This window comes from Microbispora sp. CL1-1 (genome assembly GCF_012034195.1).
Classification (GTDB): domain Bacteria; phylum Actinomycetota; class Actinomycetes; order Streptosporangiales; family Streptosporangiaceae; genus Microbispora.
Genome location: NZ_JAATEK010000023.1, coordinates 57,173 through 112,235, shown reverse-complemented (window position 1 = coordinate 112,235; position 55,063 = coordinate 57,173). Strand labels below are relative to the sequence as shown.

Annotated in this window: 57 protein-coding genes (2 of these 57 cut by a window edge); 29 read left to right on the top strand and 28 right to left on the bottom strand. The window is 70.8% G+C overall.

Annotation, left to right across the window (positions count from 1 at the left end):
- The 7 genes from HCK04_RS25025 to HCK04_RS24995 all read right to left on the bottom strand — a co-directional run.
- Positions 1–53, bottom strand: the 5' portion of a protein-coding gene (locus HCK04_RS25025; protein ID WP_142649830.1) for a hypothetical protein. 430 nt of this gene lie to the left of the window's left edge; 53 of the gene's 483 nt are visible here — the first part of the coding sequence; its start codon is at positions 51–53; its stop codon lies off the left edge, out of view.
- Positions 54–319: 266 nt separating this feature from the next.
- A complete protein-coding gene (locus HCK04_RS25020; RefSeq protein ID WP_142649829.1) occupies positions 320–1,075 on the bottom strand; it encodes an urease accessory protein UreD in 756 nt (251 codons plus the stop codon).
- A 5-nt stretch (positions 1,076–1,080) separates the two neighbouring features.
- Positions 1,081–1,779: an urease accessory protein UreG gene (gene ureG / locus HCK04_RS25015; RefSeq protein ID WP_142649828.1), complete on the bottom strand. Its 699-nt coding sequence runs from the start codon at positions 1,777–1,779 to the stop codon at positions 1,081–1,083.
- Between the two features lie 75 nt (positions 1,780–1,854).
- A complete protein-coding gene (locus tag HCK04_RS42730) occupies positions 1,855–2,763 on the bottom strand; it encodes an urease accessory UreF family protein (protein ID WP_142649827.1) in 909 nt (302 codons plus the stop codon).
- Between the two features lies 1 nt (position 2,764).
- Positions 2,765–4,483 carry an urease subunit alpha gene (locus tag HCK04_RS25005; RefSeq protein WP_142649826.1) on the bottom strand — a complete coding sequence of 573 codons (1,719 nt, stop codon included), beginning with the start codon at positions 4,481–4,483 and terminating at the stop codon, positions 2,765–2,767.
- The gene (locus HCK04_RS25000) at positions 4,476–4,820 is read right to left on the bottom strand and encodes an urease subunit beta (RefSeq protein ID WP_142649825.1); all 345 of its coding nucleotides are present in this window, start codon (positions 4,818–4,820) and stop codon (positions 4,476–4,478) included. Before HCK04_RS25000 ends, HCK04_RS25005 begins: the two co-directional genes overlap by 8 nt.
- Entirely contained in the window at positions 4,817–5,119 is a 303-nt protein-coding gene (locus HCK04_RS24995; RefSeq protein ID WP_030506285.1) for an urease subunit gamma, read from the bottom strand. The genes HCK04_RS25000 and HCK04_RS24995 overlap by 4 nt, the downstream gene beginning before the upstream one ends.
- A gap of 181 nt (positions 5,120–5,300) precedes the next feature.
- Between HCK04_RS24995 and urtA the strand changes: the two genes are divergently transcribed.
- The 8 genes from urtA (at position 5,301) to HCK04_RS24960 (ending at position 12,905) form a co-directional block, all read left to right on the top strand.
- The gene (gene urtA / locus HCK04_RS24990; RefSeq protein WP_142649824.1) at positions 5,301–6,527 is read left to right on the top strand and encodes an urea ABC transporter substrate-binding protein; all 1,227 of its coding nucleotides are present in this window, start codon (positions 5,301–5,303) and stop codon (positions 6,525–6,527) included.
- A 7-nt stretch (positions 6,528–6,534) separates the two neighbouring features.
- The gene (urtB, locus tag HCK04_RS24985; RefSeq protein ID WP_142649823.1) at positions 6,535–7,389 is read left to right on the top strand and encodes an urea ABC transporter permease subunit UrtB; all 855 of its coding nucleotides are present in this window, start codon (positions 6,535–6,537) and stop codon (positions 7,387–7,389) included.
- Entirely contained in the window at positions 7,386–8,519 is a 1,134-nt protein-coding gene (gene urtC, locus HCK04_RS24980) for an urea ABC transporter permease subunit UrtC (protein ID WP_142649822.1), read from the top strand. The genes urtB and urtC overlap by 4 nt, the downstream gene beginning before the upstream one ends.
- Entirely contained in the window at positions 8,516–9,277 is a 762-nt protein-coding gene (gene urtD / locus HCK04_RS24975; protein ID WP_142649821.1) for an urea ABC transporter ATP-binding protein UrtD, read from the top strand. The genes urtC and urtD overlap by 4 nt, the downstream gene beginning before the upstream one ends.
- Positions 9,264–9,956, top strand: coding sequence for an urea ABC transporter ATP-binding subunit UrtE (gene urtE, locus HCK04_RS24970; RefSeq protein WP_142649820.1), 693 nt, complete (start codon positions 9,264–9,266; stop codon positions 9,954–9,956). The genes urtD and urtE overlap by 14 nt, the downstream gene beginning before the upstream one ends.
- 495 nt (positions 9,957–10,451) lie before the next feature.
- Positions 10,452–11,375, top strand: a complete 924-nt coding sequence (locus HCK04_RS24965; protein ID WP_142649819.1) for a ThiF family adenylyltransferase — start codon at positions 10,452–10,454, stop codon at positions 11,373–11,375.
- Positions 11,376–11,432: 57 nt separating this feature from the next.
- Positions 11,433–11,555, top strand: coding sequence for a hypothetical protein (locus tag HCK04_RS43750; RefSeq protein WP_260617397.1), 123 nt, complete (start codon positions 11,433–11,435; stop codon positions 11,553–11,555).
- Between the two features lie 162 nt (positions 11,556–11,717).
- Positions 11,718–12,905, top strand: coding sequence for a PqqD family protein (locus HCK04_RS24960; protein ID WP_142649818.1), 1,188 nt, complete (start codon positions 11,718–11,720; stop codon positions 12,903–12,905).
- A 38-nt stretch (positions 12,906–12,943) separates the two neighbouring features.
- Here HCK04_RS24960 and HCK04_RS24955 read toward each other — a convergent pair whose 3' ends face one another.
- From HCK04_RS24955 to HCK04_RS24945, 3 genes are all read right to left on the bottom strand, one after another.
- Positions 12,944–13,990: an alpha/beta hydrolase gene (locus tag HCK04_RS24955; protein WP_142649817.1), complete on the bottom strand. Its 1,047-nt coding sequence runs from the start codon at positions 13,988–13,990 to the stop codon at positions 12,944–12,946.
- 407 nt (positions 13,991–14,397) lie between these two features.
- Positions 14,398–15,510, bottom strand: coding sequence for a GNAT family N-acetyltransferase (locus tag HCK04_RS24950; protein ID WP_168066236.1), 1,113 nt, complete (start codon positions 15,508–15,510; stop codon positions 14,398–14,400).
- Positions 15,511–15,584: 74 nt separating this feature from the next.
- Positions 15,585–15,830, bottom strand: coding sequence for a DUF2630 family protein (locus HCK04_RS24945; protein WP_142649815.1), 246 nt, complete (start codon positions 15,828–15,830; stop codon positions 15,585–15,587).
- A 276-nt stretch (positions 15,831–16,106) separates the two neighbouring features.
- Between HCK04_RS24945 and leuA the strand changes: the two genes are divergently transcribed.
- The 3 genes from leuA (at position 16,107) to HCK04_RS24930 (ending at position 18,901) form a co-directional block, all read left to right on the top strand.
- On the top strand, positions 16,107–17,834 hold the full coding sequence (gene leuA, locus HCK04_RS24940) for a 2-isopropylmalate synthase (protein WP_221889970.1): 1,728 nt from the start codon (positions 16,107–16,109) through the stop codon (positions 17,832–17,834).
- A 366-nt stretch (positions 17,835–18,200) separates the two neighbouring features.
- Positions 18,201–18,494, top strand: coding sequence for a type II toxin-antitoxin system prevent-host-death family antitoxin (locus tag HCK04_RS24935; protein ID WP_142649813.1), 294 nt, complete (start codon positions 18,201–18,203; stop codon positions 18,492–18,494).
- Positions 18,491–18,901, top strand: a complete 411-nt coding sequence (locus HCK04_RS24930) for a type II toxin-antitoxin system VapC family toxin (RefSeq protein ID WP_142649812.1) — start codon at positions 18,491–18,493, stop codon at positions 18,899–18,901. Before HCK04_RS24935 ends, HCK04_RS24930 begins: the two co-directional genes overlap by 4 nt.
- Before the next feature lie 25 nt (positions 18,902–18,926).
- Here the strand turns inward: HCK04_RS24930 and HCK04_RS24925 are convergent, their stop codons facing one another.
- The gene (locus HCK04_RS24925; RefSeq protein ID WP_168066234.1) at positions 18,927–19,163 is read right to left on the bottom strand and encodes a type IV toxin-antitoxin system AbiEi family antitoxin domain-containing protein; all 237 of its coding nucleotides are present in this window, start codon (positions 19,161–19,163) and stop codon (positions 18,927–18,929) included.
- Between the two features lie 44 nt (positions 19,164–19,207).
- Complete coding sequence (locus HCK04_RS24920) at positions 19,208–19,906, bottom strand: TetR/AcrR family transcriptional regulator (protein ID WP_142649811.1); 699 nt, start codon at positions 19,904–19,906, stop codon at positions 19,208–19,210.
- 112 nt (positions 19,907–20,018) lie between these two features.
- Between HCK04_RS24920 and HCK04_RS24915 the strand changes: the two genes are divergently transcribed.
- From HCK04_RS24915 to HCK04_RS24905, 3 genes are read left to right on the top strand one after another with little or no spacing between them, the layout of a single operon-like run.
- Complete coding sequence (locus tag HCK04_RS24915) at positions 20,019–20,366, top strand: YrdB family protein (protein WP_142649810.1); 348 nt, start codon at positions 20,019–20,021, stop codon at positions 20,364–20,366.
- A gap of 10 nt (positions 20,367–20,376) precedes the next feature.
- Positions 20,377–21,342, top strand: coding sequence for an NAD-dependent epimerase/dehydratase family protein (locus tag HCK04_RS24910; protein WP_142649809.1), 966 nt, complete (start codon positions 20,377–20,379; stop codon positions 21,340–21,342).
- Positions 21,339–22,244 (top strand): Gfo/Idh/MocA family oxidoreductase, encoded by a 906-nt coding sequence (locus HCK04_RS24905; RefSeq protein WP_142649808.1) that lies wholly within the window; start codon positions 21,339–21,341, stop codon positions 22,242–22,244. The genes HCK04_RS24910 and HCK04_RS24905 overlap by 4 nt, the downstream gene beginning before the upstream one ends.
- Positions 22,245–22,340: 96 nt before the next feature.
- Here HCK04_RS24905 and HCK04_RS24900 read toward each other — a convergent pair whose 3' ends face one another.
- Entirely contained in the window at positions 22,341–23,663 is a 1,323-nt protein-coding gene (locus HCK04_RS24900; protein ID WP_142649807.1) for a Glu/Leu/Phe/Val dehydrogenase, read from the bottom strand.
- Between the two features lie 257 nt (positions 23,664–23,920).
- On the opposite strand from HCK04_RS24900, the gene HCK04_RS24895 reads away from it, so the two are divergent.
- Positions 23,921–25,504 carry an alkaline phosphatase D family protein gene (locus tag HCK04_RS24895; protein WP_142649806.1) on the top strand — a complete coding sequence of 528 codons (1,584 nt, stop codon included), beginning with the start codon at positions 23,921–23,923 and terminating at the stop codon, positions 25,502–25,504.
- Here HCK04_RS24895 and rocD read toward each other — a convergent pair.
- From rocD to HCK04_RS24875, 4 genes are all read right to left on the bottom strand, one after another.
- Positions 25,473–26,678 (bottom strand): ornithine--oxo-acid transaminase, encoded by a 1,206-nt coding sequence (gene rocD, locus HCK04_RS24890; protein WP_142649805.1) that lies wholly within the window; start codon positions 26,676–26,678, stop codon positions 25,473–25,475. The two genes, HCK04_RS24895 and rocD, sit on opposite strands and share 32 nt — an antisense overlap.
- Positions 26,675–27,529 carry a dimethylargininase gene (ddaH, locus tag HCK04_RS24885; protein WP_142649804.1) on the bottom strand — a complete coding sequence of 285 codons (855 nt, stop codon included), beginning with the start codon at positions 27,527–27,529 and terminating at the stop codon, positions 26,675–26,677. The genes rocD and ddaH overlap by 4 nt, the downstream gene beginning before the upstream one ends.
- 107 nt (positions 27,530–27,636) lie before the next feature.
- Positions 27,637–28,086 carry an Lrp/AsnC family transcriptional regulator gene (locus HCK04_RS24880; RefSeq protein ID WP_030506266.1) on the bottom strand — a complete coding sequence of 150 codons (450 nt, stop codon included), beginning with the start codon at positions 28,084–28,086 and terminating at the stop codon, positions 27,637–27,639.
- A 74-nt stretch (positions 28,087–28,160) separates the two neighbouring features.
- The gene (locus HCK04_RS24875) at positions 28,161–29,192 is read right to left on the bottom strand and encodes a DMT family transporter (RefSeq protein ID WP_142649803.1); all 1,032 of its coding nucleotides are present in this window, start codon (positions 29,190–29,192) and stop codon (positions 28,161–28,163) included.
- Positions 29,193–29,317: 125 nt separating this feature from the next.
- On the opposite strand from HCK04_RS24875, the gene HCK04_RS24870 reads away from it, so the two are divergent.
- The gene (locus tag HCK04_RS24870; RefSeq protein ID WP_240971783.1) at positions 29,318–30,016 is read left to right on the top strand and encodes a TetR/AcrR family transcriptional regulator; all 699 of its coding nucleotides are present in this window, start codon (positions 29,318–29,320) and stop codon (positions 30,014–30,016) included.
- A 165-nt stretch (positions 30,017–30,181) separates the two neighbouring features.
- Here the strand turns inward: HCK04_RS24870 and HCK04_RS24865 are convergent, their stop codons facing one another.
- From HCK04_RS24865 to HCK04_RS24855, 3 genes are all read right to left on the bottom strand, one after another.
- Complete coding sequence (locus HCK04_RS24865) at positions 30,182–30,643, bottom strand: cupin domain-containing protein (protein WP_185949028.1); 462 nt, start codon at positions 30,641–30,643, stop codon at positions 30,182–30,184.
- Positions 30,644–30,770: 127 nt separating this feature from the next.
- Positions 30,771–31,910, bottom strand: coding sequence for an acyl-CoA dehydrogenase family protein (locus tag HCK04_RS24860; protein WP_142649802.1), 1,140 nt, complete (start codon positions 31,908–31,910; stop codon positions 30,771–30,773).
- 349 nt (positions 31,911–32,259) lie between these two features.
- On the bottom strand, positions 32,260–32,901 hold the full coding sequence (locus HCK04_RS24855; protein WP_142649801.1) for a TetR/AcrR family transcriptional regulator: 642 nt from the start codon (positions 32,899–32,901) through the stop codon (positions 32,260–32,262).
- 64 nt (positions 32,902–32,965) lie between these two features.
- Between HCK04_RS24855 and HCK04_RS24850 the strand changes: the two genes are divergently transcribed.
- The 3 genes from HCK04_RS24850 (at position 32,966) to HCK04_RS24840 (ending at position 35,412) form a co-directional block, all read left to right on the top strand.
- Positions 32,966–33,709 (top strand): ATP-binding cassette domain-containing protein, encoded by a 744-nt coding sequence (locus HCK04_RS24850; RefSeq protein WP_142649800.1) that lies wholly within the window; start codon positions 32,966–32,968, stop codon positions 33,707–33,709.
- Positions 33,706–34,434, top strand: a complete 729-nt coding sequence (locus HCK04_RS24845; RefSeq protein ID WP_142649799.1) for an ABC transporter permease — start codon at positions 33,706–33,708, stop codon at positions 34,432–34,434. Before HCK04_RS24850 ends, HCK04_RS24845 begins: the two co-directional genes overlap by 4 nt.
- A gap of 78 nt (positions 34,435–34,512) precedes the next feature.
- Entirely contained in the window at positions 34,513–35,412 is a 900-nt protein-coding gene (locus HCK04_RS24840; RefSeq protein ID WP_142649798.1) for a LysR substrate-binding domain-containing protein, read from the top strand.
- Between the two features lies 1 nt (position 35,413).
- Here HCK04_RS24840 and HCK04_RS24835 read toward each other — a convergent pair whose 3' ends face one another.
- Complete coding sequence (locus HCK04_RS24835; RefSeq protein WP_142649797.1) at positions 35,414–36,313, bottom strand: helix-turn-helix transcriptional regulator; 900 nt, start codon at positions 36,311–36,313, stop codon at positions 35,414–35,416.
- 224 nt (positions 36,314–36,537) lie between these two features.
- Between HCK04_RS24835 and HCK04_RS24830 the strand changes: the two genes are divergently transcribed.
- The gene (locus tag HCK04_RS24830) at positions 36,538–37,032 is read left to right on the top strand and encodes an ATP-binding protein (RefSeq protein ID WP_142649796.1); all 495 of its coding nucleotides are present in this window, start codon (positions 36,538–36,540) and stop codon (positions 37,030–37,032) included.
- A gap of 124 nt (positions 37,033–37,156) precedes the next feature.
- Here HCK04_RS24830 and HCK04_RS43745 read toward each other — a convergent pair whose 3' ends face one another.
- Together HCK04_RS43745 and HCK04_RS43740 are read right to left on the bottom strand one after the other, a co-directional pair.
- Positions 37,157–37,867, bottom strand: coding sequence for a DUF5941 domain-containing protein (locus HCK04_RS43745; protein WP_142649795.1), 711 nt, complete (start codon positions 37,865–37,867; stop codon positions 37,157–37,159).
- Entirely contained in the window at positions 37,864–39,471 is a 1,608-nt protein-coding gene (locus HCK04_RS43740) for a CDP-alcohol phosphatidyltransferase family protein (protein ID WP_142649794.1), read from the bottom strand. The genes HCK04_RS43745 and HCK04_RS43740 overlap by 4 nt, the downstream gene beginning before the upstream one ends.
- Positions 39,472–39,737: 266 nt before the next feature.
- Here HCK04_RS43740 and recO point away from each other — a divergent pair, with 266 nt between their 5' ends.
- Together recO and HCK04_RS24810 are read left to right on the top strand one after the other, a co-directional pair.
- Entirely contained in the window at positions 39,738–40,502 is a 765-nt protein-coding gene (gene recO / locus HCK04_RS24815; protein WP_142649793.1) for a DNA repair protein RecO, read from the top strand.
- Positions 40,503–40,687: 185 nt separating this feature from the next.
- Entirely contained in the window at positions 40,688–41,485 is a 798-nt protein-coding gene (locus tag HCK04_RS24810) for an isoprenyl transferase (protein WP_142649792.1), read from the top strand.
- Between the two features lie 35 nt (positions 41,486–41,520).
- Here the strand turns inward: HCK04_RS24810 and HCK04_RS24805 are convergent, their stop codons facing one another.
- From HCK04_RS24805 to HCK04_RS24795, 3 genes are all read right to left on the bottom strand, one after another.
- Positions 41,521–42,069 carry a CGNR zinc finger domain-containing protein gene (locus HCK04_RS24805; protein ID WP_221889967.1) on the bottom strand — a complete coding sequence of 183 codons (549 nt, stop codon included), beginning with the start codon at positions 42,067–42,069 and terminating at the stop codon, positions 41,521–41,523.
- Between the two features lie 89 nt (positions 42,070–42,158).
- Entirely contained in the window at positions 42,159–42,566 is a 408-nt protein-coding gene (locus HCK04_RS24800; protein WP_142649791.1) for a transcriptional repressor, read from the bottom strand.
- A 55-nt stretch (positions 42,567–42,621) separates the two neighbouring features.
- Positions 42,622–43,044 (bottom strand): DUF6703 family protein, encoded by a 423-nt coding sequence (locus HCK04_RS24795; protein ID WP_312845767.1) that lies wholly within the window; start codon positions 43,042–43,044, stop codon positions 42,622–42,624.
- A 116-nt stretch (positions 43,045–43,160) separates the two neighbouring features.
- On the opposite strand from HCK04_RS24795, the gene HCK04_RS24790 reads away from it, so the two are divergent.
- The 4 genes from HCK04_RS24790 (at position 43,161) to HCK04_RS24775 (ending at position 46,361) form a co-directional block, all read left to right on the top strand.
- Positions 43,161–43,478, top strand: a complete 318-nt coding sequence (locus HCK04_RS24790; protein ID WP_142649790.1) for an antibiotic biosynthesis monooxygenase family protein — start codon at positions 43,161–43,163, stop codon at positions 43,476–43,478.
- A 165-nt stretch (positions 43,479–43,643) separates the two neighbouring features.
- Positions 43,644–45,029 (top strand): glycine--tRNA ligase, encoded by a 1,386-nt coding sequence (locus tag HCK04_RS24785; RefSeq protein WP_142649789.1) that lies wholly within the window; start codon positions 43,644–43,646, stop codon positions 45,027–45,029.
- A gap of 163 nt (positions 45,030–45,192) precedes the next feature.
- Positions 45,193–45,570 (top strand): YciI family protein, encoded by a 378-nt coding sequence (locus HCK04_RS24780; protein ID WP_205830665.1) that lies wholly within the window; start codon positions 45,193–45,195, stop codon positions 45,568–45,570.
- Positions 45,571–45,758: 188 nt separating this feature from the next.
- Positions 45,759–46,361 (top strand): ATP-dependent Clp protease proteolytic subunit, encoded by a 603-nt coding sequence (locus HCK04_RS24775; RefSeq protein WP_142649788.1) that lies wholly within the window; start codon positions 45,759–45,761, stop codon positions 46,359–46,361.
- A gap of 158 nt (positions 46,362–46,519) precedes the next feature.
- On the opposite strand, the gene HCK04_RS24770 is transcribed toward HCK04_RS24775, so the two are convergent.
- Positions 46,520–48,187 carry an alpha/beta hydrolase gene (locus HCK04_RS24770; protein ID WP_205830664.1) on the bottom strand — a complete coding sequence of 556 codons (1,668 nt, stop codon included), beginning with the start codon at positions 48,185–48,187 and terminating at the stop codon, positions 46,520–46,522.
- A 458-nt stretch (positions 48,188–48,645) separates the two neighbouring features.
- On the opposite strand from HCK04_RS24770, the gene ppdK reads away from it, so the two are divergent.
- The 3 genes from ppdK to HCK04_RS24755 all read left to right on the top strand — a co-directional run bounded on the left by ppdK (position 48,646) and on the right by HCK04_RS24755 (position 54,271).
- On the top strand, positions 48,646–51,282 hold the full coding sequence (gene ppdK / locus HCK04_RS24765) for a pyruvate, phosphate dikinase (protein ID WP_142649787.1): 2,637 nt from the start codon (positions 48,646–48,648) through the stop codon (positions 51,280–51,282).
- A 150-nt stretch (positions 51,283–51,432) separates the two neighbouring features.
- A complete protein-coding gene (locus HCK04_RS24760; RefSeq protein ID WP_142649786.1) occupies positions 51,433–52,899 on the top strand; it encodes a M14 family metallopeptidase in 1,467 nt (488 codons plus the stop codon).
- 67 nt (positions 52,900–52,966) lie between these two features.
- A complete protein-coding gene (locus HCK04_RS24755; protein WP_142649785.1) occupies positions 52,967–54,271 on the top strand; it encodes a deoxyguanosinetriphosphate triphosphohydrolase in 1,305 nt (434 codons plus the stop codon).
- Between the two features lie 51 nt (positions 54,272–54,322).
- Here HCK04_RS24755 and HCK04_RS43735 read toward each other — a convergent pair whose 3' ends face one another.
- A protein-coding gene (locus HCK04_RS43735; protein ID WP_168066232.1) for a LysR family transcriptional regulator crosses the window boundary here: on the bottom strand, positions 54,323–55,063 show its 3' portion. Its footprint extends 117 nt past the window's final position; 741 of the gene's 858 nt are visible here — the last part of the coding sequence; its start codon lies beyond the right edge, outside the window; the stop codon is at positions 54,323–54,325.

Here is a 55,063-nt window from a genome sequence, read left to right as displayed (position 1 = left end):
GCCGTGCTGGTGCCTCGCCGCGGACCGCCGGGGTGCTGCGTGGGTTCCGACACGATCACCAGGCTACGGCCCGAGGCCGCCGGTTTCAGCCCCCCGGCCGCGCGGCGGACGCCCGAGTCGCCCTCGATGATGCGCCCGGGCCGGAACGTCCGTGGCCGTGGTCGGTGTGGCAGGCCGGGAACGTCCGTGGTCTGTGCACCGTCGTGGCCGGTGCGGCGGCCGGTGGCCCGGGTGGCGTTCAGGCGGGCGGCGGCCCCGGTGGCGTTCAGGCGGGCGGCGGCCCCGGTGGCGTTCAGGCGGGCGGCGGCCCGGGTGGCGTTCAGGCGGCCGCGGCCTCCTCGCCGCGCCGCAGCCGCTCCCTGAGCTCGACCGCGTCCGCGCCGAGCGCGCACACCTGCACGCCCGGACCGGCCAGCGGCAGCGCCGCCCAGCCGTCTCCCAGCACGGCCCGCCGCTCGCGCTTGACATCCGGCACCGCGGGCGGAGCCCAGGCGGGCCCCGCGAGCAGGGTCGAGCCGACGCACCGGGCGTCCCCGTAGACGGCCGGGCTGCCGTCCAGCGCCTCCTCGCCGATCAGGAGGTCCTGGCGGAGCAGGGGCCGTCCGGCCACGGTCGCGTCGAACCGCGAGTGGCAGCGTCCCGGCCGTTCGCCGTGCCGCCCGAAGACGATCTCCTCCCGCCAGAAGACCGTGGCGTCGTCGGCGAGCGAGAGCCGTACGACGAGGCGGTGGGCGCATCCGGCGGCGAGGACGGTCGGCTCGGGGGAGAAGCGCAGGGTGGCACCCGCGCCGACCCGCGCCCGCACGACCATGACCGAAGGGGCGTCCGCGAGCCCCGGCAGCACCAGCGTGGCGCCCACCGAGCGAACCTCCAGCGAGGTGCCGGGCGCGACGTCCACGTCGAGGTCGAGGTGGTCGCCGCGCAGCGGTCCCGCGCCGGTCGAGACGAGGTGGACCCGCTGCGGGCCGGTCTGCCGCAGCGTCAGCGGAGGGTCGGACCGCAGCGTCTCCAGCCGGGTCCGGCCCCCGCTCGCGGCCTCCGTCCTGATCAGCGCGTGCGCGGTGAAGGCCGTCATGCCGGTCAGGACGCCGGGGCCTGCGCGGCGTGGTGGTGGGGCTCGCCGTGCTCGTGCTGCCAGGCGCCGACCATGTGCGTCACCCACTCCGCCACGGCGTGCGCGCCCTTGTCCTCCCTGATCGACGTGAACAGCACGGGCCTGCCGTCCCGTACGGCCGCCGCGTCGCGGGACATCACGGTCAGGTCGGCGCCGACCATCGGCGCGAGGTCGGTCTTGTTGACGACGAGCAGGTCGGCGGAGGTCACCCCCGGCCCGCCCTTGCGCGGCACCTTGTCGCCGCCCGACACGTCGAGCACGAAGATCTGCCGGTCGGCCAGGCCCCGGCTGAACGTGGCGGTGAGGTTGTCGCCACCGCTCTCGACGATCACGAGGTCGAGCGGCCCGAACCGCTCCTCCAGCGTCTCGACGGCGTCCAGGTTGGCCGCGATGTCGTCCCGGATGGCGGTGTGTGGGCAGCAGCCGGTCTGTACGGCGAGGATCCGTTCGGGGTCGATGACGCCCGCGCGGCGGAGGAAGTCGGCGTCCTCGGTGGTGTAGATGTCGTTGGTCACGACCCCGAGCCGCAGCGACGGCCCGAGGCTGCGGCACAGCGCCGCCACCAGGGCGGTCTTGCCGCTGCCGACCGGCCCGCCGATGCCGAGGCGGAGCGCCCGCCCGTGTGGATCGGCCGCGTCGTGGAGATCGTCGTGCTGAGCGCCCATGGGGGTTGTGCTCCTTCTCGTGCGATGGCCGGTACGGATACGTGGAGATTCGTGGAGATTCGTGGGGAGGAGTGATCAGGAGACGAAGAGCTTCATCGGGTTGGTCAGGTGTCCCTCCGCCAGGAGGTCGAGCGCGGGCGCGCCGTGCCCCGGCAGCGTGTGCCAGCCCGCCGGCCCGGCCGCGTCGCCGAGCGGCGCGCAGGCGGCGCGGGCCGCGTCCTCGATCGCGGGGGCGAGATCGGCGAGCAGGCGGTGAACGGTGACCGGGTCGAGGCCGAGGAGCCGCACGGCCGCCGTGGCCGGGGCGGTGACCGAGGTGTAGGCGGCGGTCAGCGCGGCCTGGCGGGGCGTGCAGCCCGCCGAGGCTCCGGCCGCGCCGAGCGCGACAGGATGGTGCGGTCCCTCCGGCACGGCCCGCGCGAGCGTGTCCAGGACGGCCGAGGGCCACATCCGCCGGGCCGTGCGCAGCAGGAGCCGCCCCTGGGTGCGCGAGGCCTCCCGCTGGGCGGGTGAGGCGGTCCTGGCGTCGGCCTCCGCGTCCAGCCGCCGCCACAGCTCCATGCCGCTGACGGCCTCGCCCGCAGCCTCGTCCGTTGCGTCGTCCGTTGCGTCGTCCGTGACGCCCTTCGCGGGCGACGCCACCGGGTCACAGGCGGCGCCGCGTTCCCGGTCCGCGCCGTCGCTGCCGCGTTCCCGGCCGGTGTCGCGTTCGCGGTCTGTGCCACGTTCCCGGTCCGCGCCGCCGCTGCCTGCGGGGACGGTCTCGGCGGCGGTTTCCGAGACGGCCAGTTCGCAGGCGGCGGCGGCGAGGGCGGCGGTGACGAGGCCGGCGGTGGCGAGCCTGCCGCGCAGGAACCGCGCCAGGTCGCCGGTGCCGGTCACCACGCCCCGCCGTACGACCTCCTCCACGCCGCCCGAGTGGGCGTGCCCGCCCGCCGGCAGCCGGGAGTCGGCCAGCAGCAGCAGCGCCGCTTCGCCGTTCATGTCAGAAGAGGAAGTAGCGCTGCGCCATCGGCAGCGACTCGGCCGGGGCGGGCTCGATCAGCTCGCCGTCCACGCGTACGGCGAAGGTGTCGGGATCCACCCGGATGTCGGGCAGGGCGTCGTTGAGCGGCATCGCGTCCTTGCGCCGGGCGCGTACGTCGGCCACGGGCGCCAGCCGCCTGCCCACGGCCAGGCGGTCGGCCAGGCCGTCCTCCAGCGCGAGCGGCGCGACGAAGTGCAGCGAGGTCGCGGCGGCGGTGACCGGGGCCGCGCCGAACATCGGCCGGGGGAACACGGGCTGCGGCGTCGGGATCGACGCGTTCGCGTCGCCCATCTGGGCGTAGGCGATGACGCCGCCCTTCACCACGACGTCCGGCTTCACCCCGAAGAAGGCCGGGCTCCACAGCACGAGGTCGGCGAGCTTGCCGGGCTCCACCGAGCCGATCTCCGCGTCCAGGCCGTGGGCGATCGCCGGGTTGATCGTGTATTTGGCGACGTAGCGGCGGGCCCGGAGGTTGTCGGCCGGGCCGTCGCCCGGCAGCGCGCCGCGGCGGCGCTTCATCACGTGCGCCGTCTGCCAGGTGCGGATGATCGTCTCGCCGATCCGGCCCATGGCCTGGGAGTCGGAGCCGATCATCGAGATCGCGCCGATGTCGTGCAGGACGTCTTCGGCCGCCATCGTCGTGGGCCGGATGCGCGACTCGGCGAACGCCAGGTCCTCCGGGATGGCGGGATTGAGGTGGTGGCACACCATGAGCATGTCCAGGTGCTCGTGGTGGGTGTTGACCGTGTGCGGCCGGGTCGGGTTCGTGGACGACGGCAGCACGTTGACGTGGGAGGCCACCGTGATGATGTCCGGGGCGTGGCCGCCTCCGGCGCCCTCGGTGTGGTAGGCGTGGATCGCCCGCCCGCCGATGGCCCGCAGGGTCGACTCCACGAACCCCGCCTCGTTCAGCGTGTCGGTGTGGATGGCGACCTGCACCCCGGTCGCGTCGCACACCCGCAGGCAGGCGTCGATGGCGGCGGGGGTGGTGCCCCAGTCTTCGTGCAGCTTGAAGCCCGACGCCCCGGCCCTGAGCTGTTCGAGCAGCCCCTCCTCGCTGACCGTGTTGCCCTTGCCGAGCAGGGCGACGTTCACCGGGTAGGAGTCCAGCGACTCCAGCATCCGGCCGAGATACCAGGTGCCGGTCACGGTGGTGGCCTTCGTGCCCTCGGCGGGGCCGGTGCCGCCGCCGATGATCGTGGTCACCCCGGAGGCCAGCGCCTCGTCCATGAGCTGCGGGCAGATCAGGTGGACGTGCGAGTCGACCGCGCCCGCCGTGACGATCTTGCCGTTGGCCGCGAGGATCTCGGTGGACGGGCCGATGACGAGGTCCGGGTGGACGCCGTCCATGGTGTCGGGGTTGCCGGCCTTGCCGATGGCGGCGATCCGGCCGTCGCGTACGCCGATGTCGGCCTTCACCACACCCCAGTGGTCGAGGATCACCGCGCCGGTGATGACCAGGTCGGCCGCGCCCTCGGCTCTCGTGGTGCGCGCCTGCCCCATCGACTCGCGGATGACCTTGCCGCCGCCGAACACGGCCTCGTCGCCCGCCCCGGCGGGGCCCATCGACAGGTCGTCGGTCACCTCGACGTACAGGTCGGTGTCGGCCAGGCGCACGCGGTCGCCGGTGGTCGGGCCGTACAGCGCGGCGTAGCGCGCGCGTTCGACGCTAGTCATCGGTCCTCCCGTCGAGAGGCCCGGCCCACTCGGGACGGAGGCCGGGTACGACACGGTTCCCCGCGAGCGGGACGAGCGTGACGTCGCGCTCCACCCCGGGCTCGAACCTGATCGCGGTGCCCGCCGGGATGTCGAGACGGGTGCCCCAGGCCGCCTCGCGGTCGAACTCCAGGCCGGGGTTGGCGGCGGCGAAGTGATAGTGCGATCCGACCTGCACCGGCCGGTCGGCGGTGTTCACGACTCTCAGGGTGATCCGCTCCCTGCCCGGGTTCAGCGGCACGTCGCCGTCGCCGCAGAGGATCTCTCCCGGCACGCCCTCGAAGCGCGGTGTGCTCATGCGATCGGGTTGTGGACGGTGACGAGCTTGGTGCCGTCGGGGAAGGTGGCCTCGATCTGGACGGACTCCAGCATCTCGGGCACGCCCTCCATGACGTCCTCGCGCCGCAGGACCTTGCGGCCGGCGTCCATCAGGTCGGCGACGCTGCGGCCGTCGCGGGCGCCTTCCAGGAGGAATGACGCGATGAGGGCCGTCGCCTCCGGATGGTTGAGGCGAAGGCCGCGCTCCTTGCGCTCGCGGGCCACGCCCGCGGCGACGTGGATGAGGAGCCGTTCCTGTTCGTGTGGAGTGAGCCGCATGGCGGGACGATAGGTACCCGCCGTTTCCCCCGCGTTACCCGTGCATTTCGTATGCGTATCCGACAGGCGGTGAGCTCTCGCTAATGAGTTGTTAACTCCCGGGATTTCGGCGGGAAATACCACGCGCCCACCTTGGCGGCAGACGGATCAACTCGGGGGCCGCAGCGGCAAGGAGAGGCAATTGCGGAACTCATTATGGCGTGCCGGAGCGGCTTTCGCTCTCGCGACCGCGACACTCGCGGCATGTGGCGGACAATCCTCGACAAATAGTACATCGGCCTCATCTGGTGGTTCCGACACCATAAAGGTCGGCATCCTGCACTCCCTCAGCGGCACGATGGCCATCAGCGAGGTCACGGTCAGGGACGCCGAACTGCTCGCGATCGAGGAGATCAACGCGGCCGGCGGCGTGCTGGGCAAGAAGCTGGAGCCCGTCGTGGAGGACGGCGCTTCCGACTGGCCGACCTTCGCGGAGAAGGCCACCAAGCTCATCGCGCAGGACAAGGTCGCCACCGTATTCGGCGGCTGGACGTCGGCGAGCCGCAAGGCGATGCTCCCGGTCTTCGAGAAACGCAAGGCGCTGCTCTGGTATCCGGTCCAGTACGAGGGCCTGGAAAGCTCGCCGTACATCTTCTACACGGGCGCGACGACCAACCAGCAGATCGTTCCCGGGCTCGACTATCTGAAGCAGGAGGGCAAGAAGAAGCTGTTCCTGGTGGGCAGCGACTACGTCTTCCCGAGAACCGCGAACAAAATCATCAAGGCGTACGCCGCGGCGAACGGGATGGAGATCCTCGGCGAGGAGTACACCCCGCTCGGGCACACCGAATACAGCACGCTCGTCAATAAGATCACCGAGGCGAAGCCGGACGCGGTCTTCAACACCCTGAACGGCGACAGCAACGTCGCGTTCTTCAAGCAGCTCAAGAGCACCGGGATCACCGCCGAGCAGATGCCGGTCATGTCGGTGTCCGTGGCCGAGGAGGAGGTCAAGGGCATAGGCGTCGACAACGTCGCCGGGCAGCTCGTGGCCTGGAACTACTACCAGACGACCGACACCCCGGAGAACCAGAAGTTCGTCGCCGCGTTCAAGGCGAAGTACGGCGCGGACAAGGTGACCTCCGACCCGATGGAAGCCGGATACAACGCCGTCTACCTGTGGGCCGAGGCCGTGAAGAAGGCCGGCAGCACCGACGTGGAGGCCGTGAAGAAGGCCGCCGGAGGTGTGTCCCTCGACCGCCCCGAGGGCAAGGTCACCATCGACGGCGACAACCAGCACGTCTACAAGACCGCGCGCATCGGCGTCGTCCAGCCGGACGGTCAGATCAAGGAGGTGTGGAACTCCGGCGAGCCGATCAAGCCGGACCCCTACCTCAAGACGTACCCCTGGGCCGGCGGACTGGTCTGACGCCGACATGGAGGGAATGCTCAACCAGCTGCCGATCGGGCTGTCGATCGGAGCGGTCCTGCTGCTCATCGCTCTCGGGCTGACGTTCACGTTCGGACAGATGGGCGTGATCAACATGGCCCACGGTGAGTTCATCATGGCGGGGGCCTACACGGCCTACCTGCTGCAGGGCGTGGGCTTCCTGATCGCCCTCCCGGCCGCCTTCGTGGTGGCCGGGGTCATGGGCCTGATCCTGGAGCGCACGCTGATCCGGCGCTTCTACGGTCGCCCGCTCGACACGCTGCTGCTCACCTGGGGCGTCAGCCTCATGCTCCAGCAGCTCGCCCGTGACCTGTTCGGGGCGCCCAACGTGCAGGTCGCCTCGCCCGCCTGGCTGCGCGGCGGCATCGGGATCCTGCCGTACAACCGGCTGTTCATCATGGCGCTCGCCGCGGCCTCGGTGCTCGCGATCTGGGCGTACATGAACAGGACCGGGCAGGGACGGCGGATGCGGGCCGTGATGCAGAACAGGAAGCTCGCGGCCACGAGCGGCATCGACACCGGGCGGGTCGACCAGCGGACGTTCTTCATCGGTTCCGGCCTCGCCGGGATCGCCGGGGTCGCCCTCACGCTGATCGGGCCGGTCGGCCCGACGCTCGGCACCTACTACATCGTGGACGCGTTCCTCGTGGTCGTCGCGGGCGGTCTGGGGCAGCTTCGCGGCGCGGTGCTGGCCGCGGCCGGCCTCGGTCTGCTGAACTCCTATGCCGAGTTCTGGAGCGACGCCAGCCTCGCCAAGGTGGTGGTCTTCGTGGCGATCATCGGCTTCCTGCAGATCCGGCCGCAGGGGCTGTTCTTCGTCCGATCGAGGGCGCTCACATGACGGCCTCGGTCGAGGGCGCCGACACGAGGGCGCCGGTCGAGAGCGCCGACGCGGCCGTCCCGGACAAGGGCGCGGGCGCGGCGGCGCCGGACAAGCCCGTACGGCGGTGGCAGGGCCCGGCGGTCTTCACGGCGGTGGCGGTGCTCGCCCTGGTGGTGGCGCCGCTGCTGCTGGAGCCGTTCCGCCTCGGGCTGCTGGCCAAGTATCTGTGCTACGCGATCGTGGCGCTGGGCATCGGCCTCGCCTGGGGGCAGGGCGGCATGCTCACGCTCGGCCAGGGGGTGTTCTTCGGCCTCGGCGGCTACGCGATGGGCATGTATCTCAAGCTCAACGACGCCGGCGGGGACCTGCCCGACTTCATGGTCTGGAGCGGGGTGGAAGAGCTGCCCGCGCTGTGGAAGCCGTTCGGCAACCCGGTCTTCGCGCTGGCCATGGTCGTCGTGCTGCCGGTCGTGGTCGCGCTGCTGCTCGGCGCGCTGGTCTTCCGCCAGCGCGTACGCGGGGCGTACTTCGCGATCCTCACCCAGGCGCTGGCGGCGGCGCTGGTGATCCTGCTGGTCGGTCAGCAGGGGCTGACCGGCGGCACGAACGGCCTGACCAACTTCTTCGACTTCTTCGGCCGCGACGTGGCGGCCGACGAGACCCAGCGGGGCCTCTACCTGCTCGTCGCGGTCGTGCTCGGGGTGCTCTACCTGGGGGCCAGGCAGCTCGTCCGCAGCCGGTTCGGGCGGCTGCTGCTGGCCGTCAGGGACGGCGAGGACCGGGTGCGCTTCCTCGGGTACAACCCGGCCACCGTCAAGACGCTGACCTTCGCCGTCTCGGCGGGCATGGCCGGCATCGCCGGGGCGCTGTTCGTGCCCGTGGTCGGCATCATCTCGCCTGCCCTGCTCGGGGTCGTGCCCTCGCTCGAACTCGTCGTCGCGGTGGCCGTCGGCGGCCGGTTCGCGCTGGCCGGCGCGGTGCTGGGCGCGGTCGTCATGGGCTATGCCCGGACGTACTTCAGCGAGGAACTGCCGGACGCCTGGCTCTATCTCCAGGGCGCCCTGTTCGTGCTCGTCATGACGCTGGCGCCCAAGGGCATCGCGGGCCTTGCCGCCGGCCTCGTACGGAGAAGGGAGGCACGGGTGTGACCGACACGCTGCTGGAAATCCGGTCTCTGGAGGTCGCCTTCGGCGGCTTCCGGGCGATCGACGGCGTCGACCTCACCGTCGGCCGGGGCGAGCTGCGGTTCCTGATCGGCCCGAACGGCGCGGGGAAGACCACCCTCATCGACGTGATCACGGGCCTGACCCGGCCCACCGGGGGCTCGGTGCGGTTCGAGGGGAACGACCTCGTGGGCCGCAGGGAGCACGAGATCGTGCGGCTCGGCGTGGGCCGCACCTTCCAGACCTCGGTGGTCTTCGAGGAGCTCACCGTGCTGGAGAACCTCGACCTGGCCGCGTCGTTCCGGCGCCCGCTGTGGTCGCTGCTGCGCCGCAGGCGCGGGGTGTCGGAGGAGGTCACGGCGGCGCTGGAGACGACCGGCCTGGCCTCCCTGGCCGGCAGCAAGGCCGGGGTGCTGTCGCACGGGCAGCGGCAGTGGCTGGAGATCGGCATGCTGATCGTCCAGCGGCCCCGGCTGCTGCTGCTCGACGAGCCGGTCGCCGGCATGTCCTCCGGCGAGCGCGAGCGCACCGGCGAGCTGCTCACCGAGGTCGCCCGCGACCACACCGTGATCGTGGTCGAGCACGACATGGACTTCCTGCGTCGCTACGCCTCCCAGGTCACCGTGCTCCACGAGGGCAAGGTGCTGACGGAGGGCTCGGTCGACCAGGTGCGGGCCGACCCGCGCGTGCAGGAGATCTACCTGGGCCGGGCTCGGGAGGAGGCCGAGGATGCTGTCCGTTGAGGGACTGGAGTCGGGGTACGGCCGGGCGCGGGTGCTCTTCGGCGTCTCGCTCGAGGTGCCCGCCGGTCGCCTCGTCTGCGTGATGGGCCGCAACGGGGTCGGCAAGACGACCCTGCTCGACACCATCATGGGCGTGCTCCCGGCGACCGGTGGGAAGGTGACGTTCGAGGGCAGGGACGTCACCCGGCTGCGCCCCGACCAGCGCGTACGGCTCGGCATGGGCTACGTGCCGCAGGGACACGACACGTTTCCCCAGCTCAGCGTGATCGACAACCTGCTGGTCACGCTGGAGGCGTCGGCGCACCGGGACCGGGCGGCGGTGGAGGAGGCCCTGGAGGTCTTCCCCCGGCTGAAACCGCTGCTCAAACGGCCGGCGGGCTTCCTGTCGGGTGGTCAGCAGCAGCAGCTCGCGATGGCGCGGGCCCTGGTCACCCGGCCGAAGCTGCTGATCCTGGACGAACCCACCGAGGGCATCCAGCCGTCGATCATCCTGGAGATCGAGGAGGCCGTCGAACGCCTGCACGCGAGCGGTCTGGCGATCCTGCTGGTGGAGCAGTATCTGGACCTCGCGCTGCGGCTGGCCGACGGGTTCGTGATCCTCGACGCCGGCCGCGTGGTCAGATCCGGCCCGGCAGAGGAGCTCCAAGATGAGGAGGTCCACCGGCTGTTGTCGGTCTGAGCCTCGCGTTTACCCTGGAGGGGAGGAAGCGATCGCACGTGTGAACGCCTTCGGCCGCGCCGGAGGCTCCGCGCCGCCACAGCGGTTCCGCAGCGGCAGGGGCCGTCCGGACCCGGCACTGCGCACGGACCGACCGCTTCCTCCGCCGTCTCCGGCCGGTTCGCGCGATGGCCGAGGTGTGTCGCCATACGAGGGCGTGTGTGACCAACCGTGAAACCAGCCGCCTCAAGCGGGTTCTGATGAGCAGGACAGGATGCTGTCCCGCGTTTTCGGACAGAGGTTGAGATTCTGTATTCACCGTCTGATGATCAGAAGGTTTTACGGGACGGGGAGTGTCGCGGATGACGCCTAGATTTCGCATGCCGCAAGTGAAGTCCGAGCATAGGCCGTACCGGCTTGACGGCGGGGCCATCCGTATCGGTGGCGACACCTACGGCATCGCTGCCGAGATAGACGATCCAGAGGGCTGGGTGTGGGCGGCATTGCAATTGATGGATGGCAGTCGAGACCCGGATGCTATCGCGACGCTGCTGTCGGATCGTTTCGGCTCTGACGGCCTCGGGTTATATCGAGGATGCCGCTGCCGCCATACCGGCAGAACTCAGTGAACGCGAACTCGAACGCTACAGTAGAAGCCGCGCGTTCTTCCGGCGTGTCGATCTCACCCCACGGGCCCACGATTGGGAGATTCAGCTCAGATTGAAGCGCTCCCGTGCAGTCGTACTTGGGCTGGGCGGCACTGGTTCGCACGTTGCGTGGGCACTGGCCGCGGCGGGAGTCGGGGAGATTCACTGCGTCGATCCGGACCGGGTCGAGTTGTCCAATCTGAACCGCCAGATCCTATACACGGAGGACGACCTCGGCCGGTTCAAGGCAGAGGTCGCTGCGAATCGGATCAGCCGGGTGAACTCCGACGTCACCGTCACGTGCTCACGAGCGAGGGTTACGAGCCAGGCCGATCTTTCCCGGCTTGTGGAGGGCTACGACGTCCTGGCGCTCTGTGCGGACGAGCCCCGAGGTTCGGAGAACATCAAGGTTTGGGCCAGCCGAGCCTGCGCCGCCGCGGGAGTCCCGTGGGCCGGTGGCGGTTACTCCGGTCCTGTCGTCACCTGCGGCGTCTTCGCGCCGCCTCGGGGCGCGTGTTACGAGTGCGTAAGCGCGCAGGCAATAGCCAAACGACGATCCGGAATAGACGTCGATCTCGGCGGTCCCGGCGTTATCGCCTTCTCGGCGGGAATCAGTGGCCAGATGGTCGCACAATCCGTTGTCTCTCTTATTACGGATGTGCCGGATCCGATGCCGGGGACAATACGAGCCATGAATCTCGCCGTGCTCGGACACCACGACCTCTTCAAACCTCCGCCGCGCGCCGGCTGTACCAATTGTCATCCCTTGACATCTCCTATGGATCGATCATGATGCTCGTGTCGGGGCTTCGAAACCTCGTGGCCCAAACATGATTGAGAGGAAGTTCTCGTGGCAGAGGAACGTGAAACGCATCCTGCACTGGACGAGGCCGAGGAGTTGCAGGCCATCTCGATTCGTAAACTCGACAAGATCGAGACGACAATGCTGGAGAGCAACAGTCACGGCCAATAGGCGGGGCCGTCGCGGCTGAGCCGGTATATTCCGGCTCAGCCGCACGTCATTGGGCACAACGATGAGCAGGGAGCGTTCGCACATGCCGGACCTGCGACAGGAATCGCGACCCTCCCGCATATGCAGGGATTCCGCTGCTGTTCTTTTCACCTCCGAGGGAACATGACCAGCAGGGTTGTGCTGCGCGAGCTCGGCGTACGCCCGGACCGGGGGGAGTGGATCGTCGGGCGTGTTTCGACCGGCGATTTTGTGGCGCTGCCCGAGGTCGGCATGCGGGTTCTGCGCCTGCTGGGCGACGGTCTTCCCGTCGAGGACATCCAGACGCGGCTTCGGCAGGAGACTGGCGCCAAGCTGGACATCGACTCCTTCGTCCGGCACTTGGCGGACGCGGGGCTGGTGGCCGCCATCGACGGCAGGCCCGTCCCGGCGCCAGACCCGCCGCGTCCGACCTTTCCTTGGTTACGTCCAGGCAGTGTTCGCTGGACGCTGAATCCTGTCCTGCATATCTGTGTCGTGGCGCTGATCGCGGTCGGCGTGGTCCTTCTCATCAGGCAGCCCGCGTTGCTGCCGAACTGGCGCGCGATCCTGTGGAGCCCGAGCGGGGCGGCCGTGCTGTTCACACGGATTGCTGTCGGCTGGTTGATGCTTTTCGTCCACGAGATGGCGCATCTGGTTACCGCTCGCGCGGCAGGGGTTCCCGGACGGGTCGCCTTCGGCACGAGGCTGCAGTTTTTGGCGGTGCAGACAGATGTTTCGGGCATCTGGCTCGCACCGCGCCGAGTGCGGCTCACCGTTTATCTTTCCGGGATAGCGGTGGACATCGCCTTATGCGCGGCCTGCGTGATCCTCAGCGTCCTGACGGGTCCACATCCCGCGTACTCGATCGCATTGCTTACCGGCATGTCCATGCTGGCCACCCAGGCCTGCGTGTTCATGCGCACGGACCTGTACTTCGTGCTGCAGGATCTCACGGGCTGCCGCAACATGTACGGCGACGTCGTCACCTACGTACGGTACGGGCTGGCGCGGCTGATGGGACGGAGGCGTCCCGGTCCGATCGTCCACGTGAGCCGCCGCGAGCGCCGCTGGTTGGCCGTGTACGGAGTGGTGCTGGTGGGCGGGACGATCGCCTGCCTCGCTGTCTTCGCGACCATCACTCTTCCGGTGACGGTGGCCCTGGTCGTCGGGGCGGTGCGGACCTTGATCTCACCCGGCGGGCCGTCGGGGACGGTGGACGCGGTGGTGGTTCTGACGCTGCTGGCGACGACGCAGTTCCTCTGGCTACGTGCCTGGTGGCGTCGTCACGGTCGTCGCCTTCGCCGCCGCGGAGCCGCAGTGGTGAGTGCCTGATCAATCTGTTCTCGTAGGCGACCCTCTCACGGCGCCGGTCATCGATCGCGCCTTGCCTCGGTCCGGGCTCGCTGGAGATGGTCGAGTATCACCTTGACGACCAGCTCGGGCCGGTCCCTGTGGATGTGATGCCCAGCATGCTCCGCGACAACGTGTTCGGCGTTCGAGGACAGACGGGTCAGGTCGGCCTGGAGCGGAGACCAGACAGAATAGAAGCGGCGTTGTTCCGCGATCGCCTCGACGTCGGCTCCCGGTGGTTCGTCGGGACAGGAAGAGATGACCGTGAGCGGGATCGGCCCCAGGCTCGGCGCTCTGCGCCGGACTTGCCAGGGATTGACGGTGATCGCGGCCGCAGCCTCACGGAGTTCAGCGCGCCGTTGCCGGTCGCTGAGGTCGAAGGCGATTCTGGTGGAGAGGAGCTTCGCCGGCAGGCGCCGGGCCTCGGCTTCGCAGCGGGCGCGGTCGCTCCATCCCGCGTCGAAGGCCAGGCGCCGAAGCCCCAGCGGTGTCAGGCGCGAGCGCAGCATCTCTCGGGTGATGGCGACTCTCGTCCCGTGCAGCAGGCGGATCTGCTCGGGATGGCTGGAATCCACGAGGACGACCGCTGCGACGGCGTCGGGCTTTTCGGCCGCAAACAACCGGACAATGTTGCCCCCGGCCGAATGCCCCACCAGAACATATGGCGGCACGATCCCCGCCCCGTCCAGTGCGCGTCGCAGGTCACGAGCGGCTCCCAGCGCCGTTCCCGACCACGGACACGGGTCGCTCCACCCGAGACCGGCGCGGTCGTATAGGACAACCGATGACTCCACCGCCAATTCGGGTAGCAGGGCGGCCCAGTTCAAGCCCGGCTCGCCCAGCCCCGGCACGATGACAACGGTCGGTGAGCCCGTGCCCGCGATCCACAGATGGATCCGACGTCCGCCCACGTCGACCGTCCGTCCGGGGGGAGGAAACCGGCGCCGATCACGCCGTGCTCCGTAAGTCTGGTACGCGGCGCTCATGGCGGCCCCGGCGATCGCGCCTGAGACGAGCCCGGTCAGTGCCTTGACGATGATCCCCCTGCTGCCGATCGAGCGGTTCATCACCCTCCAGTTGTGCCGGTTCTTCGATGGTTCCGAGGAGGGACGAGAGCGGCGGTCGCGCCGTGGATCACCTCGCCTCCGTCATTCGTACAGCGAGTCCGGCCGCCAAATCAATGACGATTGATCGGCCATGGTGGGCCCGCGCAGTGGCCGATGCGTTCTTCCGGCGCTGCGCCCGACGGCACGCTGGCCGAGTCGTGAGTCCCCGCTGTCCGCAAAGTGAACGGCCCGCCTCGAGCAGCGCCTCGACCAGTTCCGAGCCGACGTTCCCGATATCTTCTCGGGGCGCCCGGACGGTCGGCCGACCGGGTCGTCTCATCCGGAAGATCAGGTAGGCCCGGCGGCGAGACGCTTCACGCGGTTCGCCTCCGAGCCTGGCAGACGTCACCGCCGGCCCGCGCTCCCGGTCAGATGTCGAGCTGCCACTGGTGCCAGGTGTCGAAGACCTCGAAGCCCATCGCCTCGTTGATCGCCAGCATGTGCGGGTTCGCGACGGAGTTCCAGGTGATGACCCGCTCGACCGACGGCTCGCAGGCGCGGAACCAGGTGATGTTGGCCAGCTTGAGCACCAGGCCGAGCCGCCGGCCGCGGTGCGGCGCGAGGACGGTCGTCGAGGACTGGCGGCCCCATCCCTCCGGCCGCTCCGCGTCCACAATGAGCTGGGTGAACCCCGCGGGCTCCCCGCTGGCCGTGTGCCGGGCGATCATCGTGTAGGTCCGCTGGCCCGCCCGCGCGAGCATCTCCTCGCGGGCGCGTACGCGGCCGGCCGTCCACCGCTGATGCTCTATCGCGAGGTCGCCCAGCGGCTCGTCGTTCATGCCCTCCGTGAGGCGGGCCATGTCGCCGAGCAGGTCGGCGGGCGTCGGTCCGACCCACCGTTCGAGCGAGTAGTCAGTGGCGTGCCGTACGGCCCGGGCCCGGAGGAGTTCGAGGCCGGACCAGTCGGCCGTACGCAGGTCGAGCACCAGCCGGGTCTCGGTGGAGGCGGGGGAGAACCCGCGGGCCTTGGCGAACTCCGCGCCCGGCCCGCCGGCCGCGGCCTCGCCGACGAGGACGCGCCTGCCCTCCTCGCGTGCCCGGCCGATGGCGTGGTCGAGCAGCGCGCCGCCGATGCCCTCGCGCCTGCGGTCCGGACGCGTCATCAGCCGGAGCAGGGCGAGGTGGGTGTTGTCGTCCTGCGGGAAGTGGAGGAGGTAACCACCGGTGACCTCGTCACCGCCGCCCTGCCCGCTGCTGGTTCGGCCGTCGTAGGTTCGGGCGCGGTCGGTTCGGGCGCGGTCGGTTCGGGCGCGGTCGATCCGGCCGCTGTCGTCCGCCACCCACGCCTCGCCCCGCTCGCCGCCGGGCCCGCTCCGTACGCTCGCCGTGAACTGCCGCCACGACATAGCCGGGCCCGGATGGTCGCATGCCCGCGCGATGGCGTGCAGACCGGCCAGAGGAGAGTGGTCTGCCGGGCCGTCCGGGTCGTCTTCCTCCTGCGCGGCGTCGTTCTCGTTGGGGCCGACGCGCTTCGTTTGCATGCCGACAAGGATTTCGCGCCCAGTGTCAGGGGCGCGACTGATTTTCACATCGTGGAACAGGGGTGGTGAGGGCGCTATTGCAAGTAGTTCTCGACCTCGTCGGCCGGACGGGGAGAGGCGAAGTCGGGGTCCTCGCCCACGTCGCGCCGGGCGCGGCGCTGGCGCAGCAGGTCCCAGCAGCGGTCGAGCTGCTCTTCCAGCGAGGCGATCCTGTTGTGCTCCTCCTCCGAGGTCAGCTTGCCCGCGACCAGCCGTTCGCGCAGGGCGTGCTCCTCGTCGACCAGGTCGCTGATCCGCCTCAGGATCTCGTCGTCCTTCATGTCGCCTCCTTCGTCACGAGTCACCATAACCTGGGGCTCCGTCTCGAAATGTGATCGGGTGTCTCATGCGGTTGAGGGGGTCTGCTAGTCTGCTTGGCATGCTGCGCGGACTCCTTCTTATCCGCCGCGGCGAGGGCCTGTAAGAGGCCGGCTCCCTCGCCGCGGTGCGAGAGTCATGCGCGTCGGCCGCCCTGGTTTCATCCAACGGCGCCCCTCTCTCACGAACCCGACGGTTGCGTCGTGCCCGGGGATCGCCGTGCGCCCGACGAGGAGCAGATCATGAACGAGCAGCAGCCCAGCCCCATGCCCTTCCATCGCTACACGCCGTTCGAGCCCGTACGGCTGACCGACCGCACCTGGCCCGACAAGGTCATCACCAAGGCGCCCCGCTGGTGCGCCGTGGACCTGCGCGACGGCAACCAGGCGCTGATCGACCCGATGGACGCCGACCGCAAGCTGAAGATGTTCGACCTGCTGGTCCGGATGGGTTACAAGGAGATCGAGGTCGGCTTCCCGGCCGCGTCGCAGACCGACTTCGACTTCGTCCGCCAGATCATCGAAGAGGAGCGCATCCCCTCCGACGTGGTCATCCAGGTGCTGACGCAGGCCCGGCCCGAGCTGATCGAGCGGACCTTCGAGTCGCTGCGCGGGGCCCGTCAGGCGATCGTCCACCTGTACAACTCCACCTCCACCCTCCAGCGCCGGGTCGTCTTCGGCCAGGACAAGGAAGGCATCACCGCGATCGCCGTCGAGGGCGCCAAGCTGTGCAAGAAGCTGGCGGCCGAGATGGAGGGCACCGACATCTACTTCCAGTACTCGCCCGAGTCCTTCACCGGCACCGAGCTGGATTACGCCGTCGAGGTCTGCAACGCCGTCAACGACGTCTGGCAGCCCACCCCCGACCACAAGGTGATCGTCAACCTGCCGGCGACGGTCGAGATGGCCACCCCCAACGTGTACGCCGACCAGATCGAGTGGATGCACCGCAACCTGGCGTACCGGGACTCGATCGTGCTGTCCCTGCACCCGCACAACGACCGCGGCACCGCCGTCGCCGCCGCCGAGCTGGGCTACATGGCCGGCGCCGACCGCATCGAGGGCTGCCTGTTCGGCAACGGCGAGCGGACCGGCAATGTCTGCCTGGTCACGCTGGGCATGAACCTGTTCTCCCAGGGCATCGACCCGGAGATCGACTTCTCCGACATGGACGAGATCCGGCGCGTGGTCGAGCACTGCAACCAGCTCCCCGTGCACCCCCGCCACCCGTGGGGCGGCGAGCTGGTCTACACGGCATTCTCCGGCTCCCACCAGGACGCGATCAAGAAGGGCTTCGAGCACCTGGAGCGCGACGCGGCCGCCGCCGGGGTGCCCGTCGACCAGTTCACCTGGGCCGTGCCGTACCTGCCGATCGACCCCAAGGACATCGGCCGCACGTACGAGGCCGTGATCCGCGTCAACAGCCAGTCGGGCAAGGGCGGCGTCGCCTACATCATGAAGGCCGACCACCAGCTCGACCTGCCGCGCCGCCTGCAGATCGAGTTCTCCCGCGTCATCCAGGCCCGTACGGACGCCGAGGGCGGCGAGGTCACGGCCGCCGAGATGTGGGAGCGGTTCGCCGACGAATACCTGCCCAACCCGGCGAGCCCCTGGGGCCGCCTGGGCCTGCTGGCCCACCGGCACACCTCGACCGTGGACGACAAGGACGCGATCAGCGCCGACGTACGGGTGGACGGCCAGATCCGGGAGATCGAGGGCGTCGGCAACGGCCCCATCTCGGCCTTCTGCGACGCGCTGGACAGCATCGGGGTGCCGGTGCGGGTCCTCGACTACACCGAGCACGCGATGAGCGCGGGCGCCGACGCCAAGGCCGCGTCGTACGTCGAGTGCGAGGTCGGCGGGCCGAACGGCACGCAGGTCCTGTGGGGCGTCGGCATCGACGCGAACACGACGAGCGCCTCGCTCAAGGCCATCATCTCCGCCGTCAACCGCGCCACCCGCGTCTGACGGCTCCCAAGCTTGCAGTGATCCGGCGGGACCCGCGGCCTCACTGCCCTGACCTTGCACAAAATCGCAAGCGTACGCCCTGAACAGCCCACAAAGCTGTCGTGAAACACGCGAAAGGCGGCAACCGGGAGATCCCCGACTGCCGCCTTTCGCATGTCCCGTGACCGACGCGTTCGAGCCGCGTGGCTACCCCCGCCGGTCCCGGATGGCCTCGCCGACGTCGTCGATCTCGGGCGGCCCGCCGGCCGGACCTGCGACCTTTGTGTTCACCGCTGAATGTGTACCGCTACCGAAACAGAGGGTACGCATACGCAGAGTGGTGTACCGTTGACAGACAGGTAGGACCGTGTCGGTTAGCCTGAGGACATGTCGGACGAGGTCGTCAGCGTGGGAGTCCGGGAACTGCGCGACCGGCTCGCGCACTACCTGGAGCTGGTCCAGGCGGGAAACACGGTCGAGATCACGGAGAGGGGGCGGCCGGTGGCGCAGCTCACCGCATTGCCACACGAACGTGTCGTCACCGACCGGCTCGTCGCGGAGGGCCGCATGAAGCCGCCCGAGGTGGAGATCGACTGGACCGCCTGGCATGCCCTGCCCCCCGAACCCGGAGCGCCCGTGCCCAGCGAGGTGCTGGCGGATCTCAGGGCGGACGAGCGGTGATCTACCTCGACTCCTCGGCACTGGTCAAGTTGGTCGTCCGGGAGGAGGAGACGGCGGCGCTCGAGAAATGGCTGGCGGCGCAGAGCGGGGCGGTGGTCGCCTGTGAACTGGCCCGGGCCGAGGTGATCCGGGCGGTACGACCCTGCGGACCTCAGGCGGTCTCCACGGCGAAGGCGCTGATGGCCCGGCTGAGGATGGTGCCCGTGGACACACCGCTTCTCGACGCGGCCGCAGAGATCGGGCCGGCCCGGCTGCGGACTCTCGACGCCCTTCACCTGTCCGCCGCGCGGCTGCTGGAGCGCGCGCTCGACTGGTTCGTGGCGTACGACAAGCGGCTGCTCGCCGCGGCCGAAGAGGCGGGCCTTCCCATCGCCGCACCGGGCTTGCAAGGGGTCGGGCCCGGATAAACCGCTTCCTGTCGCGCCGGCCACCCTACGAGACCTGCCCGCGATAGGCACCGACCTGCGGCAAGAGCTGGAGGACCCGCTCGGCGAACTCCTCGTCCTGCTTCAGGTCCACGTCAGCGTCGGCGTCATCCACCAGATCCGGGTGCGGCGCGCCGACCAGGCGGTAAACGCCGTGTGCCATGTGTTCGAGGATCCCGGCCTGCACCAGGCGGCTCAGATCGCGGCGGTGCGCACCGTTCAGTTCCGCCTGGCGTGTCGTCACCAGGCCGCACTGCGCCTCGGTGAGATGAGGCGGGGGTGGGGCGGTTATCCGGGCAGGCCGATCAGGCGGGCGAGGCAGGTCATGTTGTGGTCGAACAGCTCGGCCCGGTGGGTGATCGTGTTGTTGAACTGGCCGAAGACCTCGAAGCTGACCATGCCGAACAGGCCCGTCCAGGCGATGATCGCGCGGGTGACCACGTCGTCCGGCACGCCCGGCATCAGTGCCCGCACGACGTCCGCGTCCTGCGCCAGGACCGCGGGCGGCGGCGGGCAGACCGGGGGAGGGGTGAGTTTGCCCGCCTGGTGGGCCTCGGCGATGATCCGTCCGTACACGGCCGTGTCGCGCACGGCCGGCCCCACGGTGTCCTGCGGAGCGGCGTAGCCCGGCACGGGCGAGCCGTACAGCAGGGCGTACTCGTGCGGATGGGCCAGGGCCCACTCGCGTACGGCGCGGCAGACGGCGAGCCAGCGCCCGGCGAAGTCGTCGGTCGGGCAGGCGGCGTCGGCCTGCTCGACGGCCTCTCCGAGGGCGTTGTATCCGTCGATGATCAGCGCGGTCAGCAGGTCGTCGCGGCTGGGGAAGTAACGGTAGATCGCCGAGGAGACCATCCCCATCTCGCGTGCCACCGCCCGCAGGGACAGGCCCCCGGCCCCCTCCGTCGCCAGCTGTCGCCGGGCGATGTCCGTGATCTCCCTGATCAGCTCCGCCCTCACCCGCTCCCGCGCGGTCCTGCTCGCATTCATGAGCCCAGGCTAACAGAGCACCGCAGTGTTCAGAGAGCACTGCTCTTGACGAAGTGCATGCCGATACGAGAGCATTGCTCTCGCAAGAGAGCAATGAACACAAGGAGTGCCGATGCTGACCGTGGCCAAGGGAGCGGTAGCCGCAGTGATGTTCTTCCTGGAGCTGGGCGTGCTGCTCGCGCTGGGCTACTGGGGGTTCACGCGGGAGGTCAACATCCTGATGAAGATCCTCCTGGGGCTCGGCACGCCCGCGGTGTTCGCCACGCTGTGGGGGCTGTTCATGGCGGGAGGCAAGGCGCCGCACCAGCTCCACGGGATCGCCAGGGCCGTCTTCGAAGTCGTGTGGTTCGGCGCGGGGGCGGCGGCCCTGGCGGCCTCCGGGCTCGTCACCGCGGGTGTTGTGTTCGCGATCGTGTACGTCGTGGACGGTGTGCTGCGGCTGCTGACCGATCAGGTCTGAAGGAGGAGTGATGGGCAAGCATGTGATCGTCGGAGCGGGACAGGTCGGCGGCGGGCTCGCCGAGACTCTGGCGGAGCGCGGACACGAGGTCACCCTCGTCACCCGCTCGGGTTCCGGCCCCGAACGCCCCGGGATCTCGCGGGTCGCCGCGGACGCGGCCGACGTCGCCGTGATGCGGCGGGTCACCGAAGGGGCCGACGTGCTCTACAACTGCATGAACCCGCGTTATCACCGATGGCCGATCGACTGGCCGCCGGTCGCCGCCTCGCTGCTGGCCGCCGCCGAGTCGTCCGGGGCCGTCCTGGTCACGCTGGGCTGCCTGTACGGCTACGGCCCGGTGGACGGGCCGATGACCGAAGACCTGCCGCTCGCCGCGACGGGCACGAAGGGCAGGGTCAGGGCGCGGATGTGGGAGGAGATGCGGGCCGCGCACGAGGCCGGCCGGGTGCGGGCCACGGAGGTGCGCGCCTCGGACTACTACGGGCCGCGGTCGTCCGACCAGTCCTACCTCGGCCCCCGGCTCCTGGAGCCCCTGTTCGCGGGCAAGACCGGCCTCGTCCTGAGCGACCCCGACATCCCGCACAGCTACACGTACCTGCCCGATGTGGTGCGCGCGCTGGCGGCGGCCGCGGAGGAGGAACGCGCGTGGGGCCGGCCCTGGCACGTGCCGACCGCGCCGCCCTTCACCATCAGGGAGTACGCCGTGCGGGTGTGCGAGGCGGCCGGCCTCCCGGCGCCGCGCCTGCGGCGGCTGCCGTCGTGGGCGCTGAAGGCGGCGGGCCTCGGGTCGCCGTTCCTGCGCGAGCTGGGGGAGACCCGTTATCAGTTCGACCGGCCGTACGTGCTCGACTCCGCGGCGTCCCAGGCGGTCCTCGGATTCACGCCGACACCGGTCGAGGACGCGGTGAAGGAGACGGTGGTGTGGTGGCGGGGGCGCACCGGCCTTGGACGGGCGGCGGTAGTCTCCCCGGCATGAGAGTCGGAATCATCGGCCTGGGCGACATCGCGGAGAAGGCCTACCTGCCCGTTCTGGCGGCGACGCCGGGCATCGAGCCGCTGCTGTGCACCCGCGACCGGGCGACGCTCGACCGGCTCGGCGACGCGTACCGGATCGGCGCGCGCTTCACCTCCGTGGACGCGCTCGCCGAGGCCGGGATCGACGCGGCGTTCGTGCACGCGGCCACCGGCGCGCACGTCCCGATCGTGACCACGCTGCTGGAGGCGGGCGTGCACGTCTACGTGGACAAGCCCCTCGCCTACGACGCCGCCTCCTCCGCCGGGCTCGTACGGCTGGCCCGCGAGCGGAACAGGTCGCTGATGGTCGGCTTCAACCGCAGGCACGCCCCCGCGTACGCGGCCCTGCGCGGCCTGCCGCGCGACGTGATCGTGATGCAGAAGAACCGGCGCGACCTGCCCGGCGACCCACGTACGGTGATCTTCGACGACTTCGTCCACGTGGCCGACACGCTGCGCTTCCTCGCCCCCGGGCCCGTCACCGACACCGTGATCAGGACCCGGCTGCGCGACGGCCTGCTCGAACACGTGGTGCTGACGCTCGGCGGGGACGACTTCACCGCCGTCGGCGTGATGAGCCGCACCAGCGGCGCGGCCGAGGAGACCTGCGAGGTCATGGGCGGCGGCGGGAAGCGGCGGGTCGTCAACCTCGGCGACGTGGTCGAGTTCGCCGGGGACGAGACCCTCACGAGGCGCGGCGACTGGGTGCCCGCGACGCGGCAGCGCGGCATCGAGCAGGTCTGCCGGGAATTCTTGGACGCGGTCCGCGAGGGCCGCGTCCTCGACGCCGCCGACGCCCTGGAGACCCACGAGCTGTGCGAGCAGATCGTGCTGGCCGCCACGAAGACGGTGGAAACGGCCTGACAGCCCCCCAGGAGCCTCTCCCAAGACGGCCTGACCGCCTCCCGGAAGCCGCATATTCCCGGGAGGCGGTCGTCATCGCCGTCTTTCAGAGGGGCGTCACGGGTAGAGGCCCCGTATGCGGTGGGCCTCGGCCACCCGCTCCACGCCGATCGCGTGGGCGGCCTGGCGGAGCGTGAGGTCACGCTCGGCGGCCAGGTCGGCGACCGCCCGGTAGGCGTTCTCCATCAGGTCGCGGAGCTTCACCTCGACCTCACCGGCGCTCCAGGAGTACGCCTGGGTGTTCTGCACCCACTCCAGGTAGGACACGATCACCCCGCCGGCGTTGGCCAGGATGTCGGGCACCACCGTGACCCCGTTGCCCGCCAGGATCCGGTCGGCCTCGGGCGTGGTGGGCCCGTTGGCGCCCTCCACGACCAGGCGGGCCCGTACGCGCGGCGCGTTGCCGGCCGTGATCACGCCGTCGAGCGCGGCGGGCACCAGCATGTCCACGTCGAGTTCGAGCAGCTCTTCGTGGGAGAGCGCGTCGGCGTCGCGGTAGCCGTGGACCGTCCCGGTCTCGGCGGCGTGGGCGCGCAGCGCGGCGACGTCGAGACCGGAGGGCCGGACGACCGCGCCGCCCGCGTCCGAGACGGCCACGACGCGGCAGCCGGCGTCGGCCAGGTATTGCGCGGCGAGCGCGCCCACCTTGCCGAAGCCCTGCACCGCCACGGTCGTGCCCTCGGGGGAGCTCGCACCAAGGGTCCGGGTCAGCGCCTGCAGCGCGGCGATCCGCACCCCGCGCGAGGTCGCGCCCGCGCGGCCCGGCGAGCCGCCGAGCGCCGTGGGCTTGCCGGTCACCACGCCGGGGGCGGAGTAGCCCGCGTTGGCGCTGTAGGTGTCCATGATCCAGGCCATGGTCTGCTCGTCGGTGCCCACGTCGGGCGCGGGGATGTCCTTTTCCGGGCCGAGGAGCGGCAGGATCTCGTTGACGTAGCGCCGGGTGACGCGTTCGAGCTCGCGGGTGGTCAGCGTGGCCGGGTCCACCGCGACGCCGCCCGTGGCCCCGCCGTACGGGATGCCGACGAGGGCGCACTTCCACGTCATCCACATGGCGAGGGCGGTGACCTCGGCGAGATCGGTGTCGGGGTGGAAACGGATGCCGCCCTTGGCCGGTCCGCGCGACAGGTTGTGCTGCACGCGGTGGCCCTGCACGACCTCAAGGCGGCCGTCCTCACGCCGTACGGGCACGGAGACGGTCAGCGAGCGGCGGGGCGTGGCGAGCATGTGGTGCAGGCCGTCGTCGAGGCCGAGGAAGCGGGACGCCTCTGCGAGGTGGAAGCGGGCGGCGGCCAGGGCGCGCTCACCCGGTGTGGGGGCAGGATGATCGGGGATCGGAGACCGAACCCCCGACGCCGTTGTCGGGAAGTCCGTGATGGTCATTCTGTTGTTCTCCTGTCGGAAGGGGGGCCGTCCCCCCGGGCCCCCGCGCGCCGTCGTCGTTGACGGGCACGGAAGGCGGGCCGGAGGAGCGACATCTGGATCAAACCGTGTGCCGGGTGATCGCGATATAGGCCAATACGGAGATCACCGGGCGGGATTTCGCCGTTCCGGCGCATAGGCGGCGCACGGACCGCGAACGGCGCAGGACACATGGGCGTAAGTCGCGCTTTGCCGTCCGTTTGCAGTAGACAGGTCTCGTGCCGGAACTTGTGCTGGGCCCGCTGCTGCGCCACGTGGACGCGGCCGCCGCGACCGTCTGGGTGGAGACCTCCGAACCCTGCACGGTCCGCGTGCGCGCCGGCGACGCCTGCTCGGAGGAGCGCACCTTCACTGTGCACGGCCACCACTATGCCCTGATCGACGTCGGCGTCGAGAGCCCGGTGGCCTACGAGGTGGAGCTCGACGACCGGCGGGTGTGGCCCGCCGACGGCTTGCCGCCGAGCGTGATCCGCCCGCTGACCCGCCTCGACCGGCTGATCTTCGGCTCCTGCCGCACCAGCGTCCCGCACGAGGAGCCGTACGTGCGCACGCACGGCCCGGACGTCCTACGGGCGTACGGCCTGCGCCTGATGGAGTCGCCGGACGAGCGGCCCGACCTGATCCTGCTGCTCGGCGACCAGGTGTACGCCGACGAGCTGACGCCGGACATGAAGCAGTTCATCGCCGGGCGCAGGGACGACGGACCCGAGGAGGTCGTCGACTTCGAGGAGTACGCCGAGCTGTACCGGCAGGCGTGGTCGGACCCGCCGGTCCGCTGGCTGCTGGCCACGGTGCCCAGCCTGATGATCTTCGACGACCACGACGTCAGGGACGACTGGAACACCTCGAAGGCCTGGCGTGAGCAGATGGCCGAGGTGCCCTGGTGGGAGCGGCGCATCGTCTCCGCGCTCGGCTCCTACTACGTCTACCAGCACCTGGGCAACCTGCCCCCGGCCGACCGGGCGGCCGATCCCGTGCTCGCCGCACTGCGGGCGGGCGACGGCGACGAGGCGCTCGACGCCTTCGCCCGGCGGGCCGACCGGGAGCCCGACTCGGTGCGCTGGAGCTATCACAGGGACCTGGACGGCACCCGGCTGATCGTGCTCGACAGCCGCAGCGCCCGGGTGCTGGCGCCGGGACGCCGCAGGATGCTCGACCCGGGGGAGTGGGACTGGTTCGACAAGCACGCCACCGGCGACTTCGAGCACCTGCTCGTCGGGTCGTCGCTGCCGATCCTGCTGCCCGCGGGGATCCACCACGTGGAGAGCTGGAACGAGGCGGTCTGCGACGGCATCTGGGGCCGCCGGGCGGCGCGGTGGGGCGAGCGGCTGCGGCAGTTTCTCGACCTGGAGCACTGGGGAGCCTTCCGCCGGTCGTTCGAGGACCTCGCGCGGGTGGTGCTGGAGGTCGCCTCGGGCCGCCGGGGCAGGCCGCCCGCGACCGTCCTGCTGCTGTCGGGCGACGTCCACTACTCCTACATGGCGTCCGTACGGCGCCGGGGCGGCGGGCGCGTCCACCAGATCGTCTGCTCGCCCATCCGCAACCCGCTGAGCCGCACGCTGCGCTTCGCCAACATCGTGGCGTCGTTCGGGCTCGCGGGCGTGCTCGGCGGGGTGCTGGCCAGGGCCGGGGGCCTTCCCCGGCCGCCGTTGCGATGGCGCATCAGCAAGGGACCCTGGTTCCCCAACATGATGACCGCCATCGACCTGGCGCCCGGGGAGGCCGCGGTGACGTGGTTCACCGACACCGGCGATCAGGACGCGGTGCGGATCAGGCCCGAGCCTCCCGCAGCACCGCGCTGAGCTGGTCGAGCGCCCACTCCAGGTCGTCCCGGGAGACGACCAGAGGCGGCGCGAGGCGGATCGTCGAGCCGTGGGTGTCCTTGACCAGCACGCCGCGGCGCATGAGCGCCTCGCTGATCTGCCGTCCGGTGCCGAGCGAGGGGTCGATGTCGATGCCCGCCCACAGGCCGCGCCCGCGCACCGCCACCACGCCGGGGCCCAGTTCGGCCAGCCGCGCGTGCAGGAACACGCCGAGCTCGCGGGCCCTGGCCTGGTATTCGCCGGTCTTCAGCAGTCCGATGACCGCGTCGCCGACGGCGCAGGCCAGCGGGTTGCCGCCGAAGGTGGAGCCGTGCTGGCCGGGGCCGATCACGCCCATGACGTCGGTGTTCGCGACGACCGCGGAGACCGGGACCACGCCGCCGCCGAGGGCCTTGCCCAGGACGTACATGTCCGGGACGACGCGCTCGTGGTCGCAGGCGAACGTGTCACCGGTGCGGCCGAGGCCCGACTGGATCTCGTCGGCCACGAACAGCACGTTGTTGTCGGTGCAGATCTCCCTGACCGCGGCCAGGTAGCCGTCCGGCGGCACCAGCACGCCGGCCTCGCCCTGGACGGGCTCCAGCAGCACGGCCACCGTGTTCTCGTCGATCGCCTCCCTGACCGCCTCGGCCGAGCCGTACTTGACGATCCGGAAGCCGGGGGTGAAGGGGCCGAAGCCGTCGCGCGAGTCGGGGTCGGTGGAGAAGCCCACGATCGTCGTCGTGCGGCCGTGGAAGTTGTCCTCCATCACGACGATGTTGGCCTGGTCGGGAGCGACGCCCTTGACCTCGTAGCCCCACTTGCGGGCGACCTTGATCGCGGTCTCGACGGCCTCCGCGCCGGTGTTCATCGGCAGGACCATGTCCTTGCCGCACAGCTCGGAAAGGCCGGTCACGAACGCGGCGAACCGGTCGTGGTAGAACGCCCGGCTGGTCAGTGTCAGCCGGTCGAGCTGCTCCCGGGCCGCGGCGAGGATCGCGGGGTTGCCGTGGCCGAAGTTCAGCGACGAGTAGCCGGCCAGGCAGTCGAGATACCGCTTGCCCTCCACGTCGGTGACCCAGGCGCCCTCGGCCGAGCTGATCACGACGGGCAGCGGGTGATAGTTGTGCGCGCTGTGGCTCTCGCTGAGCCGGATCAGTTCCTCGCTGTTCATCGGGTCTCCCTGTTCGGCCGGATCTCGAGGGTGCAGCACTTGGGACCGCCGCCCGACTTGCGCAGCTCACTGAGGTCGACCGGGACGACCTCGAAACCCCGGCGCTTGAGTTCCAGGGTCAGCCCGGTGGCCTCGGCGTTGAGGACGACGTTGCGGCCGTCGCTCACCGCGTTGAGGCCGAGCACCTCCGCGTCCGCGGACGTGGCGATCACGGCGTCGGGGAACAGCCGCCGCAGCACCTTCCTGCTGCCCTCGCTGAACGCCTCCGGATAGTACGCGACGTTGTGGCCGTTCAGCGGGAACAGGGCGGTGTCGAGGTGGTAGAACCTCGGGTCGACCAGGCGCAGCGTGACGACCGGGCGGCCGAGGAACTCCTGGGCCTCCATGTGCGCCGCGACGTCGGTGCGGAATCCTGTCCCGGCCAGGATAACTTCGTCGAGCGTCAGGTAGTCGCCCTCACCCTCGTTGGTGAAGGACGCCTCCAGCGTCTCGTATCCCCGTTCGGCGAACCACCGCAGGTAGGCGGGGCCCTCGGCGGCGCGCTGCGGGTGGGCGAACTTCGCGCCGTAGACCCGTCCGTCCACGACGAGCGCGCCGTTCGCGGCGAACACCATGTCCGGCAGGCCCTCGATCGGGTCGATCAGGCTGACGGTGTGGCCCAGGCTCTCGTACGCCTGCCGGAGGCTCTCCCACTGCCGCACCGCCCTGGCCGTGTCGGTGTCCTTCTCCGGGTGCATCCACGGGTTGATGGAATACGAGACCGTGAAGAAATCCGGCCGGCACATCAGGAAATGCCGGGTAGTGCCCGTACGGCCACGGTCCGTGGCCTCGGTGGCGGGCGCAAGCGTCATCGTCGACTCCAAGCGGAAAACCGGGTGAACGGGACTTCAGCGTAGGAATCCGGAGGCGACAATCCAATGCGCCCGCGTTGCGATCACATGTGGATCGGTTGCGTCTATCACCCGTTTTGCAGCGATCCGTTAATCAGCCGCGACAGCACGATCGAACTCTTCGTGCGGACCACGAACGGCTCGGCCGCCAGGCGCTCGATCACCCGCTCGACGTGCCGCACGTCGGTCGCGCGGATGTGCAGCAGCGCGTCGGCCTCGCCGGTGACCGTGCAGGCCGAGACGACCTCCGGATGCCGGGACACGGCCATGCCGATCTCCGCCGGTGAGGTCTTCCCCCGGCAGTACAGCTCGACGTACGCCTCGGTGGTCCAGCCGAGGGCCGACGGCTCGACCCGGGCGCTGAAGCCGGTGATCGCGCCGCTGGCGATGAGCCGGTCGACCCGCCTCTTCACGGCCGGAGCCGACAGCCCCACTTGAGCGCCTATTTCGGCGTACGTCGCCCGGGCGTCCTCGACGAGGGCCCGGATTATGGCGCGATCGAGCTCGTCCAACCTCACGTGGACCTGTATACAGCCGCCGGGGCCCGGCATGCCCCGCGCCGTGCCCGCCGCCGCCCCGAGCCGGGCACGGCTCAGGTGAGCTGGACCAGCACCGAGCCGACGATGAGCAGGGCGAGGCCGGACAGGCGCGGCGCCGTGAGCGGGCGCCGGGGCAGCCGCAGGAAGCCGTAGTTGTCGATCACGGCCGAGGCGACCTGCTGGCCGGTCACGGTCAGCGCCACGGTGGTGGCGGCGCCGATCGTGGGGATGAGCGTGAAGGTCGCGGTGACGTACGCCGCGGCGCAGGCGCCGCCGAGCCAGCCCCACCAGGGCATCGTGCGCAGCCCGCCGAGCTGCGGCCGGGGGGTGCGGCGCGTCGCCAGCAGGACGAGCAGCACCACGGCGATGGTGATCGTGGCCACGATGAAGCTGATCATCGCGGTGGTCACCGGCTCGCGGATGTCCTTGCGCAGCGCGGCGTTGACCGCTCCCTGCACCGGCAGGACCGCGCCGGCCACTATGCCCAGCAGGATCCAGCCGCTCTGGCCGAGGCCACGGGTCCGGCGTACGGCGGTGGCGGCCGGGGCGGTGGCGGTGGCCGTCGCGCCGCGGCCGGGACCGCCGGACCCGCCGGACCCGCCGCCGGTCGCCGGTCCCGCCGCGGGCGGCGTCTGCGCCGGGCGCTGCCCGCGGATGATGACCGTGATGCCGGCGAGGACCGCGAGCGCGCCGAGCACGATGCCGACGCTGAGCGGCCTGCGCGCGATGCCGAGCAGGCCGAACAGGTCGAGCCCCAGCGACGCGAACATCTGACCGGTAACGAACAGGCCCGCCGCGGCCAGCGCGCCGAGGCGCGGGAAGAGCAGGATCCCGCTGGTGATGTAGAGCGGGCTGGCCAGACCGCCGAGCAGGTGCCAGAACGGCACGCCGGGCGCGAGGCGGATCGCGCCGATGGCGCCGACGGCGGCGGCGAGGAGCGCCAGCAGGGCCGTCGCCACGCCCAGTTGCAGGGTCGAGGCGCCGTACGGCGTCCCCACGGCCTTGTTGAGCTGGAGATTCACCGAGGCTTGCACTGCCAGTAGGCAGCCGGCCAGCAGCGCCGAGGCGAGGAACAGGGCATGCATCGCGATCCCTCTTCTAGAGAACCGGATTCGAAAAGCCGGATCAGAACCGGACATGGTGTCCGGATGAGCGTAAGACAAAGTGGACGCGATGTCCACATAGTTCGACCGGGGGCTACGATGGCCTCATGGACAACGGGTTTGTGGATCCCGGCGGGAACGTGAAGAACGGCCGCGTTCCATCAGGGGGGACCATGCCTGCCGGCCGGGAACTGCCCGTGCTCGATCTCGAACCGGGCCGCCCGGCGCCGGTGCGCGAACGGGCGGACGCCGCGCGCAACCGCATGCGCGTGCTGAAGGCGGCCGAACAGCTCTTCGCGTCCAGGGACGCGCGACACGTCACCATGGACGAGATCGCCAAGGCGGCGGGGGTGGGGCGGGCCACGCTCTACCGGCGTTATCCGGACACCGCCTCGATCGCGACGGCGCTCCTGGACGAGCACGAGCGGCAGGTGCAGGGACACATCCTGAACGGCCCGCCGCCGCTCGGCCCCGGTGCCTCACCGGCGGATCGGCTCGCCGCGTTCTACGTCGCGATGATCGATCTGCTGGAGCGTCACCTGCACCTCGTGCTGGGGGCCGAGACGGGCAGCGCGCGGTTCGGCACCGGCGCCTACCGCTTCTGGCGCACCCACGTGCGGATGCTGCTGACCGAGGCGGGGGTGCCGGATCCGGAGGGCAAGGCGGACGCCGTGCTGGCGCCGCTCGCGCCCGAGGTCTACCAGTTCCAGCGGCAGACCCTCGGCCTGTCGCAGGCCCGCGTCACCGAGTCGCTGGTGTGGAACGCCCACCGGCTCGCGGGCGGCGAGGCGCCGCCGGAACTGTGACGAGCCGTCAGGACACGCGGGGCGCGGGGGACGTCGCCGTCGTGACTCGCGCTCCTCTCGGCGCCCTTGTGCTGCGGCCCTTGTGCTGCGGCCCTTGTGCTGCGGCCCTTGTGCTGAGGACACGCGGCGCGCGGCCTCAGCACAAGGGAAGACGGCTTCGCTTGGTCAGGCCGTCGTACGGACCGGGCCGGTCCATTTGAGCTCGGGCAGGTTGACCACGATCGCCTCCTGCGTGCTGCGGGCGATGACCACGACGGCCTCCAGATCGGGGTGGGTATTCTCCTCCCGATGCGGCACGAACGGCGGCACGAAGATGTAGTCGCCCGGTTTGGTGTCGATGCGCACCTCGTGCGGCTCCTCGGCGTCGACGTCGAGGAACACGAACGACGGCGTGCCGCTGACCACGTAGATCGCGGTCTCCGAGTCGCCGTGGTGGTGGTTCGCGGAGACGGTCGCCGGAGCCACGTGGGTCTGGCCCATCCACAGCCGGCTCGACCCCACGGTCCCGCCGCTGATGGCGGCCCGCCGGTGCATGCCGCCGGTCTGCGCGGTCTCCGAGGTCAGGCCCGCGGGCACCACGTGGTGCAGCCTGCGGTGGAACGGATCCTCGGGTAGAACGATGCTCACCTGTTTCTCCTGATTCTCGCGACGGCCCGGCCGACGGGGCGTCCACTTCTCACGACGTCTTCCTGCCCGGAAGGCCCCAGCCGGGCAGCGGCCGTCCTCGTACCGGCCTGCCCGTGCCCGGCGCGGGTCACGAGTGGGCGCGCGGGCCGAGCGCGGCCACCCCCGCACCGGTCAGGACCGTGTCGTCCTGCGGCGTGTGGATCCTGCCGCACAGCACGTCGCGGTAGTGGCGCTCCAGAGGATTGGCCCTCGACAGGCCGGGATTGCCGACGAGCGCCAGGGCGGCCTCGACGGATCTGATCGCGTTGCCGGTGACGGTGTGCTTGGCGAGCCCGGACCGGGCCATGGCCGCCTCGTCCCCGTCGTCCACCGCGCGGGCCGCGGACTCCAGCAGCCGGTCGCTCACCAGCAGCCACGCCTCGATCTCCCCGACGGCGGCCTGGAAACGGGGGAGCGTGGCCAGCGGCCGGCCCAGGTTCGCGGGTGTGCGCTCGCCCAGGTACTCGATCAGCCAGTCCCTGGCGGCCTGCGCCACGCCGTGGTACACCGCCCCGATCAGCACGTTGTTCCAGCCCATGAAGGTCGCGCCGCGGCCGGTCGGCGGCATCCCCGCCGGGGCGACCTCCACCGCGTGATCCCCGGGGATCCACGCCCCCTCGAAAATCACATCGTCGCTGCGAGTGGCACGCATGCCCAGGTGGTCCCAGGTCCGCTCCACCCGGTAACCACCGCCGCCGGCCTCCACGAGGAAGGACCCGACCAGGGGCTCGGGGTCGTCGGTGCGTGCCCAGACCAGCATCCAACGCAGACCGGGGATGCCCGTGCAGTAGGTCTTGCGGCCGGTGAGCCGGTATCCGCCGTCCTCCCGCGCGGCCACCGTCGCGGGCAGGCCGCCCCGGGCGGGCGTGCCCAGGTCTGGCTCCACCCGCAGGGCGTTGACGAGGGCAGGGCCCTCGATCGCCGACTTCTGCACCCGCCCGCGTACGTGGGCGGGCCAGGGGTTGTCCGGGCGGGCGAGCGCGGCGTGGGTCATCAGATACTGCGCGGTCACCAGCGCCACCGAGGGGTCGGCCCGGCCGACCGCCGTCACGACCGCCGCCGTCTCGGCGAGGCCGGCGCCGCGCCCGCCCGCCTCGCGTGGCAGCGTGAGCGCGAGGACGCCGGCCGCGTGCAGGTCCTCGAACGCCTCGAAGGCGAAGTCGCCCTCCCGGTCGTGCCGCTCCGCGCGGCTCGCGATCCCGGTCAGCACCTCGTCGAGACCCGTCATCGGTCCACCTCCCAGCGGTCGAAGGATGCGGCGGTCATGCGATGCGATGGTGCGGTCGCGGCGGCGCTCCATCCGGACCACGACGAGGTGGCCGGCCTGCCCCCGGACAAGCCCGGCTCACGCCCCGGCGCCCACGGCTTCCGAAGGGGACGGAGACGGTCGGGGGTCCGGAGAACGGCGGGATGGGATCCCACGCCGCAAGATCGCCCTTCAATGGTAAATTTCCCCTAAAAACCAGTCAAGAGTGTAGGGAAATGCGCTGCGAAACGCCCGCCGGTGTGCGGGGACGGCGGGTGTTTGCGGTGGGTGGTTGCGGTGGGTGGTTGCGGTGGGTGGTTGTGGCGGGCGGTTACGGCTCGGGCCGGGGGCAGTAGTCGCCGATCCCGTGCTCCAGCAGGTCGAAGGCGCGCTCGGCGTGCTCCCTGACGTCCGCCCTGATCAGCGCCGCGTCCTCGCCCGCCGTCTGCCGCATCGCGAAGTGGCGGGTCAGCGTGCGGACGGCGGCGCAGATCTGCGCCGCCACCAGACGGGGGGTCAGGTCGTCGGGATCGGCGTCGGTCTCCTCGGCGAGCGTCCGGGCCAGCCGGTCCTCCCGGTTGACCTCGAGCATGCGCACCCGTGACTGGAGCGCCAGGCTCTCCCGCACCCGCTGCGTGAACAGGTCCAGGCCCTTGCTCATCCCGTAACGCCAGTCGCCGGCGTCGAGTGCCTCGAAGAAGTCCCGTCGCACCGCCTCGACCGCCGTCTCGCCCGCGCGGCGCTCGCGCACGGCCCGGGCCAGCAGGTCCTCGGTCTCCTCGCTGCGGTCGAGGAACATGTCCTCTTTCGTGCGGAAGTAGTTGAAGACGGTGTTGACCGACACGTCGGCCGCCCTGGCCACCTCGGCCACCGTGACGTTGTCGAACCCCCGTTGCAAGAACAGCCCCATCGCGACGTCGGCGATGCGCTGCCGGGTCTCCCGCTTCTTCCGCTCCCGCAGGCCCTCTTCCATGCTCCGATTGTAAGGGTGAGCACAAACTTTAAGTGACTCCAAATTTGGTGTTACTCTAACCGGCATGATTCACGCCAGAGGGCTCACCAAGACCTTCGGCCCGGTCGAGGCCGTCCGGGGGATCGATCTCGACGTCTCCCGAGGGGAGATCGTCGGCTTCCTCGGGCCGAACGGCGCGGGCAAGACCACCACGCTGCGCATGCTCACCACGCTGCTGCGCCCCACGTCCGGCACCGCCACCGTCGCGGGCGCCGACCTGTTCGCCGACCCCGCGGCCGTACGCCGCCGGATCGGCTACGTCGCCCAGGGCGGCGCGTTCGCGCCGTTCTCCCCGGTGGGCCAGGAGCTCGTGCTCCAGGCCCGCCTGTACGGCCTGAGCAGGGAGCAGGCCCGCGAACGCGTCACCACCCTGCTCGCCGAGCTGGACCTGCCCGGGGTCGAGGAGCGTACGACGGTCACGATGTCGGGCGGCCAGAAGCGCCGGCTGGACATCGCGATGGGCCTGCTCCACCGGCCCGAGCTGCTCTTCCTCGACGAGCCCACGACCGGGCTCGACCCGCAGAGCCGCGCCAACCTGTGGCACCACGTGCGCCGGCTGCGCGAGCGGGACGGCCTGACGGTCTTTCTCACCACCCACTACCTGGAGGAGGCCGACGCGCTCTGCGACCGCGTCCTGATCATCGACCACGGCCGGATCGTCGCCGCGGGCACGCCGGACGAGCTGAAGACCGAGCACGGCGCGAGCACGCTCGACGACGTCTTCCTCGCGGTCACCGGCCGCGAGCTGCGCGAGGGGGCCGCCGCGTGACCGCCCTCGCCGCCCTGACCGGGCACTACCTGCGCGCGTCCTTCAGCAACAAGTTCAGCCTGGTCTTCAGCGCCCTGCAGCCGTTCCTGTATCTCGTGCTGTTCGGCCCGCTGTTCGACCGCAGCGGCGTGGGCTCGTGGGACGTCCTCGTGCCCGGCCTGCTGGTGCAGCTCGGGCTGACGAGCGCGGGGATGGCGGGCTTCGGCATCGTCTTCGACCACCGGTTCGGCGTGCTCGAACGCATGCGGGTCACGCCGGTGAGCCGGGTGACGCTGCTGCTCGGCCGGGTGCTCAGGGACAGCGTCGTGCTGCTGGTGCAGGCGGTGGCGATCATCGCGGCCGGCTACGCGCTGGGCCTGCGGGCGCCGCTCGCGGGGGCGCTGGGGGCGCTGCTGCTGATCACCGTGCTGGCGGTCGGCCTGGCGTCGCTGTCGTACACGGCGGCGCTCACGATGCGGCAGGAGCTGTTCGCGCCCGTGATGTCCACCGTGGTGGTCCCGCTGATGCTGCTGTCGGGCGCGCTGCTGCCGATGTCGCTCGCGCCCGCCTGGCTCGACGTGCTGTCGCGGCTCACGCCGTTCCGCTACGCGGTCGAGGGGCTGCGCGCGCTGTTCGCCGGGTCCTACACGTCATCGGCCCTGGTGTGGGGCGTAGTCGTGTCCCTGGCCTTCGCCGTCCTGGGCGTTACCTTGGGCACCAGGCGTTTCCAAACGGAAAACGCCTGATCAGGGGTAGTAAAAGGCATTCGAAGTTCATACCGGTTTGCGGGCGCCGCCAGGCACGGAGGCGGTCACAATGGGGGCGTGGCGGACGTCAACTTCACCCTCGTCCAGCTGCGTTACTTCGTAACCGCGGCCGAGCTCGGCAGCATGACCGCGGCCAGCAGGGAACTCATGGTGGCGCAGTCGGCGATCTCGGCCGCCATCGCCCAGGTGGAGCGGGAGCTGGGCGTCCAGCTCCTGATCCGCCACCATGCCCGCGGCCTGTCGTTGACCCGCGCGGGCGAGCGCTTCCTCGTCGAGGCCAGGGAGTTCCTGTCCCATGCCGCCGCGCTCGCCCAGTCGGCGCGCGGCCTCGCGGGCTCGCTGACCGGTGAGCTCGCCGTCGGCTGCCTGACCACGCTCGCGCCGTTCTACCTGTCCCGCCTGCTGCGCGAGTTCGCCGAGAAGTACCCCGGGGTGCGGGTCAGCGTCGCGGAGGGCGAGCTTTCCGCCATGGAGGCGGCGCTGCTCGACGGGCGGTGCGAGGTCGCCCTCGTCTACGCCATCGATCTCGCCCTCGACCTCGACATCCGGACGCTCACCCGGGCCAGGCCGTACGCGCTGCTGCCGCCGGAGCACCCCCTGGCCCAGGCCGAGGCGGTGTCGCTGTCGGACCTGGCGTCCGAGCCGATGATCCTGCTCGACCTGCCGCGCAGCCGCGACTACTTCCGGGCGATCTATCCGACCGAGCCGCGCGTCCGGTTCCGTACGTCGAGCTACGAGACGGCCCGCTCGCTGGTGGCGGGCGGGCACGGCTACTCGATACTCAACCAGCGGGCCGAAAGCGACCAGACCTACGACGGCGGCCGGGTCGCCTGCGTCCCGATCAGCGACGACGTGCCCGCGCTCGACGTCGTGCTCGCCTCGGTGCGCGGCGTGCGGCCCACCGCCCGGGCGGTCGCCTTCGCCGAGACCTGTCAGGCGTTCTTCGCCAGGAAGTAGGTCACCCGAGGTCGGCGAGCAGCTCCTCCAGGAACGCGCCGGTCTGCGTGGCCGGCCGGGCGTCCACGCACACCGCGTTCATCACCTGCGTGTACGCCTCGGTGTCCTCGGGCTTGTCGAGGTAGAGGGCGCTGGTGAGCTGCTCCAGGTAGACGACGTCGGGCAGTTCGGGTGCGTCGAAGCGCAGGATCGTGAAGGGACCGCCGCACGCGGCGTGCCCGCCATGGTCGAACGGCACGATCTGCAGCGTGATGTTCGGCTGCCGCGTCACCTCGATGAGGTGTTCGAGCTGGGCCCGCATCACCTTCCTGCCGCCGATCGGGCGGCGCAGTGCACCCTCGTCCATCACGGCCCACAGGGTCGCGGCCTCGGGCCCGGTCAGCCGTTCCTGCCGGCGCATCCGCAGGTCCACGCGCCGGTCGACGTCGTCGGCGGACCGCCCCACGTTGCTCCGCAGCACGAGGGCCCGCGCGTACTCGGGCGTCTGCAGCAGCGTGGGCACGAACTGCAGCTCGTAGCAGCGGATGACGGACGCCGCCTCCTCCAGCCCGACGTAGAACTCGAACCAGCCCGGCAGCACGTCGCTGTATTTGTGCCACCAGCCGGGGATGTTCGCCTGCCGCGCCAGGTCGAGCAGCACGGCTCGGTCGTCGGGGTCGGTGATGCCATAGAGGGTGAGCAGGTCGGCGACGTCCCGCTCCTTGAAGCCGACCCGGCCGAGCTCGAGCCTGCTGATCTTGGCGTGCGACCCGCGGATGGCACGGGCCGCCTCTTCTGGCGTGATGCCGCTCTCCCGGCGCAGCCGCCTGAGCTGGGCCCCGAGCAGGAGCCGCAGGGCCGTCGGGCCGCCGCGGGCGGTCCAGACCGGTGCGGGGGCGGTGTTTCCCGCCTGTGCGTTCACGATCGCTCCATCGGCGGCGCTCCCGGAAGGATTCCTGGTGAACCAATCGAGTTGATCATCCTACCGGACCGGAGCGAGGCCGTCTTTTCTGGGGACTTCCACGAAAGTCGGGGACGCGTGACATTTGCACGTGCACGCGTGCTTGCATCCGCAAGGCACAGGGCAAGATACACGACGGCAGGGAAATTCACATCATGTAATGGGTGAGACCTGAGGGATCGGCGATGACAGCAGACCTGGCGGGCCCGGGAGCCGCGACAGCGCCTCCGTGGTTGACCTCGATGTTCGAGCGGGACGACGTCGCCGGCTTGTCCCTGCCTCCGTCTGCGACGTGCACCTTTCATGGGCGCACCACGTCCGCTGCCGCCGCGCGTGATTTCACCGCCAGGACGCTGTGCGGCTGGGGATTGCCCGGCCTCGTGCCGGACGCGCAGATCGTGGTGTCGGAGTTGGTGACCAACGCGCTGCGGCACGCTCCCGGAGACCCCGCGGACGCCCCGCAGATCCGGTTGAGGCTGGTGAGGCACCGGTTTCATATCGGCTGCGGCGTGAGCGACGCCAGCGCCCGCGTGCCCGCGATCTCGCCCTGGAGCGATCTATCGGAGTCGGGCCGGGGGCTGCATCTGGTCGAGGCGCTGACGGCGGCGTGGGGATGGATCCTCACCCGCGGCGGCGGCAAGGTGGTCTGGGCCCTCTTCGACGCCTCGCCCGCCTCCTGAGCGGCATCCGCCCCCCGGAAAGCGGCCGGGCCGCCGCCGGCATCGGATGCCGGCGGCGGCCCGCCTGTCGTCATGGTCCCGCCGGCCTCGGAGGGCCTTCGGGGACGGATCGGGTCGGCCCTGCTCAGCCCTGCTCGGCCTCGCCGGTGACCTGCTCGGCCGCCTCCTCGGGCGACTGCTCCAGGTCCTGGTCGGCCTGGGCCTGCGCGGAGGCCTTGTCGAGCCGCACCCAGCTCGTGATGCTCTCGATCGCGAACAGCACGAGCAGGTACGCCGTGAGGACGGCCGCCACGGGGGTCAGCCATCCGGCGGCGGCGGCCACGCCCAGGACCAGCAGCCGGACCTCCCAGCCCAGCCCGGCCTGGTAGAGCCAGGCGGGGGGCCAGATCCCCTGCCGGGTGCGATAGACGGTGTCGTACGTGTGGTAGCCGATCACGTAGAGCAGCACGAACAGCAGCCACTTGGGCGTGTCCTCGGCCAGCCCGAGCACGATGATCGTCATGAACTCGGCCGCCCGCAGCAGCGGGGGAGTGAGCCAGTCGAAGCGGCCCAGGTGGTCGCGTCCGGCGGTGGGCAGGACCAGCACGAGCAGCACGGCGACGGGCACGATCAGGATCGGGCCGTCGGTGAGCGAACCGGCGACGGTCAGCGCCACGATCGCGATCAGCGCCACCACGGTCGCGGGCACGGGCGGCAGCAGCCGGCCCAGGGAGCCCTTCAGCGCGGTGGCGAGCGGGCCGTCGTCGCGGTAGGCGAGCAGGCGCGCGGTCTGGATGCGGCGGCGCTCCTCGTCCGGGTCGGGAAGCGGCGTGGTGACCTGCGGCTGAGTGATCATGCGAGCGACCTCAGGAGACGTCCGGTGAGGGTGTAGGTGGCCGCGACGCCGCCCCAGACGATCAGCGTGAGGAACGTCACCCGGGGGTTGAAGAACGCGGCGGTGATCGCGATCGCGGCGAAACGCTCGCCGATCGGGAACACGATCATCTTGCGGGCCCAGTGGACCGGGCGGAACTTGCCGGCGTTGGTCCAGAGCTTCAGCAGCCCGCGCACGCCGGTGTTCCGGCTCGCCCGGCGCTCCTCCAGCGCCTCCCGCAGCGGCCGGTCGTCGGCGACCGTCAGGTCCAGCGTGGGCAGCGGTATGGGCGCCTTGCGCCGGTTGGCCGCACCGAACGAGAAGTCCAGCAGGTGCTTGACCGACTGGAGGGCGATCGCGACCAGCGCCAGCGTCCAGACGCCCTCGCCGTCGCCGAACTGCCCGGACACCGTCGCGCCGACCGCGAGGCCGACGAAGACGGCGTACTCCTTGAACCGGTCGAAGGTGGCGTCGAGCCAGGCGCCGAGCACGCCGAACTTGCGCGCGTAGCGGGCGAGCTGGCCGTCCACGCAGTCGAAGACGAACGCGAAGTAGATGAGCAGCGCGCCGGCCACCGCTCCCCAGCGGGTGCCGGTGGAGAACGCGCCTGCCGACAGCAGGCCGAGGGCGATCGAGATCAGCGTCACCTGGTTGGGCGTGAGCCCCCGGCGGGCCGCCCAGCGGGCGATGAAGCGCGAGTAGGTGCTGACGAAGAACGTGGTGAAGAAGCCGTCGGCGCCCTTCACGGCGTTGTTCAGCCGGGCCCGGTCCTCGTTGTACCCCGCCATCTCCGCCTGCGCCTCGTCGGCTTCGGCCTGGCTGCGGATGCGGCGGAAGAACAGGTCGCGGCGGCCCCGCCGGCCCACCGACACGCCCCGCCGGACCAGGCCGAGCGTGAGAAGCTCGGTCACGTCGTCCTCGGGGCCGAACAGGTGGGCCATGTCCGCGAGCTCGCGGGCGACCTCGGCGAGGGTCTGCAGGTGCCGCTGGTGGAGGTGGAGCGGCCCGAGCAGCACCGCGTTGGGCCGTGTCACCGCGTGGTAGGCGGTGCCGACCGAGACGATGCGGCTGCGGCCGATGCGGGTGCGCATGGGCAGCCCTTCGACGACCGTCTGGCCGATCTCGGGCTCCGCCTCCTCGATCGGGACGAGTTCGGTCTCCTGGGCGTTCTCGTCCTGCTCGTCCCCCTCCTCGCGCTGCTCCCGAGCGACCAGCGCGAGCGCGCCGCGCTTGGCCTTGGTGATCTGGTAGATCAGCTCGTCGTGGATCAGCGAGTCGGCCGGCAGGATCAGCAGGTTGTCCTCGGCGCCCTCGACCGCGTCGGCCAGCGCACGCAGGTCGCCTGCGATGTCGGGGCTCTCCACCACGCGGCCGTACGGCCTGCGGTAGGCGGCGGCGTCCCCCGGGCGGGCGATCGTCGTCGGCTCCGGGTCCAGCGCGGCGGCCTGCGCGAGCAGCCTGTCGTACGCGGTGGGGGCCCCGGGCAGCGATTTCAGCGTGATGGCCGCGGGCAGGGCGGGCTGACCGCCGAGCGGCGGGGGACTGATCGGGCCGGGCGGGGCGCCCAGCAGGACCACGCGGGTCATGGCAACCTTTCACGCAACGGGGGGAGATCAGGCCCTCAGGCTTGACCGGCGCGGGGAAGTCCGCCGGAAGCCAAAGCTTAGTGACCTTTCGGTTGAACCGATGCACCCCAGGTTTACCGTACGGCCCCTGGATGTACAGCTTGGGACGGGTTCGTCACAGGGCATCGTCGCCGGATCATTACCGAATTTTCACCGTTCGTGCGCCTCAACGGGGCGAATGCCCGACTGACGGGGCGGGCGCCCGCGCTCACCCATACGATGGCGGGGTGAGCCTCTACCGGGACGAGGGCGTCGTGCTGCGCACCCAGAAGCTGGGTGAGGCCGACCGCATCATCACCATCCTCACCCGGCGCACCGGCAAGGTCCGCGGCGTGGCCAAGGGCGTGCGCAGGACCAAGTCGCGCTTCGGCGCGCGGCTGGAGCCGTTCTCCCACGTCGACCTGCAGCTCCACAGCGGCAGGTCGCTCGACGTGATCACCCAGGTCGAGACCCTGCACCCGTACGGCGAGGCGATCGTGGCCGACTACGCCAGATACACCGCGGGGACCGCGATGCTGGAGACGGCCGACCGGCTGACGGTGGGGGAGAAGGAGCCGGCGCTGCGCCAGTTCCTGCTGCTGGTCGGCGGGCTGCGCACGCTCGCCGAGGGCGGCCACGAGGCCCGGCTGGTGCTCGACGCGTTCTTCCTGCGCTCGCTGGCCGTCGCGGGCTACGCGCCCGCCCTGTCGGAGTGCGCGCGGTGCGGCGCTGAGGCCGTGCGCGCCTTCGCGATCGTCGCCGGTGGTGTGGTGTGCGGCGCGTGCCGCCCGGCCGGCGCCGCCGTACCCGCCGCGGAGACGATCGCGCTGATGATCGCCCTGCTGCGCGGCGACTGGGCGGCGGCCGACGCCTCCGAGGCCCGGCACCGCACCGAGTGCAGCGGCCTGGTCGCCGCCTACCTGCAGTGGCACCTGGAGCACGGCATCCGCTCCCTGCGTCATGTGGAGAGGGAGTGGCCTCAGGCGACCGCAAGCGAAGTGCGGATCATTTGACCTGGCACTCCGGGGGTCCGGGGGGCGTGCCCCGGTTTGGCGCTGCCAGGTGACCGCAAGCGAAGCGAGGATCGTCTGAGCGGCCCTCACGGGGGTCTGGGGGGTCGTCCAAAACGCACAGAATCCGCACGGGATCCACACCTCTCGCGAGCGTGGGACCGGCCCGGACGCAATACCCTCGGTACATGGTCCGTCCTCCCACTCCGCATCCGTCCGGTGCCACCCCGCCTGCCATTCCCCGCGACCTGCTGCCGCGCCACGTGGCGATCGTCATGGACGGCAACGGCCGATGGGCCAAGGCGCGCGGGCTGCCCAGGACCGAGGGGCACAAGATGGGCGAGTCGTCGCTGTTCGACGTCATCGAGGGCGCCATCGAGATCGGCATCCCCTACCTGTCGGCGTACGCCTTCTCCACGGAGAACTGGAGGCGCTCGCCCGACGAGGTGCGCTTTCTCATGGGGTTCAACCGCGACGTCATCCGCCGCCGCCGCGACCAGCTCAACGCGATGGGCGTACGGGTCCGCTGGGCCGGGCGTCCCGGGCGGCTCTGGAAGAGCGTGATCAAGGAGCTGGAGGACGCCGAGCGGATGACGGTCGGCAACAGCACGCTGACCCTCCAGTTCTGCGTGAACTACGGCGGTCGCGCGGAGATCGTGGACGCCGCCGTGCGGCTGGCCCAGGACATCGCCGCGGGCAGGGTCAAGGCCGACAAGGTCTCGGAGAAGACCTTCGCCCGCTATCTGGACGAGCCGGAGATCCCTGACGTGGATCTGTTCCTGCGCTCGTCCGGCGAGCAGCGCACGTCCAACTTCCTGCTCTGGCAGTCCGCGTACGCCGAGATGGTCTTCCTCAACCAGCTGTGGCCCGACTTCGACCGGCGCGACCTGTGGCAGGCGTGCGAGATCTACGCCAAGCGCGACCGCAGGTATGGCGGGGCCATGCCGAACGAGACGGCCGCGAACTCCGGCGCCGCGCGCGGCTGACGGAACGGCGCTCGAACGCGGCGGGCCCGGCGTCGTCAGGAGGCGTCGCGGCGGCGGGCCCGATACGCGGCGACGTGCATGCGGTTGCCGCAGGTGCGGCTGTCGCAGTAGACCCGGGAGCGGTTCCGCGACTCGTCCACGAAGACCTGGGAGCAGTCGGGCGCCGCGCACGTGCGCAGGCGATCCCGCTCGTTCTCCACGAGCACGTGGGCGAGCGCGACCCCGCAGTCGGCGGCCAGGTGCTCGGCGATCGACGAGCCCGGCGCGAAGTAGTGCACGTGGAGAGGGTGGCCGTCGTGCTCGGCGAGGTGCGGCGTGATGCGGGTGCGCTGCAGCAGCGTGTTGAGCAGGCCGACCGCCGTCGGCTGGTCCGGCGCGGTGAACACCGCGTGGAACTCCTCGCGCAGCGCGCGGACCTCGGCGAGGTCCCGCCGGGTCACCGCTTCGACTCCGCTGACCTCTCGCCTGCGGACGAACTCCTCGAGGTCGCCGACCTCGGCCAGCGTGTCGCGCTCGCCGGCGCCGGTGTTGATGAGGTCCACCACCGTCCCCAGCGAGTACACCATGTCATGGCTGAACGGCACGCCATCTCCCTCTAGTCGCGGCGGGCGGGATCGTGTCCTTTGTCGCGGCGCCCGCAGCGTACCTCTCATAAGGCCCGCGTGGGACGGGGTCAGCCCTTTCCGGCCGTCTCCGCCCGCGACGCCGCCTCCGCGCACGAGGAGCAGGTGCCGAAGACCTCCACGGTGTGCGTCACGTTGATGAAGCCGTGCTCGGCCCCCACGACCTCGGCCCAGCGCTCGACGTCCGGCCCGGCCACCTCGACCGTACGCCCGCAGTCCCGGCACACCAGGTGATGGTGGTGAGAGTCGGTCTGGCACGCCCGGTAGACCGACTCGCCCTCGTCGGTGCGCAGCACGTCGACCCGGCCGGCGTCGGAGAGCGACTGGAGCGCCCGGTAGACGGTCGTCAGGCCGATCTTCGAGCCGATCGCACGCATCTCGGCGAACACGTCCTGCGCGCTGCGGAACCCCCGGCTCTGCCGGAGGATCTCGTGAACGGCGTCACGGCTCTTCGTCATCAGGACTCCTGTGTACGGCTTCGCCCTACGACCTACCAGGTTAGGCCGGTTCGCGTCAGATCAGGCCGAAACGGGTGGCGGCGAGGAGGACCAGGAACGTCGCCACCGCCACGCGCAGCAGCCGGCCCACCGGACGCAGCGAGGGCCAGGACAGGTAGGCCAGCCAGACGATGAACGCGAGCACCGGAAGCACGGCCACCCCGCCACGCCAGTCGGCCACCACCAGCCCGGCGATCAGCAGGGCCACCATGACCAGAGGGACCACCCAGCGGGGCTGCTGGAACAGGAAGACCAGCGGCGCGGCGCTCCTGCGCTCGACCTCCGCGCGCAGCCCGGTGGCGCCGGGCGTGAAGAACTGCTCGCCCTGCGGCAGCGGCCGCCGCATGCGAGGGGGCGCCGCGTTCTCCCGGGCGGGGGCCTTCCTCGCCAGGGGATGGGCCGGCACCTGACGGCGCGGCGGTTCGGTTTCGCTTCCCACGTGTTCGAGCCTAGTGCGCATCGGCCCCGTCGTGGCCCTGTCGCCGGCTATGCCGCTCCGGCCGGGGCCGCCCCCTCCCCGGCGGGCCGTACGAGAGGGGTGGCATGCTGGGCGGCATGCTCGCCGTGATCCGTTATTCGGTGCCGGGCGCCCGCGCCGACGAGTTCGCCGCCCAGGCGCGCGACATCCTCGACCTGCTGGCCGCGCAGCCTGGATACCTGCGCGGGCAGATCGGCAGGTCGGTGGACGAGCCGGCCCTGTGGGCCGTGGTCAGCGAGTGGGAGGGCGCGGGCTACTACCGGCGTGCCCTGTCCGCGGCCCGCATGGTGATGTATCCCCTGATGACCCTTATGATCAACGAGCCCGGCGCCTTCGAAAGCGTCTACACGCTGCCGGGCGAGGGGGCGAGCGCCGGGACCGTGGGCAAGGCTTGAGCGCGGGGGCGCCGGATTCCCCTAAGCTTGAGCACGGATCCTGGCAGGTGGCCGGACGTCCCGCAGCCGCGACACGGCGGCCGGGCCGGCCCGCCCGCTTCAGCGAAGCATCGCGCCGCTGACCCCGATCTCAACGCCGACACCCAGCCGGATGGAGTTCCACTGATGGCACGTCGCACCGACGTCTTGGAAACGATCGTCAGCCTCGCCAAACGCCGCGGGCTCGTCTTCCCGTCGAGCGAGATCTACGGAGGCCTGCGGGCGTCCTGGGACTACGGCCCTCTCGGTGTCGAGCTCAAGAACAACGTGAAGCGCGAGTGGTGGAAGGCCATGGTGCAGGGCCGCGACGACGTCGTCGGCCTCGACTCCTGCGTCATCCTCGCCCGTGAGGTCTGGCAGGCCAGCGGTCACGTCGAGACCTTCACCGACCCGCTCACCGAGTGCCAGTCGTGCCACAAGCGCTACCGCGCCGACCACCTCATCGAGGCGTACGAGGCCAAGCACGGCAGCGAGCCGGCGGGCGGCCTGGCCGACATCACCTGCCCCAACTGCGGAAACAAGGGCGCCTTCACCCAGCCCAAGCAGTTCAGCGGCCTGCTGAAGACCTTCCTCGGCCCGGTGGAGGACGAGTCGGGCCTGGCGTACCTGCGGCCGGAGACCGCCCAGGGCATCTTCATCAACTACCTGAACGTCCAGCAGTCGGCCCGCAAGAAGATCCCGTTCGGTATCGGCCAGATCGGCAAGTCGTTCCGCAACGAGATCACCCCGGGCAACTTCATCTTCCGCACCCGTGAGTTCGAGCAGATGGAGATGGAGTTCTTCGTCAAGCCCGGCACGGACGAGGAGTGGCACCAGTACTGGATCGACGAGCGCCTGCGCTGGTACGTCGACCTCGGTATCAACAAGGACAACCTCCGGCTCTACGAGCACCCGAAGGAGAAGCTGTCCCACTACTCGAAGCGGACCGTGGACATCGAGTATCGCTTCAACTTCGCCGGCGGCGAGTGGGGCGAGCTTGAAGGCATCGCCAACCGCACCGACTTCGACCTCACCGCGCACGGCAAGGCGTCCGGCACCGACCTGTCGTTCTTCGAGCAGGAGTCGGGCGAGCGCTACGTGCCGTACGTCATCGAGCCGGCGGCCGGTGTGGACCGCGCGACGCTGACCTTCCTGCTCGACGCCTACACGGTCGACGAGGCGCCCAACGCCAAGGGCGTCATGGAGGAGCGGACCGTGATGCGCCTCGACCACCGGCTCGCCCCGGTCAAGGTCGCGGTGCTGCCGCTGTCGCGCAACGCCGACCTGTCGCCGAAGGCCCGCGACCTCGCGGCCCAGCTGCGCCGCCGGTGGAACGTGGACTTCGACGACGCGGGCGCCATCGGCCGCCGCTACCGCCGCCAGGACGAGATCGGCACGCCGTTCGCGATCACGGTCGACTTCGACACTCTTGAGGACCAGGCCGTGACGATCCGCGAGCGGGACACCATGGCCCAGCAGCGGGTCGCGCTCGACCAGGTCGAGTCGTACCTGCGTCAGCACCTCAACGACTAGATCACCACGACAAGGCGCCTGCCCGGAAATCCCCGGACAGGCGCCTTTCGTCATTGATCGGTGAGTGGTGCGATCGGTTGATCGCCGGTTCGCCGTTGTGGTCGACGGACGGCTCATCGGCCCGAGAAGATCCTGCGCGGCACGCCGGCGTCGGCGAGGATGGGTGCCGTCTGTGCAGAGCGACCAGGGAGCCGACGCGATGGCGAAATACCTGATCTCGTTTCCGAGTGCCGCCATGGCCCTTTCCGGCGAGGAGCTGCAGGCGGCCGCGACCGCGGCGCACGCCGTCGTGCAGGAGGCGAAGGACGCCGGTGTCTGGGTGTTCGGCGGCGGCATCGACGAGAGCGTTCCGCCCGTCATGGTGGACGGGGACGGGACCGTGACCGAGGGCACCTACCCGCAGACGCGGCGGCTCGAAGGCGGCTACAGCATCCTGGAGCTGCCGTCCCGCGAGGCGGCGCTGGAGTGGGCCGCGAAGATGGCGGTCGCGTGCCGGTGCGCGCAGGAGGTCCGCGCGTTCCAGTACGACCCCGCCGTCTGACGGGCCGCGGGCTCGCCGGGAACCGCTCCCGGCCTCGCGGCACGAAAGATCGCGGCTAATCGCGAGAAATATGCTTGTAGCGTAATTTCCGGCGGCGAAAATGTGCTGAGAGTGAAATAAGCAGTCCTGTTCCGGGGTTCCGGGACTAATGTCGCGGCATAACCCGGCTACCGGAACAGGGAGACCACATGGACCACTTCGCGCGCTCAGGCGACCGCGCCGCCGACCGGTTCGGCTTCGGCGATCTCGGCCACAAGCTGCTGGAACGCCGCATCGTCGTGCTCGGCCAGGAGGTCGACGACGACATCGCCAACCGGATCTGCTCCCAACTGCTGCTGCTGAGCGCGGAGGACTCCACGCGGGACATCAGCCTTTACATCAATTCCCCCGGTGGTTCCGTGTCGGCCGGTCTTGCGATTTACGACGTCATGCAATATGTGCCGAACGACGTCGTGACCGTCACCATGGGCCTCGCCGCCTCGATGGGACAGTTCCTGCTGTGCGCCGGCGCGCAGGGCAAGCGTTACGCCCTGCCGCACGCGCGCATCATGATGCACCAGCCGCTCGGCGGCATCGGCGGCACGGCGGCCGACATCGCGATCCAGGCCGAGCAGATGCGCCACACGAAGAAGACCCTGGCCGAGCGCACCGCCTTCCACACCGGCCAGCCGCTGGAGCGCATCGAGGCGGACGCCGACCGCGACCGGTGGTTCACCGCCGAGGAGGCCAAGGCGTACGGCATCGTCGACCACGTGGTGGCCGGGCTCGGCGCCGTACGGACGGCCCGGTAGAAGCGGGCCCCCTACAGGCACACACTGAGCGGCAGGGCGTCGGCGGCACGGTGAGCGCCGACGTCGGCCGCACTGTGCCGCTTGTGAGGGGCCGCTTGTGAGGGGCCGCTTGTGAGGGGCCGCTTGTGGAGGGCGTCGGAGCGAGCGGGGGAGCGTGCTCAGCCGCAGCGCGTTCCGTTGGGCGGGACCGTCCCCTCCAGCAGGTAGGCGTTGACCTTCTCGTCGATGCACTGGTCCTGGCCGTACGCGCCGTGGCCCTCGCCGTTCAGCGTCAGCAGCACGGCGGTGCGCAGCTGCTCGGCCAGCCGCGGCGCCCACTGGTAGGGCGTGGCCGGGTCGTTCGTGACGCCGACGACCAGGATGGGATTGGACCCGGTGGCGTCGACGTGCCGGGCGGCGTCGTTCCCGCGCACCGGCCAGACGCTGCACGACCCCGCGCTGATCGCGGTCGAGGCGAAGATCGGGCTCTTCTTCTCCAGTTGCCGGGCCAGCTCCTTGGCCTGGGCGACCGAGGGGCGGTCGGTGCTGTCGACGCACAGCACCGACGGCAGCGAGAACTGCAGGGTCGAGTAGGTGCCGTTCGGCTGCCGCCCGGCGTACTGGTCGGCCAGGGCGAGCAGGCCGTCGAGCTTGCCCTTCCTGCCCTCGTCCAGCGCCTCGGTGAGCAGCGGCCAGGTGAGCTTGCTGTAGAGCGCCTGGGTGATGCCCGCCCTGGCGATGTCCTCGGTGACCGTGCGCGAGCCGACCTTCCCCGGCGTGCGGGCCAGGGTGTCGAGGAGCTTCAGCACGGTGGCGTTCGCCTCGGCGGGGGTTGCGCCGAGCGGGCAGCTCGTCCGCGTCTTGGCGCAGTCGGCCAGGTAGTCCTCGTACGCCTTCTGGAAGCCGAGGGTCTGCGTCTTGGCCATTTCGAGCATGCTGACCGAGGGGTCGACGGCCGAGTCGAGCACCATCCGCCCCACCTTCTTCGGGAACTGCGTGGCGTACACCGCCCCGAGGTGGGTGCCGTAGGAGAAGCCGAAGTAGTTGAGGTGCGGCTCGCCGAGTGCCGTGCGCAGCATCTCCATGTCGCGCGCGGCGTTGACGGTGCCGACGTAGGGGAGGATCCAGCCCGCGTTGCGCTCGCACGCCTGGGCGAATCCCGTGACGAGCTTGGTCTCGGTCGCGGTGTCGTCGCTGGGCTCCTCGCTCATGTACTGGTCCATCTGGGGCCCGGTGAGGCAGCGGATGCCGCTGCTGCGTTCCACGCCGCGCGGGTCGAAGCCGACCAGGTCATAGCGGGTGTTCAGGGTGGAGAACGCGTGGGCCGCGTTGATGAGCGTGGTGACGCCGGAGCCGCCGGGACCGCCGAAGTTGAAGACCAGGGAGCCGATCCGCCGGCTGGGGTCGGTGGCCCGCAACCGGACCAGGGCGATGCCGATCTTCTTGCCTTCCGGCTCGGCGTAGTCGAGGGGCACCTGCAGCGTGGCGCACTCGAAGCCCGAGGCGGACGCCGTCTCCTCGCACGCCTTCCAGGCCAGGGACGGCGTGCTCGACACGTACGCCACCGGGGTGACCCGCGCGGCCCCGCAGCCGGTGGTCGCCGCCATCGTGCCGAGCCCGGCGACCACCGCCGCCATCACCGGCCCGACCCGCCGCGCCGCCGTGCGCCGTGTCGCCGTGCGCCGTGTCGCCGTGCGCCGTGTCGCCGTGCGCCGTGTCGCCGTGCGCCGTGTCGCCGTGCGCCGTGTCGCCGTGCGCCGCGCCGCCGTACGCTGTGCCGCCAGGACCTGTGCTGCCAGGACCTGTGCCGTCAGGACCCGTGCCGCCAGAACCCGTGCGGCCCGCATTCGTGCCGTCATTCCCCGCGCCGTCACTCGCGCCGATTCCCCTCGCTCCGGAAGCCCTTGCTCCAGAACCCCTTGCTCCAGAACCCCTCGCGACAACGCTCGCGACACCGACAACCCTCCGTGTTCGACTCTGTTCGGAGGGTGCCTCGTTTATATCGCATGCACTCGGCGCCGCATCGCCGACTCACCGGAACTCCGCCTTACCGGACAATGGTCTAAACCATTTCCTCCCGGCCGCTCCGGAACCTTCATGCCGCCCTTGGTGACGAATTGGTTTATACCAGTTCGCGATCACCGGAAAAATGGCCGTTCTTTGATTGGATTAGACCTCTGCAATGCCTCCTACCTGCTTAGACGCCATATGTGGTGAAGGGTGAGGTTTGGTGCTGCTTTTCCTAGGTACAGTCCGGTTGCGGACCGCATCCGCGGTTTTATTGAAGTCGGCGAAGGAGCGTCGCATGCCCAAGTACGTTTACGACTTCACCGAGGGCAACAAGGACCTCAAAGACCTGCTCGGTGGCAAGGGCGCCAATCTGGCGGAAATGACCAACATCGGCCTCCCCGTGCCTCCCGGCTTCACGATCACCGCCGAGGCGTGCCGCCACTATCTGGGGCACGGCTGCATGCCCGAGGGGCTGGAGGAGGAGATCGGCGAGCACCTCGCCGCCCTCGAAGCGCGGATGGGCAAGCGCCTCGGCCAGGCGGACGACCCGCTGCTGGTGAGCGTGAGGTCGGGAGCCAAGTTCTCGATGCCCGGCATGATGGAGACCGTCCTCAACATCGGCCTCAACGACGACTCCGTCATCGGGCTGGCCAAGCAGTCGGGAAACGACCGTTTCGCGTGGGACTCCTACCGCCGGCTCATCCAGATGTTCGGCAAGACCGTCCTGGGCATCGACGGCGAGCTGTTCGAGGACGCCATGGACGACCTCAAGGGCGAGCGGGAGGACACCGAGCTCGACGCCGGCGACCTCCAGCGGCTGGTCGAGATCTTCAAGGGTATCGTCCGGGAGCGTACGGGCCGCGACTTCCCCGCCTGCCCCCGGGAGCAGATGGACCTCGCCGTAAGGGCGGTCTTCGACTCCTGGAACGCCCCGCGCGCGATCCTCTACCGCCGGCAGGAGCGCATCCCCGCCGACCTCGGCACGGCCGTCAACATCGTCGCCATGGTGTTCGGCAACATGGGCCCCGACTCCGGCACCGGGGTCGCCTTCACCCGCGACCCCGGCTCGGGACGCCAGGGCGTCTACGGCGACTACCTGTGCAACGCGCAGGGCGAGGACGTCGTCGCCGGAATCCGCAACACCGTCCCCCTGCAGGAGCTGGAGAAGATCAACCCGGCGGCCTACCGCGAGCTGCTCGACATCATGGCGACGCTGGAGCGGCACTACCGCGACCTGTGCGACATCGAGTTCACGATCGAGCGCGGCAAGCTGTGGATGCTGCAGACCCGGGTCGGCAAGCGCACGGCCGCAGCCGCCTTCCGCATCGCCACCCAGCTCGTGGACGAGGGCCTGATCGACATGGACGAGGCGGTCACCCGGGTCACCGGCGACCAGCTCGCCCAGCTCATGTTCCCCCGCTTCGCCGCGACGGCCGGCAACCACAGGCTGACCACCGGCATGAACGCCTCGCCCGGCGCCGCCGCGGGCAGGGCCGTCTTCAGCTCCGAGCGGGCCGTCGAGCTGGCCGGGCAGGGCGAGGCGGTCATCCTCGTGCGGCGGGAGACCAACCCCGACGACCTCGCCGGGATGATCGCGGCCCGCGGCGTGCTCACCTCCAGAGGCGGCAAGACCTCCCACGCCGCCGTGGTGGCGCGCGGCATGGGCAAGACCTGCGTGTGCGGGGCCGAGGAGCTGGAGGTCGACCCGCGCGCCCGCCGGTTCACCGCGCCCGGCGGGATCGTCGTCAACGAGGGCGACGTGATCTCCATCGACGGCGGCACCGGTGCCGTCTACCTGGGCGAGGTGCCGGTCACCCCCTCACCGGTCGCCAGGTATTTCGAGGGCGAGCCGGCCGAGGACGAGCTGGTGGAGGCCGTCGACCGGATCATGACCCATGCCGACTCCGTGCGCCGGCTCGCCGTACGGGCCAACGCCGACACCCCCGAGGACGCCGCCCGAGCCCGGCGCTACGGCGCCCAGGGCATCGGGCTGTGCCGTACGGAGCACATGTTCCTGGGGGAGCGGCGGCGGCTCGTCGAAGACCTGATCCTGGCCGCGACGCCCGAGGAGCGGCAGGCGGCGCTCGACGCGCTCGAACCGCTGCAGACCGGCGACTTCACCGGCATCTTCGCGGCCATGCGCGGGCTGCCGGTGACGATCCGGCTGATCGACCCGCCGCTGCACGAGTTCCTGCCCGACCTCACGGACCTGGCCGTGAAGGTGGCCGTCGCGGGAGACGCGGCCGACGACCGCGACCGCAGGCTGCTTGAGGCCGTCAAGCGGCTGCACGAGCAGAACCCGATGCTCGGCCTGCGCGGCGTACGGCTCGGCCTGACGATCCCCGGCCTGTTCGCCATGCAGGTGCGGGCCATCGCCGCGGCGGCCCGGCAGGTGGAGGACGCGCGTGCGGAGATCATGATTCCGCTGGTCGGCGCGGTGCAGGAGCTGGAGATCGTCAAGGAGGAGGCGGAGCGGATCCTCGCCGAGGCGGGCGTGGCGGCGGCGATCGGCACGATGATCGAGGTGCCGAGGGCGGCGCTGACGGCCGGTCAGATCGCCGAGGCCGCGGAGTTCTTCTCGTTCGGCACCAACGACCTCACCCAGATGACGTGGGGCTTCTCCCGCGACGACGTGGAGAGCGCCTTCTTCAGCAGATATCTCGACCTGGGCGTCTTCGGGGTCTCGCCGTTCGAGTCGATCGACCGCGAGGGCGTCGGACGGCTGATGCGAGTCGCGGTCGAGGAGGGCAGGCGCACCCGGCCGGATATCAAGCTCGGCATCTGCGGCGAGCACGGCGGCGACCCCGACTCGGTGCACTTCTGCCACGAGATCGGCCTCGACTACGTCTCCTGCTCCCCGTTCCGCATTCCGGTGGCCCGGCTGGAGGCGGGCCGTGCCGCGCTGACCTGCGCGCAGTCCGACACGAGATGAGGTGAAATTCCATAGAGCATCCGGACTGGTTGTGGAATGACCAGATCGGAGTGCGGGCGGTTCACCGGGTCGTGCGACACGGCCCGGTGGATGTTGAAGCCGGGCGATTGACTGATCACTCTACGTACCTACCGAGAGGGAGGGCGTGGAGTGAGAAGACGTCGCCGTCTGCCGGCGCTGGGGGTCGCCGCGGCGCTGCTGTGCACCCTCGCGACACCGCTCGGAGCCACACCGCTCGGCGCGGCGCCCGCGGCGTCGGCCGAGCAGGCGGGCCAGGCTCGGCAGGTGGGGCAGGCTCGGCAGGTGGGCCGGGAGCCGTCGCCGTCGCGGCAGTATCAGGTGGACGGCCCGGCGAACGTCGCGCAGCGCAGCGCGGTGGCCCGCACGGGTGCCGCCGTCGACGAGGTGCACGGTCGGAGCATGGTCGTCACCGCGACGCCCCAGGAGGCCGACGCCATCCGCAGGCTCGGGTTCACGGTCACCGAGCTGGTGTCGCCCGCCGAGGACCGTGGGCCGCAGACGTTCGACTTCCCCTCGCGTGACTCCGCCTATCACAACTACGCCGAGCTCAGCGCGCTGGTCGACCAGGTCGTCGCCGCCCATCCCACGATCGCCCGCAGGTTCAGCTACGGCCGCTCGTACGAGGGCCGCGACCTGATGGGCGTCAAGATCAGCGACAACGTGGCCATCGACGAGAACGAGCCGGAGGTGCTGTTCACCGCCCACCAGCACGCGCGCGAGCACCTCACCGTCGAGATGGCGATCTATCTGCTGCGGTTGTTCACCGACAACTACGGCGGCGACGCGCAGATCACCGACCTGGTGAACACGCGGGAGATCTGGATCCTGCCCGACCTCAACCCCGACGGCGGCGAGTACGACATCGCCACCGGCTCCTACCGGTCGTGGCGCAAGAACCGCCAGCCCACCTCCGGGTCCTCCGGCGTGGGCACCGACCTCAACCGCAACTGGGCCTACCGGTGGGGCTGCTGCGGCGGCTCCTCCGGCACCCCGTCGAGCGAGACCTACCGCGGCTCGGCCGCCGAGTCGGCCCCGGAGGTCAGGGCGGCGGCCGACTTCGTGCGCAGCCGCGTGGTCGGCGGCGTCCAGCAGATCAAGGCGGCCATCGACTGGCACACCTACAGCGAGCTGGTGCTCTGGCCGTACGGGTACACGACGGCCGACACCGCCCCGGGCATGACGCAGGACGACCGGGACGCGCACGCCGCACTCGGCCGGCGCATGGCGGCCACCAACGGCTACACCGCCGAGCAGTCGAGCGACCTCTACATCACCGACGGCTCCATCGACGACTGGATGTGGGGCACGTACAAGATCTTCACGTACACGTTCGAGATGTATCCCCGGGGGAGCAACCCCGGCTTCTACCCGCCCGACGAGGTGATCGACCGGGAGACCTCCCGCAACCGGGCGGCCGCGCTGCTGCTCGTCCAGAACGCCGACTGCGTCTACCGGGTCATCGGCAAGGAGTCCGCCTACTGCGGCACCGTCGACGGGCAGCTCACCGGCGTCCCCGGGCGGCGCCGACGCGCATCACCCGTGGCCGCTTACCGGGCAAGGGGGCAATCTCCCATCGGACTACTGGATCTGTCGTGAAACCGGACCTTCGCGGGTACGCTCCATTCCCCGCAGCCACGGGGTTTGCCACAAGGAAGGAGGACGCATGGCCCGCTACGACGAGCACGACCAGGCACGGTGGGTGCCGGAACCGCCCGGCAACCCCGAGCGCGGCGCGTTCGAGCGGGACCGGGCACGCGTGCTCCACAGCGCCTCGCTCCGCAGGCTCGCCGCCAAGACGCAGGTGGTGACCCCCGCCGACTGCACCGGCCTGCACAGTCCCCGCACCCGGCTGACCCACTCCCTCGAATGCGCGCAGATCGGCCGCGAGATGGGCAAGGTGCTCGGCTGCGACCCCGACCTCGTGGAGACCGCCTGTCTCGCCCACGACCTCGGCCATCCCCCGTTCGGCCACAACGGCGAGGCAGCACTCGACGAGCTGGCCGCGCCGTGCGGCGGGTTCCAGGGCAACGCGCAGAACCTGCGCCTGCTGACCCGGCTGGAGGCCAAGGTCCTCACCGAGGACGGCCGCAGCGCCGGGCTCAACCTCACCCGGGCCGCGCTCGACTCGGTCTGCAAGTATCCCTGGGCCGGGTCCTCCTGCCGGATCCCCGGGGTCCCGCTCGCCGACGAGGGCAGGCCCTACTGCGTCTACCCCGACGACCTGGCGGTCTTCCTGTGGGCGCGGGAGGGGGCGCCCGACTACGCGGTCGGCTTCGAGGCGCAGGTCATGGACTGGGCCGACGACGTCGCCTACTCGGTGCACGATCTGGAGGACGCGCTGACGTGCGGTCACGTCACGATGGCGGCCCTGCGCGACCCGGAGGAGCGGCTGGAGGTGTGCCGCCTGACGAGGGAGTGGTACGCGCCCGACGCCGCCCTGGAGGAGCTGTCGGAGACCTTCGCCCGGCTGCTCGCCGAGCCGCTGTGGCCGTCCGCGTTCGACGCCGGGCTCGCCGACCTCGCCGCGCTCAAGCGGCTCACCAGCGCCCTCATCGGCCGGCTGTGCCGCTCCGCCCAGGACGCCACCCGGGAGGCGTACGGCTGCCGCCCCGCGCCGGGCGGCAGGAGCGGCCGGAGCCGGTACGACGCGGACCTGGTGGTGCCGCGGACGACCCGCCTGGAGTGCGCGCTGCTCAAGGGAGTGACGGCCCGCTACGTGATGTCCAGGGAGGACCACCACGCCGTCCAGGCCCGCCAGCGCGAGATCATCGCCGAGCTGGGCGACCTCGTCCTGCGTGGCGCCCCGGCGACCCTGGAGCCCGCGCTGCGCCAGCAGTTCGAGCAGGCCGCCGACGACGCGGGACGGCTGCGCGCGGTGGTCGACCAGATCGCCTCGCTGACCGACGCCTCCGCCATGGGCTGGCACCGCCGCCTGTCGGCGGGCGCCCACAGCCTCAGGGCAGGCTGACCCCTGCCCGAGCCGTCCCCGGGCCGACGCGTGGGGATCACCGTGTCCGGCTCAGGGCCGTCCGGCCCGCCGCGCCACCTCCGCCGCCGTACGCACGAAGGCGGCCAGCGCGCGCGACCGCGCGTCCTGCGGCCAGGCCAGGACCAGCGTCGTCGGCGGCGCGTCGGGCACGGGCACGCCGACGAGGTCGTGACGCAGGTTCCCCCGGATCGACCGGGGGACGACCGCCACGGCCCGGCCGAGCGCCACAAGATGCATGAGCTGGCCGCTCTCGACGATGCCGAAGGAGCCCCCGGCGATGTCCTCGGGCCACCGCGGCAGCGGCTCGCCGTCGAGATCCGCCATCGACAGCTCCGCGCGGCCGGCGAGCCGGTGCCCCCGGGGGAGCACCGCCACCTGGCTTTCCACCAGGAGCTCCTCGACCGCCAGGCCGGTCAGATCCTCGCGCGGCGCGTGCAGCAGGGCGGCGTCGGCCCGGCCGTCCCGCACCATCGCCCCTCGCTCCCGGGCGCTGAAGACGATGTCGACGGGCAGCGCGCCCGGCGTGGCCGCGTACGCCGCGAGGATCTCCGGCAGCAGGTCGGCGTCCCCGCCCGGTTTGGCGGCGAGCACGAGCGAGGGCGTGTCGCGGCCGGCCCGCCGGGTCCTGCGTACGGCCGCCGACACCGCGGCGAGCGCGGCGTGGCCCTCCCGCAGCAGCGTCTCGCCCGCTTCGGTCAGCTCCACCGTGCGGTGGTCGCGCTCCAGCAGCCGCACCCCGAGGCGGCGTTCGAGCCGCTGGATCGCCCGCGA

Coding starts and splice junctions, on each gene's coding strand:
- HCK04_RS25020 (WP_142649829.1), bottom strand. CDS start 1,075: ATGACGGCCTTCACCGCGCACGCGCTGATCAGGACGGAGGCCGCGAGC.
- ureG (WP_142649828.1), bottom strand. CDS start 1,779: ATGGGCGCTCAGCACGACGATCTCCACGACGCGGCCGATCCACACGGG.
- HCK04_RS42730 (WP_142649827.1), bottom strand. CDS start 2,763: ATGAACGGCGAAGCGGCGCTGCTGCTGCTGGCCGACTCCCGGCTGCCG.
- HCK04_RS25005 (WP_142649826.1), bottom strand. CDS start 4,483: ATGACTAGCGTCGAACGCGCGCGCTACGCCGCGCTGTACGGCCCGACC.
- HCK04_RS25000 (WP_142649825.1), bottom strand. CDS start 4,820: ATGAGCACACCGCGCTTCGAGGGCGTGCCGGGAGAGATCCTCTGCGGC.
- HCK04_RS24995 (WP_030506285.1), bottom strand. CDS start 5,119: ATGCGGCTCACTCCACACGAACAGGAACGGCTCCTCATCCACGTCGCC.
- urtB (WP_142649823.1), top strand. CDS start 6,535: ATGGAGGGAATGCTCAACCAGCTGCCGATCGGGCTGTCGATCGGAGCG.
- urtC (WP_142649822.1), top strand. CDS start 7,386: ATGACGGCCTCGGTCGAGGGCGCCGACACGAGGGCGCCGGTCGAGAGC.
- urtE (WP_142649820.1), top strand. CDS start 9,264: ATGCTGTCCGTTGAGGGACTGGAGTCGGGGTACGGCCGGGCGCGGGTG.
- HCK04_RS24965 (WP_142649819.1), top strand. CDS start 10,452: ATGGCAGTCGAGACCCGGATGCTATCGCGACGCTGCTGTCGGATCGTT.
- HCK04_RS24960 (WP_142649818.1), top strand. CDS start 11,718: ATGACCAGCAGGGTTGTGCTGCGCGAGCTCGGCGTACGCCCGGACCGG.
- HCK04_RS24955 (WP_142649817.1), bottom strand. CDS start 13,990: ATGAACCGCTCGATCGGCAGCAGGGGGATCATCGTCAAGGCACTGACC.
- HCK04_RS24950 (WP_168066236.1), bottom strand. CDS start 15,510: ATGCAAACGAAGCGCGTCGGCCCCAACGAGAACGACGCCGCGCAGGAG.
- HCK04_RS24945 (WP_142649815.1), bottom strand. CDS start 15,830: ATGAAGGACGACGAGATCCTGAGGCGGATCAGCGACCTGGTCGACGAG.
- HCK04_RS24935 (WP_142649813.1), top strand. CDS start 18,201: ATGTCGGACGAGGTCGTCAGCGTGGGAGTCCGGGAACTGCGCGACCGG.
- HCK04_RS24920 (WP_142649811.1), bottom strand. CDS start 19,906: ATGAATGCGAGCAGGACCGCGCGGGAGCGGGTGAGGGCGGAGCTGATC.
- HCK04_RS24915 (WP_142649810.1), top strand. CDS start 20,019: ATGCTGACCGTGGCCAAGGGAGCGGTAGCCGCAGTGATGTTCTTCCTG.
- HCK04_RS24910 (WP_142649809.1), top strand. CDS start 20,377: ATGGGCAAGCATGTGATCGTCGGAGCGGGACAGGTCGGCGGCGGGCTC.
- HCK04_RS24905 (WP_142649808.1), top strand. CDS start 21,339: ATGAGAGTCGGAATCATCGGCCTGGGCGACATCGCGGAGAAGGCCTAC.
- HCK04_RS24900 (WP_142649807.1), bottom strand. CDS start 23,663: ATGACCATCACGGACTTCCCGACAACGGCGTCGGGGGTTCGGTCTCCG.
- rocD (WP_142649805.1), bottom strand. CDS start 26,678: ATGAACAGCGAGGAACTGATCCGGCTCAGCGAGAGCCACAGCGCGCAC.
- ddaH (WP_142649804.1), bottom strand. CDS start 27,529: ATGACGCTTGCGCCCGCCACCGAGGCCACGGACCGTGGCCGTACGGGC.
- HCK04_RS24875 (WP_142649803.1), bottom strand. CDS start 29,192: ATGCATGCCCTGTTCCTCGCCTCGGCGCTGCTGGCCGGCTGCCTACTG.
- HCK04_RS24870 (WP_240971783.1), top strand. CDS start 29,318: ATGGACAACGGGTTTGTGGATCCCGGCGGGAACGTGAAGAACGGCCGC.
- HCK04_RS24860 (WP_142649802.1), bottom strand. CDS start 31,910: ATGACGGGTCTCGACGAGGTGCTGACCGGGATCGCGAGCCGCGCGGAG.
- HCK04_RS24855 (WP_142649801.1), bottom strand. CDS start 32,901: ATGGAAGAGGGCCTGCGGGAGCGGAAGAAGCGGGAGACCCGGCAGCGC.
- HCK04_RS24850 (WP_142649800.1), top strand. CDS start 32,966: ATGATTCACGCCAGAGGGCTCACCAAGACCTTCGGCCCGGTCGAGGCC.
- HCK04_RS24830 (WP_142649796.1), top strand. CDS start 36,538: ATGACAGCAGACCTGGCGGGCCCGGGAGCCGCGACAGCGCCTCCGTGG.
- HCK04_RS43745 (WP_142649795.1), bottom strand. CDS start 37,867: ATGATCACTCAGCCGCAGGTCACCACGCCGCTTCCCGACCCGGACGAG.
- HCK04_RS43740 (WP_142649794.1), bottom strand. CDS start 39,471: ATGACCCGCGTGGTCCTGCTGGGCGCCCCGCCCGGCCCGATCAGTCCC.
- HCK04_RS24810 (WP_142649792.1), top strand. CDS start 40,688: ATGGTCCGTCCTCCCACTCCGCATCCGTCCGGTGCCACCCCGCCTGCC.
- HCK04_RS24800 (WP_142649791.1), bottom strand. CDS start 42,566: ATGACGAAGAGCCGTGACGCCGTTCACGAGATCCTCCGGCAGAGCCGG.
- HCK04_RS24790 (WP_142649790.1), top strand. CDS start 43,161: ATGCTCGCCGTGATCCGTTATTCGGTGCCGGGCGCCCGCGCCGACGAG.
- HCK04_RS24785 (WP_142649789.1), top strand. CDS start 43,644: ATGGCACGTCGCACCGACGTCTTGGAAACGATCGTCAGCCTCGCCAAA.
- HCK04_RS24775 (WP_142649788.1), top strand. CDS start 45,759: ATGGACCACTTCGCGCGCTCAGGCGACCGCGCCGCCGACCGGTTCGGC.
- HCK04_RS24770 (WP_205830664.1), bottom strand. CDS start 48,187: ATGCGGGCCGCACGGGTTCTGGCGGCACGGGTCCTGACGGCACAGGTC.
- ppdK (WP_142649787.1), top strand. CDS start 48,646: ATGCCCAAGTACGTTTACGACTTCACCGAGGGCAACAAGGACCTCAAA.
- HCK04_RS24755 (WP_142649785.1), top strand. CDS start 52,967: ATGGCCCGCTACGACGAGCACGACCAGGCACGGTGGGTGCCGGAACCG.